This window comes from Tenacibaculum sp. SG-28 (assembly GCF_002954385.1).
Lineage (GTDB): Bacteria > Bacteroidota > Bacteroidia > Flavobacteriales > Flavobacteriaceae > Polaribacter.
This window is the reverse complement of record NZ_MQVY01000003.1, coordinates 15,386-73,056: the sequence shown is the minus strand read 5'-3', so window position 1 is coordinate 73,056 and position 57,671 is coordinate 15,386. Positions and strand designations below refer to the sequence as shown.

Genomic DNA, 57,671 nt, shown 5'->3' with positions numbered 1-57,671 from the left:
GTTGGTCTGTTAAATTGGTGAAATCTGCATACACCCTTAAGTTCTTTGTGATAGCATAGCCAACATTTAAATCTAAGAAGAATTGCTCGTCATAGTAACGATCATTGAATTCGTCCTTACCAATTTCATCGATGTATGCATCTGAAAAATTAGCCGAAATTCTTGCAGTAAACCTGCCATCGTCATACCCTAAAGATCCGTTAAACATATTTGGAGCTGTGTTAGGTAAGGTCATGTTTGTTCTTTCGTCACCGTCTTCGTTATTGATGCCGTCTGCCTCTGAAGTTAAATAGGTGTAGTTTAGATACACATTAAAGTTTTTTGCAAATCCTGGAAGGAAAGTTAACTTTCTCTGAAAAGCAAATTCTATTCCGAAAACATAGGCGTCATCTCCGTTTTCTGGTCTTTTAACCTCGTATCCTTCGGTATCCGTACCATAACTGTTATCTTCTGCTTCGCTAATATAGGTGTATGCGAAATCTGAAATACTTTTATAGAATGCACCTGCAGAGATTATTCCTATAGTAGAAAAGTAATGTTCTCCCATTAAGTCAAAGTTCATCGATTTTGCTGGGTTTAGATCAGGATTACCAACCTCAATCTCCTCGTCTTCTCTAATAATGTTTTTGTATGGAACTAAATCAATATAGTTAGGACGTGCTATGGTATTTGTATATGCAAATCTAAGAATAGAGTTTTTATTAAAATTGTATTTTAAATGTACTCCGGGTAAGTAGTTCGTATAATTATTCTCTACAGTAGTTTGTTGGTAATCTACATAGTTACCATCTTCATCATAGTTAACGGTATTTCCGGTAGAACTGATTTGTGTGTTTTCGATTCGTAAACCGGCCAAAACAGAAAAATTAGAAGAAACTTTTTGTTCGGTCATAATGTATCCAGCGTAAACATTTTCTTTAGTATTGTAGTTACCGCCTAAGTACTCATCATATACTAGTTCTCTAGGAACCGAAGAGTTTAATGTTAAGTTTCCTAACCATTCCTCCGAGGTGAAAAGACCAGCTTTGTACTGACTACCTGCTAAATAATTAGGGTTTGTTATGTCTCTTGTGGTAACATCTGCCATGGTAGGATAAGCGTCTTCTAAATCATATTCATAGAAAATATTGTTACGCTTTTTCTCTTTAAGACGTGTTCTAAAACCAAATTTAACAAAACCGTCTTCGCTATGGAACAAAGTAGCTGGTAGTTGAAAGTTAGTAAAGATGTTAAAATCTTCTTCGTCTGTATATTGATTTTCCTCGGTCACTTCGTCGTATTCAAAATTTTGCAAATTATCAGTATCTGCTGGGTTTTCGGCAGTAAATAATGGGAATCTTGAGCTGGAAATATCATTATTGATGATGTATTCCGATTTAAAGGTAATATATCTCTCGTTTAAACGCTCTTCCGATGCCTTAGAATAAGAAGCAATCCAGTCGGCTTTCACTTTTCCAAATAAATGATCACCACCAAGTGTATAGTTTTGCATTCTTTGGTCTTCTAGTCTTTTGTTCTTATTTCTATTGTTGTTTATACCGCCTTTAGTTTCTCTTTTTACCTCTACAGGGAAACGAACTGGCGTGTTATTGGTTATGGTGAAATCATCCATGTTGATGTCGTCTCCGTCAAGAAGTTCGTAAGTGCCTCTAAAACGATTTTCCCTATCATCCTCCAGTTATACATAGACTTGAAATATAGGGTGTTATTATCGTTTAATTGGTAATCAAAGTTAGCAGAGAAACTTCTTCGAACGCGCTGTACCACATAATCACGTTGTTGAAATTCCTTAACAAATGGGTTTACCTCTATTTTTTCAGTATCTGTTCCGTTATTGTATTCAAATTCAGTGTCCCAATCTGCTTCAATATTGTGAGAGCCAAAATCACTATCGTTAATAGACGCAGCTATCATCCAACCGAACTTTTTATTTTCAGAACGATCTCCTACTAAAAAAGATCCATTTAGAATTCTTTTATCATTAATAAAGTTGATTCCCGAACCAGCGGTAGCAGACAGTCTAAAGTTTAAAGGGGCAGTTCTGGTAATAAGATTCACCGAACCTCCTAAGCATCGCCATCCATGTCGGGAGTAACAGCCTTGTTTACCTCAATAGTTTGAATCATATCCGATGGGATTAAATCCATTTGAATATTTCTATTGTCTCCTTCTGCGGAGGGTATTCTACTTCCGTTTAGTGTTACCGAGTTTAGCTGTGGTGATAAACCTCGAATAATAACATTTCTTGCCTCCCCTTGGTCTACTTGCATTGTGATACCCGGAACACGTTTGATAGCATCTCCAATGTTGGCATCTGGAAATTTACCAATTTGATCCGTAGAGATAACGTTAGTAATGTTAGTGTTAGATCGTTGCTTGTTCAAAGCCTTTGTTTCTCCTCCAATTCTGGTTGCGATAGTAACTTCATCGAGAAGATTTGTTTTCGGGATCATCGCAACATTAATGCTTGTTGTAGCGTTGGCATTGATGGTTACTTTTTGCTTATTCACCGCATACCCAATAAAAGTAATGGTAATCTCTTGTGTACCAGTTGGTACATTTACGATGGTAAATTGACCATTAAAGTCAGTGGTAGTTCTTTTATTTGTAGCATCAATGGTAATTATTGCACCCGGCAAATACAAACCGCTTTCATCAGAAATAATACCCTTAAGTACCCCAGTCTGGGCATTGGTGCTTGCACAGTACAAACATAAAAATACTGTTACAAATAGTGTTTTTAAAAATTTTAAATGTGTCATTTATTTTGGTTTTGTTTTCAGGGCAAAACTAGTATTGGCCTTGTCTAAAAGCCTTTTTTTTACAGCAACAAAAAGGCAAATTTTAGGCAACATCAAGGCAACATTAATACTTCTTTTACATTGCAATAACTATTTCTGAATATTTAGAAATTGTGCATGAAATTTACCAGTTCTTCTCTTGGATGTATGGGAAGTTTTTTTCGTAATCTATATCTAGCCACTCGTATGCTATCTGGTGTGACTCTTAAAATTGTTGCAATTTCTTTTGAACTTAAATTTAGTCGGAGTAACATGCTTAATTTTAATTCTGAAGGAGATAGTTTTTGGGATGTTGCTTTTTGAAGATTAATTGTGAAGTCAGGATGAATGTCTTTAAATAAAGTATTGAAATCTTCCCATTCATTATCTTGTTTTAGATGGAAGTCTATCTCTTTGTATACTTCGGTAATTTTTTTGTGAACATCAATGTTTTTTCGTTTAGAAATATGATTTAGATTTGATGAAATTTCTTGCAGCATCGTGTTTTTTTGCGATAAGTGAAGACTGTATTTGGATAACGATGCTGTTTTTGATTTTATATCTCGTTCTAAAATTGTTTGTTGTACTTGTTTTTGTTCTAATTCCGACTTTAGTATTTGCTCTTTATATTGCTGTATTTTTAATTTAGCCTTACGTTTTTTTTGGAATATATATCGGGCAACAATACTATAAGAGAGTAACACGATTAGTAAAGCAATTAAAATATTTTGATGTGTTTTTTTGAGTTTGTTAGATTCTTTTAAGAGTTTAATTTCCGCTTCTTTTGTATTTGAATCGTAATTGGCTAGCAAAAAATTCAGTTGCTTTGTATTTTGTTTGTTTGTAGTGATCTCCTTGTAAATTTCTGATTTCACTCTATATTCATAGGCCTTTCTGTATTCTTCTAAGTCAAAATATGCTTTAGAAAGATCTTTGTATGCGCTCTCTATAAGATTGCTATTCTCTAGTGCCTTTGCGATATCCAAGGAATGGTTTGTGTAGCTGATAGCAGCTTGAATATCACCTCTCTTTCTATAGACATCTCCTAAGTTATTTAAAACATCGCACTCCTCGGCTGTTTGGGTGTTTTTTAAAATAGCATAGGCTTCCAAAAAGTAGTTATAGGCTTTATCAAACTGATTTAAATCTTCATAAATACTACCAATATTTATTTTACTATTTGCTACACCAATTTTATCTTGCATCTTAGTGTACCATTGTAATGCTTTTTCTTGATTTTTAATAGCTTCTAGGTATCGGCCTTGTTTTTCCTTGCTTGCGCCTAGTAATAAATAAGAATTTGCCATACCAGATTCATAAGTTTCCTTTTCGCCAAGAATTAGTGCCTCGTTAATGTACTTTTCCGCAATAGGATAATTTTCAAGGTCTAGGTAGATATTGCCAATAGCATTTTTGATATTAATATGAAAAGTGTCGACGGTAGTGGCAGTTATTGCATTTGTATAATATTGTATCGCCTTCGCGTGTAAATGATTCTTTACATAAAGATTACCAAGTGCATAGTTTTTGTACGCTAGACTGTCATTTAGCTGATTAGAGTTTGGAGAGTGCACTGTCGCACTTATGATTACAAAAGGGAAACACAATGTAAAAACTAGGAATATTTTTTGCCATACCGACAAAAAAACAAATATCAGAGTAATTTAAAATTAAGAAAAGGTTATGAAAAAGTATCTAAAATAAAAAGAGTAGTTATACTTTAACTACTCTTTTGTCGGGGTGGCAGGATTCGAACCTGCGACCTCCTGCTCCCAAAGCAGGCGCGATGACCGGGCTACGCTACACCCCGATTTGGAATTTAAAGGAATTTTTTTCCTTAAAATCTCTTTTTATTTGGGAATGCAAATGTATAAAAAAAAAGGATAAATAAAATTTTTTAGTTAAAAAATATAGTATTTGACTTCTCTATCTATAGATAACCAAAATATATCGCCATATCTTGGAAACCTCTAAAAATAAATTACATTTGTACTGTTAAATTTAAAATGAAAATGGCGGAAAAAATAAAATGTTTAATTATCGGTTCTGGGCCAGCAGGATATACTGCTGCGATATATGCTGCAAGAGCAGATATGAAGCCAGTGATGTATACAGGAATGCAAATGGGTGGGCAATTAACTACTACAACAGAGGTAGATAATTTCCCTGGGTACCCTAATGGAACGGACGGAACTGCAATGATGGATGATTTAAAAAATCAAGCGGAGCGTTTTGGAACAGATGTTCGTTTTGGAATGGCAACTAACGTAGCTTTTTCTCAAGAAGTTGGAGGGCTGCACAAGGTTACTGTTGATGAAACTACCGAGCTAGAGGCGGAGACAGTTATCATCTCTACGGGAGCTACAGCAAAGTATCTAGGTTTGGAAAGTGAGCAACGTTTAATAGGTGGTGGTGTTTCGGCTTGTGCTACCTGTGATGGTTTCTTCTATAAAGGACAAGATGTTATTGTGGTAGGAGCGGGAGATACAGCTGCTGAGGAAGCAACTTATCTAGCGAATATTTGTAGTAAAGTAACGATGCTAGTGCGTAAGGATTACATGCGAGCATCCAAAGCTATGCAACACCGTGTAAATAAAACCGAAAATATCGAAGTGTTATACAATACAGAGATTGCTGAGGTTTTAGGCGGTAACGTTGTGGAAGGTGTACGAACAGTAAATAATCAAACAGGACAAGAGTCGGAAATCCCAGTAACAGGTGTTTTTATAGCTATTGGCCACACGCCAAATACAAAGTTATTTCACGGAATGTTAGATATGGATGATACGGGGTATCTAATTACCAAAGGAAAAACAACCAAGACAAATCTTCCTGGAATTTTTGCTGCAGGAGATGTGCAAGATAAAGATTATCGTCAGGCGGTTACGGCTGCAGGAACTGGTTGTATGGCTGCTCTAGATGCTGAAAGGTATTTAGGAGCTCTAGAATAGAACTCGGATATCGGTATAAAAATAAAACAAAAAAGCTTCCTGATTTGGAAGCTTTTTTATTATTTCTATTTTATTAATTATAAATGATATCCTCCTCAAGGTATCGTGAATGGTCTATTCTTGTTACATCCGCAATGAAAGCGTCAATTTGTTCTTTTGTTACATTTGGCATACAAATGATGTGCGTGATATCTTCTTCAGTTGCCAATTGCCATTTATTTTTAATTTCGTCGGGCATTTTAGGAAATACAACAGTAATTGCTCCAGGATTCGACCAGGCTTTTATGCCAATTTTTAGTAATTCTTGCTTGCAATATTTTGCAATCGCTACACTTTTCTCATACCGTTCTTGTAGTCCTTGTATCCCTATTTTTTGAATGGCATACCATAGAAATAATGGACTATGTCCGTTGCGCGAGCCTGTAATAGTTGTATCCAGCGATCCTATATAGGAAATACCTTTAGAAACTCGATCTCGGAGAGAGCGTTTGGTGATAACCACTCCTGCTGGTATTGGTGAGCCTATAAACTTATGTCCACTAATAGAAATACTGTCTGCACCATCCATAAAATCGAATGGGATTTTAGGGTTTACAAACGCACCAAAAGATCCTGCCAAGGCGCCGTCACAATGAATGTAATGGTCTTGTATCGCTAGTTTTTTTAGTATTTTTTTTACTTTAGAAACATCATCTTTTGCTTCCGTCATCGTTGTACCATAGGTAGTAAGAATAATAGCAGGCTTGTGTCGGTTAAATTTCAATGTTTCTTCTAAATCGGTATAGTCTATTTCTCCATTTTCTTGTGATCGGATCACGATACTAGGGATGTTTAACAAGTGTATGTTCTTTTTTACACTGTAGTGTGTAGATTCCGAATAGTATACCATGGCTTTTGGATACATTTCACGGGCAATATACAAACCGTATAAATTACTCTCGGATCCACCATTGGTTACGTAGCCCCAATAATCGTTTGGATTTGCTCTAAAAAGTTTTGCGAAAAAGTTAACCACTTCTTTTTCGATGTCATGCGTTTGTACTTTATAGGTGCTGCTCTCAAATGGGTCTCCTAAATTATTTATTGGATATTGTAAAAAGTCATATAATTCAGCGTAATTAAAATCTTTAGATACTGGATATCCTAAAAAAGATTCACTTGCTTTTTGCAGTTGCTGTAATAACTCGGTAAGACGTTCGGTATGCATGTTGTAGGATTAAATTTCCAAGAATTATTTATAGATGGCAAAATTATATTTTTTTAGATTATTTTCCCTTTAAATACTATAAATAAGTTTTTAAAACTAATTTTATGTAATTTTTAGTATTTTTGAACTATGTTATTATTTGGGTTTTATAGTTTTTAGAAAATACTTCTGTAATGGATGCTACGGATAAGAAAATATTAATGGAGTTACAGCACAACTCCAAGCAAAACATGAAAGAAATTGCCAATAAAGTGGGCTTGTCTGTGACACCTACTTACGAGCGCGTAAAAAAGTTAGAACAAAAAGGGGTTGTAAAAGACTATGTAGCACTTCTAAACAGAAATAGTATCGGCAAACAAATCATCGCATATTGTCAGGTGACTTTATTGCAACATCAAAAGATATTAATTGATAATTTTAAAGATACAATTTCAGTATTTACCGAGGTAATGGAGTGTCATCATGTTTCTGGTAATTTTGACTTTTTATTGAAAATAGCAGTAGATGACATGAATCACTTCCAACAATTTATCAATGAAAAGTTATCCGTAGTAGAGGGAATTTCTAACATCCATAGCTCTTTTGTTGTTAACTCCTTTAAAGAAAGTACGGCTTTTTATTTGGAATGATGTTTAGTTTGTAGTTTACGGTATTTCTCGAGGTAATTTCTAGTTGTTTTTTCTTATCCTGTATAATTTATATCCTAGAAAAAGTATGGTGGGAACAATAGCAAGTAATATGGGAACGTAATTAGTAACCAATGCGGCTGGTTGCAACAGTACTGCGATTACCATTCCACAAATAGCGCCCCCAAGGTGTGCTTCATGTCCAATGTTATCGTTACTCGATTTAATCCCGTATATGGTATACGAAATGTAAAGTAGTCCGAACAACCAACTTGGAATAGATATGGGAATAAATAAAATTCCAATTCCAATTCCTGGAAACAATGCAATAGCAGCAAAAATAACGCCACATACTGCACCTGATGCACCAACTGCACTGTAATGCATATCCGCTTTATGAATGGATAAGGCAAATAAATTACCCACAATTAAACTCACAAAATAGAGTAGGGTAAAGTTTAAGGAACCAAGATGGTTTTCTAATATTGCTCCAAAGGAATAAAAACTAAACATATTGAAGATTAAATGCGTCCAGTTTACATGCAAAAATCCGGAAGTTACAATACGCTTATAATCTTTTTGGGTTCGTATTGCACCAACCTGAAATTTATACTGATTAAAAAAATTCCAATCTTCAAATCCTTTGTAGGAAAATATAATATTTGCAAGTATTATTAGAATGCTTATGGTTCCTAACATCATAGTATTTTACTTTTAAATTGTTCTATAGCGATATAAAGGTAATTCATTTTTAAATATTCTTTGCGTTAATACAAACAAAAGACCGTTAAAAATTAATTTAACGGTCTTTAAACAAACAACTAAATTCTAAAACCTATATAAAAGTTGAAGAAAATTTTCTTCCGAAACTAGCCCATTGCATCACAAGCCAGTATCCGGAAAACTTTTAATCTAATTCTCTATGAATTAGAAGCAGTATTTATTTTCTGCTTTTAATTTTTCTGCAATGGTATTACGTAAAGCAACTACATTTGGGTAGTTGGTGTATTTTGTAAATCGTTTTAGTCCCATTAACATCATTCTTTGCTCGTCTCCTTCTGCAAAAGAAATAATTCCTTCTTTAGCGCTGTTAGAGATGATATCTACGGCATTATATAAGTATAATTTAGCCATGGCAATCTGTTCTTTTTGAGCATCTTCACCGAATCGCTTCGCATTTTTCTCAGTTCTCAAAATTGTAGACTCTGCCATATAAATTTCGATTAATATATCGGAAGCAGCCGTCAATAACTGTTGGTGTTTTTCTAAATCTGGTCCAAATTTTTGAATTGCAGATCCAGCAACCATTAAGAATACTTTTTTAAGTTTTCCGAGGATTGCTTTTTCTTCTGAAAACAATTCCGAAAAGTCTGGAGTGTCAAAAGAAGGAATTCCCATCAATTCATCTGCTACTTTCATAGCAGGGTTTAATAGGTCTACGTGTCCTTTCATTGCTTTTTTAACTAGCATTCCAACAGAAAGCATTCTGTTAATTTCGTTGGTTCCTTCATAGATACGTGCAATTCTCGCATCTCTCCATGCAGATTCCATTGGTGTTTCTTCAGAGAATCCCATACCTCCAAATACCTGAATTCCTTCATCGGCACAGTTTTGTACATCTTCCGATACTGCTACTTTAAGAATAGAACATTCAATAGCGTATTCTTCCACGCCTTTTAGCTCTGCTTCTTGGTGTGTATTACCCTCCGATTCACGAATGGCAATTCTGTCTTCAATATTCTTTGCAGCTCTGTACGAAGCAGATTCTCCAGCATAGGCACTTGTAGCCATTTCCGCTAGTTTTGCTTTGATAGCGCCAAATTCGCCAATCGGTGTTTTGAATTGTTTACGCTCGTTGGCGTATTTTACAGCTTCTGTAATAATTCTTCGTTGTGAGTCTAAACATGCAGCCGCTAATTTGATACGTCCAACATTAAGGGCATTCATGGCAATTTTAAATCCACCACCGCGCTCAGACAACATGTTTTCAACAGGAATTAACGTGTCGTTAAAGAATACCTGACGCGTTGAAGAAGCACGGATACCTAATTTGTGTTCTTCTTCACCAAGAGTTACCCCATTAGGATTGTTCTTGTCGTATTCTAAAATAAATCCTGTAATATTCTTGTCGTTCTCTATACGAGCAAATACGATGAATACCTCTGCAAATCCTGCATTAGATATCCACATTTTTTGTCCGTTAATTTTATAGTGTTTTCCGTCTTCTGTTAATTCTGCAGTTGTTTTTCCAGAATTTGCATCCGAACCTGCACCAGGCTCCGTTAAACAGTAGGCACCAAATCTTTCTCCAGTAGCTAAGGCAGGAACAAATTTTTGTTTTTGCTCTTCGGTACCGTATAATGTTATTGGCATTGTACCAATTCCGGTATGTGCTCCGAAGGCAGTACTAAAAGACCCCGTTCCGCTGGAAATATAGTCACAAGTTAACATGGTTGATACAAAACTCATTCCAAGACCACCATATGCCTCTGGTACTGCAACGCCCAAGAACCCTAATTCTCCAGCTTTACGCATAGTTTCCTCTGTTAAGGCATAATCTTTTGCCTCAAACCTGTGTTTGTGTGGAATAATTTCACGGTCATTGAACTCAATTACCGCATCTTTCATCATCGTTTGTTCCTCCGAAAAATCTTCAGGAGTGAATATGTCTTCGCAATTTGTTTCTTTTACCAGGAACTGTCCTCCTCGTAAAATGTCTGCTTTTGTTGTTAATTCTGACATGTTGTTGTTTTTTTTGTTACTTTAAAAATTCAAAAATTCCTGCGGCACCTTGTCCAGTACCAACACACATAGTTACCATTCCGTATTTATTATTCATGTCACGTTTGCGCATCTCATCGAATAATTGAACAGATAATTTAGCTCCTGTACATCCTAATGGGTGTCCTAATGCAATAGCACCACCATTAACGTTAATTATATCTGGATTTAAATCAAGCTCTCTAATTACTGCTAGAGATTGTGAAGCAAAGGCTTCGTTCAACTCGATTAAATCAATATCACTTTGTTTTAAATTTGCTTGTTTTAATGCTTTAGGGATAGCAGCAACTGGTCCTATTCCCATAATACGTGGAGGAACCCCGGCAGCAGCATAGCTCACCATTCTTGCAATTGGCTCAAGATTTAATTCTTTTACCATATCTTCACTCATTACCAAAACAAAAGCAGCACCGTCACTTGTTTGCGAGGAGTTACCAGCAGTTACCGATCCGTTGGCAGCAAATACGGCACGGAGTTTCGCTAATGCCTCTTTGGTAGTTCCACGACGTGGGCCTTCATCTTTTGTTACCGTGTAAGAACGAGTTGCTTTCTTTCCGTTGGCATCAATATAGGTTTCTGCAACGTCAATAGGTGCAATTTGATCTTGAAAACGATTCTCATCCAACGCTCGTAACGCTTTCATATGCGATTCGTATGCAAATGCATCTTGGTCTTCACGCGACACCTTATATTTTTGCGCAACTGCCTCCGCAGTATTACCCATTCCCCAGTAATAATCTTCATGACCCGCCTTAACAATATCATAACTCAATTCTGGTTTAAAACCGGTCATAGGAACAGAACTCATACTTTCTGTACCTCCAGCAATAACACAGCTTGCCATACCTGATTGTATCTTAGCGACAGCCATTCCAATCGTTTCTAATCCAGAAGAACAAAAGCGATTTACAGTAACTCCAGGCACATCTACTGAATCTAATCCGATTAACGAAATGATTCGTGCCATGTTTAATCCTTGAGAGCCTTCTGGCATTGCATTTCCAACAATTACATCATCGATTCGCGTTACGTCAAATTCTGGTAACTCTTTCATCATGTATTGGATGGTTTCTGCAGCTAGTTCATCCGCTCTTTTAAATCTGAACACACCCTTTTTAGATTTCCCTACGGCGGTTCTATATCCTTTTACTATATATGCTGTTTTCATTCTTTTAGTTTCTTAATGGTTTACCAGTTTTTAACATGTGTTGGATACGCTCTAATGTTTTGCGCTCTGTTGTTAAACTTAAGAAAGCCTCACGTTCAAGGTCTAATAAATACTGTTCAGAAACTCGTGTTGGTTCTGATAAGTCTCCTCCAGCCATTACATATGCTAGTTTGTTTGCGATTTTTTGATCGTGTTCAGAAATGTATTTAGAAGCGTTCATTGAATCCGTTCCTACTAAGAACATTCCTAATGCTTGTTTTCCAAGTGCCAATACATCTTTCCTTTTTACAGGTTGGGTGTAGCCAGCCTCGGCAAGAAGTACCGCGTGTTTTTTAGCTTCTGCAATCTGACGGTCTCTGTTTACCACAACAACGTCTTTCCCTTTTTGTAAAAGATTAAAATCGAAAGCCTCGTAGGCTGAGGTTGCTACTTTAGCCATTCCTATGGTTAAAAAGTGTTCTTGAAGAACGTTAAGTTGCACATCTCCTCGTTGGAATAAATCTTGAGCGCGTAGTGTCATTTCCTTAGATCCTCCACCACCTGGAATAACCCCAACTCCAAACTCTACTAAACCAATATACGTTTCTGCTGCTGCAACAACTTTATCTGCATGAAGGGATAATTCACATCCACCACCTAGTGCCATTCCGTGCGGTGCAGCAATAGTTGGTATAGCCGAATAACGCATGCGCATCATGGTATCTTGGAAATATTTGATAGCCATGTTAAGCTCGTCATATTCTTGCTCTACTGCCATCATGAAAATCATTCCGATGTTTGCTCCAACAGAGAAGTTTGTTCCTTGGTTACCAATAACTAAGCCTTGGAAATCTTTTTCTGCTAAATCTACCGCTTTATTTAAACCGGCCAATACATCGCCACCAATGGTATTCATTTTTGATTGGAACTCACAGTTTAGAATCCCATCACCTAAATCTTCAATAACTACCCCAGAGTTTTTAAATACCTCTTTTGTCTTTCTGATATTGTCTAGAATAATGAAGGAATCTTGCCCTGGCTTTTTCACTTGCTTTTTAGCAGGAACATCGTAATAATACGTAGCTCCATCGTTAACGGTATAAAAAGAAGTAGAACCGTTTGCAAGCATTTCAGTTACCCAAGCAGCAGGTTCTTTTCCTTCTGCTTTCATAAGTGCTATACCTTTTTCAACACCAACAGCATCCCATATTTCGAATGGTCCGTTTTCCCATCCAAAACCTGCTTTCATGGCATCATCAATTCGGTAAAGCTCGTCTGAAATTTCTGGGATTCTATTTTGTACATAGGCAAACATGGCGGCAAAATTCTTACGATAAAATTCTCCAGCTTTGTCTTTTCCGCTCACTAAAACCTTAAAGCGGTCTATTGGTTTGTCTATGTTTTTTGTTAATTCAAGTGTGGCGAATTTAGCACGTTTTTTAGATCGATACTCCATGGTATCTAGGTCTAGGGATAGAATTTCCTTTTTGCCCTCTGCGGTAACTGATTTTTTGTAAAACCCTTGTTTTGTTTTACTTCCTAACCATTTGTTTTCCATCATGGTATTGATGAAATCTGGTAATTTGAATAAATCATGTGCTTCATCCTCTGGGCAATTTTGGTAAATACCGTTTGCCACGTGTACTAAGGTATCTAAACCAACTACATCAACGGTTCGGAAAGTCGCAGATTTTGGACGTCCGATTACCGGACCTGTTAATTTGTCAACCTCTTCAATAGTTAAACCCAATTCTTTTACTTGGTGAAATAGAGATTGAATACCAAAAATACCAATTCTATTTCCGATAAAAGCAGGAGTATCTTTTGCTAAAACAGAAGTTTTACCTAAAAATTTAGATCCGTATTCCATTAAAAAGTCCGTTACCTCTTGCTTACAATCCGGTCCGGGAACTACTTCAAATAATTTTAAATATCTTGGCGGATTAAAGAAGTGGGTAACAGCAAAATGCTGGCGAAAATCTTCGCTTCTACCTTCATTCATGAATTGAATTGGAATTCCAGAGGTGTTCGAAGAGATAATAGTACCAGGAGTGCGGTATTGTTCTATTTTTTCAAAAACACTTTGTTTGATGTCTAATCGCTCTACAACAACTTCCATAACCCAATCTACGTCTTTTATTAGGTGTAAATCATCGTCAATATTTCCTGTTGTGATTCGTTCTGCAAACTTCTTACTATAAATTGGGGAAGGTTTAGACTTTAAAGAGGCTGCTAAGGCATCGTTTACAAGACGATTACGAACTACCTTATCCTCTAATGTTAATCCTTTTGCCTTTTCTTTGTCGTTAAGTTCGCGTGGAATAATATCTAATAATAAAACTTCAACGCCAATATTGGCAAAATGACATGCAATACCCGAACCCATTATTCCAGATCCGATGATTGCTATTTTTTTTATTCTTCGTGTCATTTTTTTATTTGTTTTTAGTCATTTTTGTTAACGTTATCGTAAATCAATTTATCCGTAATCAATTTATTGATCGTGGTGGTTACCTTTAAAAAGGCATCTATTTCACTATCGGAGATAAACTCTCTAACCTTGTTATTAAATTGATAAACGTGTCCTTTGGATACTTCTCGCATTTCTTTGCCATATTCTGTCAATTTAATGATCACACTTCTCCCATCATTTGGGTTTTTCTCTCTGCAAATAACACCTTTATCTTCCATCGTTTTTAATAGTCTAGATAGGCTTGTTGGTTCCATTCCCATTAATGGTCCTAAAGAGGTAGATGGTGTTCCTTGCTCAAAATCAATATTAAGTAGAGCGAAAGCCATGGCCATAGTACTATTATGCTTCGCTGCTTGCTCGTTATACATCTTCGCAACAGCTTGCCAAGTTGCTCTTAATTGGTGATCTATCGACTTAACTTTATCCATATGGGTCAAATATATAAAAATATACTATGCACGCATAACATTTCTGAAAAAATTATGCGTGCATAGTATATTTTTGCATTTTTTAGGAAAAACACTCCTTTTAAATTTTACTATTGTGTTTTATCATTTTTAGATATTTCTATTTCGTATGGTGTTATGTAAGTACTTGTATTTTACAAGAGAATTAGATAAACTTGTTTAAGTATAATCTCTTCTGTATTTTCGCATTACTTAAAAAAAGTCAATGAAAAATTTACTTGAAATTAATAATGTAGTAAAACGTTATGGCGATTTTACGGCACTCAATAATGTGTCTATGCATATTCCAAAAGGAAGTGTGTTTGGACTTTTAGGACCTAATGGAGCTGGAAAAACCTCTTTGATCCGAATTATCAACCAAATCACAATGCCTGACAGTGGATCCGTTCTACTAGACGGTGAACCTCTGGCACCGCACCATGTTGAATACATAGGATATCTTCCAGAAGAACGCGGTTTGTATAAAAGTATGAAGGTTGGTGAACAAGCGTTATATCTTGCCCAGTTAAAGGGTCTGTCTAAGGCAGAGGCTAAAAGGCGTTTAAAATATTGGTTTGATAAGTTTGATATTGGAGCCTGGTGGGATAAAAAAATTGAGGAACTTTCTAAGGGAATGGCCCAAAAAGTGCAGTTTATTGTTACGGTTTTACACCAACCAAAACTTTTAATATTTGACGAACCATTTTCAGGGTTTGATCCTATTAATGCACAAATTATAGCTAAGGAAATCCTTCAATTAAGAGACGAAGGAGCAACTATAATTTTTTCTACTCATAGAATGGAAAGCGTAGAAGAGATGTGTGATTATATAGCGTTGATAAATAAGTCTAATAAAATTTTAGATGGGAAATTACTAGATATCAAACGAGAATTCAGAACGAATACCTTTCAAGTTGGTATTAATACCGATACTCCTGAGGAGGTAGCGGCTACGTTACACGAAAATTTTGCTGTTTCTCCAGCGGATTTTTCCCTTTTAAACGAAGGTTTAAGTTTGCATGTAAAATTAGAAAACGGTACCTCACCAAATGAATTATTAGGATATCTAACCAGTAAAGGGGAGGTACAACATTTTGTGGAGTTGGTTCCTAGTGCCAACGATATTTTTATCCAAGCAGTGCAGAAAAACAGTTAAGATGATGAAAAAGTTACGATTAATTATAGAACGAGAATTTATTGCAAAAGTTAGAAACAAGTCTTTCATTGTAATGACTTTTTTAAGTCCTGTTATTTTGGTTGGAATGGGATTTTTAATTTTCTTTTTGATGCAGAAGAATGATGAGAAGGTCAAGAATATAGCTTATGTGGATGAATCTGGGTTTTTGGCCAACGATTTATTTGTAGATTCTAAAACGGTAAAATACCAAGATTTTACAAGTTTAGGGCTTGAAGTTTCCAAGGAAAAAGTAGAAAATGGTGATTTTTATGGCGTCTTATTCATTCCGCAAAAAGATAGTTTGGAAGTTTTGGCAAATTCTATTGAATTCTATTCTAAAGATTCACCAAGCATGTCTATCATTAGTTCTTTGGAAAATAAAATAGATAAAAAAATTCAGAATGAAAAGCTGTCGAGTTTTGGGATTGATTTGGCTAAAATTAAGGCTTCCAAAATAGCTTCTGATATTAAAATGTATAATTTTTCAGGCGAGAAATCCTCTAAGTTAAGGAATGGTCTGAAAATAGCTGTGGGTGCCATAGCAGGATATCTACTAATGATGTTTGTGATGATTTATGGAACCTCTGTAATGAGGAGTGTAATTGAAGAAAAGACAACAAGAATTATTGAGGTTATTGTTTCTTCTGTAAAACCATTTCAATTGATGATGGGAAAAATTATCGGGAATGCATCAGCAGGATTATTACAATTCTTTATTTGGGGTATTTTACTGGCTGTTTTTGGTGTAATTGTTTCTTCTCTTCTCGGTGTAAGTATGGTAGAGATGCAATCTGCTAAAGTTACACCGGAGCAAATGGAAGCAATGCAGCAGGCTGCAGGAGGTAAAGGAGAAATGCTACTGCAAGAATTTTTTCAACTACCGTTAGTAACGCTTTTCTTCCTCTTTATCTTTTACTTTTTAGGAGGCTATATGCTCTATAGTTCTCTTTTTGCAGCTGTAGGTGCTGCCGTAGATAACGAAACCGATACCCAACAGTTTATGATGCCTATAATGTTGCCACTTATCTTAGCCGTTTACGTTGGTTTTGCTACGGTTATTAATGACCCGCATGGGCCAATATCGGTTATTTTTTCCTATATACCGTTAACCTCTCCAATTGTAATGCTGATGCGCGTACCTTTTGGTGTTGCCTGGTGGGAAATTGCAGTTTCCATGACCTTGCTAGTGCTAACCTTTTTACTTTTTGTTTGGGTAGCAGCGAAGATATATCGTGTTGGAATATTGATGTATGGGAAGAAACCATCTTACAAGGATCTTTGGAAATGGATTCGCTACAGTGGATAAAGTTTTGAAAAGCAACTAGGTATTAGTTGCTTTTTTTTGTTACCGGGAAGCTAGTATAAGTAAGTTAGGGGAGTAAGGTCGAACTTTACTGTGCGCTATTGTTAACTGCACTACTACAGATACTATTCCTTTTTTTAAATTTAGGTTTGTATTTTATTTAGTAATTTGGTCGGAATAACAACGTGAGTTTTTGCTATATGGGAATATCCAATAGTATGGCACGAAGTATGATAAGTTTAAACGAATAGATGTTCTATGTAAAAAGATAAAATAAGTGATACATGAGTAAAATTTTATTAATTGAAGACGAGGCAGCGATTCGAAGAGTTTTGAAAAAAATTATTTCCGAAGAGAGTACTTCTTATGAGGTAGAGGAAGCGGAAGACGGTTTAGTTGGTCTCGAAATGATTAAAAACAACGATTACGATTTGGTTTTGTGCGACATTAAAATGCCTAACTAGACGGTGTTGAGGTTTTGGAAAAAGTTAAAAAATTAAAGCCAGAGATTCCCATGGTAATGATTTCTGGCCATGGAGACCTTGATACTGCAGTAAATACTATGCGTTTAGGTGCCTTTGATTATATTTCAAAACCACCTGATTTGAATCGCTTATTAAACACCGTTCGTAACGCTTTGGATAGAAAAGAGCTTGTTGTTGAAAACAAACGATTGAAAAAGAAGGTTTCGAAAAACAACCAAATGATAGGAGAGAGTGCACCGATTCAGCATATTAAAAATATTATTGAAAAGGTTGCGGACACCGATGCAAGAGTTTTAATAACCGGACCTAATGGTACGGGTAAGGAGTTGGTAGCCCACTGGCTACACGAAAAATCTAGTAGAGCAAAAGCACCAATGATAGAGGTTAATTGTGCCGCTATTCCAGCAGAATTGATAGAGAGTGAATTATTTGGTCATGTAAAAGGGAGTTTTACCGGTGCTAATAAAGATAGAGCAGGAAAATTTGAAGCAGCAAATGGCGGCACTATTTTTTAGATGAAATAGGAGACATGAGTTTGTCTGCGCAAGCAAAAGTACTGCGAGCATTACAAGAGAATAAAATTTCTAGAGTTGGTTCTGACAAGGATATTAAGGTAAATGTTCGCGTAGTGGCCGCTACCAATAAAAGCCTTAAAAAAGAGATTGAAGAGGGTAGGTTTCGAGAAGATTTATACCACCGTCTAGCGGTAATATTAATTCAAGTTCCTGCCTTAAATGATAGGAGAGAAGATATACCATTGTTAGTGCAATTCTTTGCCGATAAAATTGCAAATGAACAAGGAAACCCCGTCAAAGAATTTTCAGAGGATGCCATAAAATTATTGCAACAATACGATTGGACAGGAAATATTCGAGAGTTACGTAATGTTGTAGAACGTTTGATTATTTTGGGAGAACGTATTGTTTCCGAAAATGACATTAAACTTTTTGCTAATAAGTAAAACAAAAAACACGAAAATTATACGTGTAATTTTCGTGTTTTTTTCAGCGACAACTTTTTCATTAAAAGCGATCTAGATTCATCACTTTTACCCATGCTTTAACGAAGTCGTTTAAGAATTTGAGAGCCCCATCATTACTAGCGTATACCTCCGCTAACGCTCGCAATTCTGAATTCGATCCAAAGATTAAATCTACCCTAGAACCTTTCCATTTTACTTTCCCGTTTGAGGAATCACTACCTTCAAAAATCTCTTTGGAATCGTCTGTTGGAGTCCAGGAAATGTTTGGGTGCAATAGGTTGGTGAAAAAATCATTGGTTAAATGCCCTGGATTTTCTGTAAATACACCAAGCGAAGAGTTGTCATAATTGGTACCTAATACTCGCATACCGCCTATCAAGACCGTCATTTCCGGTGCTGTTAGGGTAAGTAGTTGCGATTTATCCAACAATAATTCTTCCGCTTTTGCTTTATAAAAAGATTTCTTGTAGTTTCTAAAGCCATCTGCTACTGGTTCTAGCACGGCAAAAGAGGTAATATCTGTTTTTTCTTGGCTTGTGTCATTTCTACCTGGAGTAAAAGGAACCGATATTTCTGTACCTGCAGCAGCTGCAGCTTTTTCTATTGCCGCAGCACCCCCGAGAACGATTAGATCCGCTAATGATATTTTTTTAGTACCGCTTTGCGATGCGTTGAATTCTTCTTTTACAGTCGAGAGAACTCCCAAAACATGGGACAGCTGAGTAGGATTGTTTACATCCCAAAATTTTTGTGGAGATAATTGAATTCGCCCACCATTGGCACCACCTCTTTTATCGGAGTTTCTGAATGTAGAGGCACTTGCCCAAGCAGTGCTTACCAAATCAGAAATACTTAGATTACTATCTAAAATTTTATTTTTGAGCAGTACAATATCTTGGTCTTCAACTAATGTATAGTTTATTGCCGGAATTGGATCCTGCCATATTAATTCCTCCTCAGGTACTTCATTACCCAGATATAATTTTTTTGGGCCCATGTCTCGATGGGTCAATTTAAACCAAGCACGTGCAAAGGCATCCGCAAAAACCTCAGGGTTTTCATGAAACCTTTTCGATATTGGCGCATAAATAGGGTCTAGTTTTAAGGCCATATCTGCCGTTGTCATCATGAGCTCTTGTGTTTTGGATGCATCGTGTGCTTGTGGTGCTTTTTGGGCATTTGACGCAGCAGTCGGTTTCCATTGATACGCGCCAGCTGGGCTCTTTGTAAGTTCCCATTCATAACCAAATAAAACGTCAAAATATTCGTTGTTCCACTCGGTCGGAGAAGGAGTCCAAGCTCCTTCAATTCCACTGGTAATGGTGTCGTTTCCTTTACCACTTCCAAAGGAATTCATCCACCCTAATCCTTGGTCTTCAATATTGGCTCCTTCTGGTTCGCGTCCGACGTATTTATCCGGATCTGCGGCTCCATGTGCTTTTCCGAAAGTATGACCTCCTGCCACTAGCGCAACAGTTTCTTCATCATTCATAGCCATACGTCCGAAAGTTTCACGAATATCTTTCCCAGAAGCGAGAGGGTCGGGAGTACCGTTAGGACCTTCTGGATTTACATAAATTAATCCCATTTGTACAGCACCCAATGGATTTTCTAAACTTCTTTCTCCGGTATATCGGTTATCGCCCAACCAAGTTGTTTCTGGTCCCCAGTAAATATCATCTTCTGGTTCCCAGGTATCTGCTCTACCACCACCAAAGCCAAATGTTTTAAATCCCATCGTTTCTAAGGCTCTATTTCCTGCGTATATCATGAGGTCGGCCCAAGACAATTTTTGGCCATATTTCTGTTTGATAGGCCATAAAAGCCTACGTGCTTTGTCTAAGTTACCATTGTCTGGCCAACTATTTAATGGCGCAAATCTTTGGCTTCCTGCGCCACCACCACCTCTTCCATCATGAATGCGATAGGTTCCTGCACTATGCCATGCCATACGGATAAAAAACGGACCGTAATGGCCGTAATCTGCAGGCCACCAATCTTGAGAATCGGTCATCATCGCATCAATGTCTTTGGCTAATTCCTTTAAATCAAGTTTAAGAAACTCCGCTGCGTAATTAAAGTTTTCCTTCATGGGGTTAGACAAGGATGAATGCTGCCTAAGAATATTCAATTTTAATTGATTTGGCCACCATTCTCTGTTAGAGATTCCTTCTCCAGCACCATGATAAAGTTGTCCGTTTGAAAATGGGCACTTCCCATTTTTTGTAACATTTGCGGTATTAACATCTTTCATATTTTGCTGTTTTTGAAACTTTTGTCTTCTAATTTACAAAAAAGCAATGAATATTTTTTATCTATAGTTTCTATGTGGCTATAATATTTGATTATGTTGTAGCGTGTAAATGGGATTAAAAACGTGATTTTTTAGCGCTATTAGAATTCGTTATGTTGTTGTTTTTTTAGTATTGAAAATTTCTATTAAACTATAAGTAAATAAATTTAAAATTGATGCGCTATATCTAAGAAAGAAAATATTTTTGTATCTGTTTTTAAAGAACACTAATAAATTATTAATTTAAAAAAAATAAAAAAGATGGCTACATTAGTAGGTAAAAAATTTCCAAACTTAAACGTTGATGCTATGAATGAAATGGGAGATACGTTTAAAGTAAATGTGTTAGAAGAAGCTGTAAAAAATAATAAAAAAGTGATTTTATTTTGGTATCCAAAAGATTTTACTTTTGTATGTCCTACAGAATTACACGCTTTCCAAGAAGCTTTACCAGAATTTGAGAAAAGAAATACGGTTGTTATTGGAGCATCATGTGATACTCCAGAGGTGCACTTTGCATGGTTAAGCCAGTCTAAAGATAACGGAGGTATTGAAGGAGTTACATATCCTTTATTAGCGGATAGTAACCGAAACCTATCTTCTATTTTAGGTATATTAGATATTGCAAACGAGACCTACGACGAAGCAACTGGTACTGTACAAGTAGAAGGAGATAACGTTACCTATAGAGCAACCTTTATCATTGATGAGGAAGGTACTGTGTTCCACGAAGGAATTAACCACATGCCGGTAGGTAGAAATGTAAACGAGTATTTACGTTTAATCGACGCGTATACTCATGTGCAAACTAATGGTGAGGTTTGTCCTGCAAACTGGGAAGAAGGAAAAGAAGCGATGCAACCAAATGCAAAAGCAACTGCTGAGTATTTAGCAGTAAACTAATATTTATTTGTTCATGCTTTACACCACAAGTAAAGCATGAACATGTTTAAAAATACTACCTAGAATTTCACTATCGTTCCGATAGTTATTTTTGTGAATTTTAACAATTAATAGTGATGGTAAAAGAATTAAATCAAGACAATTTATCTGAAATTGTTGCGGAAAATAAAAAAGTTGTAGTTCAGTATTCCGCTACCTGGTGTGGAAACTGTAGAATTATGAAGCCTAAATTTAAAAAATTAGCTTCTGAAAACGAAGACGTTTCTTTCTTGATGGTTGATGCCGAAAAATATCCAGAAAGTAGAAAGCTGGCTTCCGTAAATAATTTACCTACGTTTGCCACATTCGTAGACGGTAAATTTGTGAATCAGACCCAAACGAATAAGTTTGAGGTTCTAAAGGAGTTGGTTAACGAAGTAGTTTAATTTATGAAATTACCGGTAATAAAACATTTAACCTCTTTTATAGAGGAAAATGATCAGGATTATATTTTAGAAACCATAGAGACCCTAGAGGCACTAACAGAAGTTCCATCGCTTAAAGATGAGGAGTTAGATGTTATTGGTGAGCTGATTTCTAATATGTACGGAGCAATCGAAGTACAAAAAATGATTAAAGAAGGAACTCCTCCTAAAGAGGCTTTAAACGGCTTTATGAAGCGAGTTCTAGGGGCAATAGATTCTTAAAAACCGAAATTTTTTCGGTTTTTTTATTTAGGTACTACCTATTGCCAAAGTAAAATCTAGATATTCAATATACAGTCTATGAATAGTTATGCATCTGGGCTTCCATAATGTACTATAGTTGGCAAACCAATAAATGACAATTCGATAATTAATGTGGTTTTCGTTTTGAAGTAACTAGGGAATAATCGCATACTCCTTTGTCGTTTCACTTTCTTATTTTTTTTGGAAATAGTTTCGTTACAAATACATCAAAAACTACTTTAATCACTTAGATTTCCGAAGGAAAATAATAGTTGAAACAAGTTTATTCCTTTACTTTGTTTTTGGTATCATTTGCTTTTTTTATAATCGCTTCCAAACGTTCTTTGTTCCGTAGTTTTTCCGTTCGAATTTTAGCAGCTTTCTGTTTCATTAGCTTGCTGTTTTTCGACTTATTTAGGGTATTCTTTTCTTTTCCTTTTTTAGCCATGATTTCTTTTTTTAAGCAGTAATAATCCCAAGAAGGTTATGCCTCCATTAAGGATAAGAATAAAGAATTCAAAGTTGAAATTGTAGTAAGTACTCGTGTACCAATTGATACCAAATGACAAAAAAGGAGCTATAATACATACGTATGGAACTAAACGGTCTCTTACTTTCCATTTGGTAAATAAACCGAAAGCATATAAACCTAATAAAGGGCCATAGGTATATCCTGCAAATTGAAATATCTTGGCAATGACACTAGCATCTTGAATAAAATATTTAAAAATTAGTATCGTAGCGATTAACACTAGTGAAAAAATTATGTGAATTTTTTTTCTAATCTTCTCTTGGGATTTTGCATTTTTTTTGTCGATTTCTAGAATGTCAATACTAAAAGAGGTCGTCAGGGAAGTCAAGGCGCTATCCGCACTAGAATAGGCCGCAGCAATGAGGCCAAGTAAAAAGAAGAGCGAGGTTGCAATTCCTAAATTTCCTTGCATTGCAATTTTTGGAAATAATTCATCTTTATGTGCCTCTATTCCAATTGCACCTGCATAATCGGTGAGTAAAATTCCTAATGCTAAAAAGAAAAAGTTAACAACCACTAAAACAACAGTAAACCAAAACATGTTTTTTGTGCGTCTTTTAGGTTTCTACACGTCAAGTTTTTCTGCATCATATCTTGGTCTAGACCCGTCATCACGATGGCAATAAAAGCACCCGATAAAAATCGGTTCCAAAAGTAATTTCCGGCTTTAAAGTCATCCCAAAAAAATATTTTTGAGAGTTTATTTTCGCTAATGTAGGAAAATAGATTTTCTATTTGTAAAGCATCTTTTATCATCACAATACACACGCCAACTGCTAGCAGCATAAACAGTGTTTGTAGGGTGTCTGTCCATACGATTGTTTTTATGCCTCCTTTGAAGGTGTATAACCAAATTAATAAAATAGTTATGGTTACCGTAATCCAAAATGGAATACCGTAGGCATCGAATAGAATCAGTTGTAAAACATTAGCGACGAGAAATAAACGAAAGGAGGCACCTATAGTTCTTGATAGCAAAAAGAAAGAAGCCCCAGTCTTGTAGGAAAATCGGCCAAATCTAGTATCTAAATAGGTGTATATGGATGTGAGGTTTAGTTTGTAGTAGAGTGGAAGCAATACTAATCCGATTACCGCATATCCAAGAACATAACCTAATACCATTTGCATATAGCTCATCTGTTGGCCTTCCACCCATCCAGGAACAGAAATAAAGGTGACCCCAGATAGAGAAGCTCCAATCATGCCAAATGCCACCAAATACCACGGAGAACTATTATTAGCTTTAAAAAAAGTGTTGTTATTGGCAGATTTACTCGTTGTGTACGATATTAAAATTAAAACACTGAAATATCCTAAGATGAGTAAAATAATGTGTACTGGTTGCATATATTAAATTGCGAATTAGGAATACGAATGTACTAATAAAGTGCTTAGATTCAAAAGCATTCCTAACTCGTAATTTAAATTAAGTTATAGCTCAATTACCATATCTTGGGTTTGCTTTCTCACCTTTTTTAGGTCTTTCATAAAGTCATCCTCTGCTCTATAACCTACAGGTAAGACTAAAACTGAAGTTAAGTTATGTTTTTCAAGCCCAAGAATTTCGTCGTATTTTTCAGGGATAAAACCTTCCATCGGACAGGTATCTATTTTTTCATTTGCAGCTACTGTCATCAAATTACCGAGTGCTATATAGGCCTGATTCTTCATCCATTGGTGTAATTCGTCTTCTGTTTTCTGTGCAATAGAATCCGTTAGCATTTCTTTAAATGGATTAATTATTTCGTCTGGGGTTTGTCGTATCTTCTTTACCAGATGAAAGTAATTTTCAACATCTTCCGAGGTTATTTTTTTGGGAATAGCAATAACAAATAAATGCGATGCTTGCCCAACTTGTTGCTGGTTCCACGAGTGCGAAACCAATTCTTCTTGTAGGGCTTTATTTTTAGTTATTATTAGTTTAATGGTCTGAAGTCCATAGGAAGTAGCGGTAAGATTAAAGGCTTCTTTTAAGGTTTCTATTTGGTCTTCAGACAGTAGTTTATTCGAATCAAATTTTTTAACGGCGTATCGCATTTTAAACTTTCAATACTATTATTCATGTGGTGTTTTATTTATCTACACAAAAATACTGTGATAATGCAGAAATACATTCATTTCACTATTAGTATATTTAATAGTGCTATAAATTTTTATGAAGAGCCGCAGTCTTGCCAATAACTGTACCTTTTTGGCTGCTATTGGAAACAGCTGGAATTTACGAAATTGCAAACACTAAAAAAGAATATAGAAATGCTTTAATCGTCCTACAAAGTACTGTTGTAGAGCGAATGTATATCCCACACGTCACATTCGGAAGTAATTGGTTTTAAAGGTATTGGAGAGTATATTTTTTTTAGAAAAGCAAAAGGTCCTCGTTGCGTTGAGGACCTTTGTCTTTTAGTATAGACTTTTAAATCGTATCGGATCTGCTTCGTGCATAATATCGTATACCTTTTCAAAAATATCCTCAGCAGATGGCTTTGAAAAATAATCTCCATCGGTTCCGTATGCGGGGCGATGTGCTTTGGAAGTAAGCGTTGCTGGTTTACTGTCTAGGAATTGGTATCCGTTTTGAGTTTCTAGTATTTCTTGTAAAAGGTAGGCTGAAGCTCCTCCTGGAACATCTTCGTCTACCACAAGTAGCCTATTCGTTTTCATTAAGGATGCAACGGTATCGTGGTTAGTGTCAAAAGGAAGTAAACTTTGTACATCTATTACTTCGGCATAAATTCCAACCTGTGCTAAATCTTTAACTGCCTCGCTAACAATTCTCAGGGTAGACCCATAAGAAACGATAGTGATATCCGATCCTTCTTGTATAGTTTCAACAACCCCTATAGGTGTTTTAAATTCACCGAGATTGGTAGGAAGTGCTTCTTTTAAACGATATCCATTTAAACATTCTACCACCAATGCAGGATCATCTCCTTCTAGTAAAGTATTATAAAATCCTGCCGCCTTGGTCATGTTTCTTGGAACTAATACATGAATACCTCTAAGGTTATTAATGATACCGCCCATCGGAGAACCGGCATGCCAAATCCCTTCCAAACGGTGCCCTCTTGTTCTTATGATTAAAGGTGCTTTTTGTTTGCCAAATGTTCGATATCTTAGGGTAGCTAAATCATCACTCATTATTTGCAGTGCGTATAATAAGTAGTCTAAATATTGAATCTCAGCAATTGGTCTTAAGCCTCGCATTGCCATCCCAATACCTTGGCCTATTATGGTAGCTTCTCTAATTCCGGTATCAGAAACACGCAATTCTCCATATTTTTCTTGTAATCCCTCCAATCCTTGATTTACATCTCCGATGTAACCGGCATCTTCCCCGAATATCAATACTTCTGGATGTTTCTTCAAAATAGCATCAAAATTATCCCGCATAATTATTCTGGCATCTACTATTTTGGACTCCCCTTCAAATTCAGGAACACTTTCCGTTACGTTAGAAGGTGTATGAGCTGTTTCACTCAACAAATGAGATGAGTATTTTGAATAGGCATCTTTTAGATTATCTTTAATAAAATCTTGAAGTGCAATTTTTGCTGCAGAATCTTCATCTTTTACATAACGTAATGCTTTTCTAACAGCAACGAGAATATCTTTGCGAATCGGTTCTTTTATGTTTTCTAAATCGTTTTTTAGTTTGGTAATAAAAGATCCATTATTACTAGTTTTTGCGCAGGTTTCTAACAATTGAATTCCGGCTTTCGCAACGGTTTTAATCTCTCCGGTAACGGCAGCCCAAGCATCTCTTTTTGCTTTACTAACCTCTTTTTTAACCTCTTTTTCGATTTGCAATAACGCTTCCTCCGAATCTACAAACTTTAAAATTTCTCCATCTTCATCCTGCAATTCAAAACCTAATATCCACTTTCGCATCTGGGCGATACAATCAAAATCTCTTTCCCATTGCAGACGTTCTTTCGATTTATAACGCTCGTGTGAACCAGAGGTAGAGTGCCCTTGTGGTTGTGTTAATTCTTTAACGTGAATTAAAACAGGAACGTGTTTTTCTCTTGCAATTTTAGCAGCTTTTGCATAGGTGTCTATTAATTGTACGTAATCCCAACCATTAATAACGAAAATTTCATATCCTTCGTTCTTCTCGTCTCTTTGGAACCCCTTTAAAATTTCAGAAATGCTCTCTTTCGTGGTTTGGTGTTTTGCGTGCACTGAAATTCCATATTCATCGTCCCAAACACTCATTACCATTGGAACCTGTAATACACCAGCTGCGTTAATGGTTTCAAAAAATAACCCTTCACTTGTACTTGCGTTTCCAATAGTTCCCCAAGCAACCTCGTTTCCTTTATTCGAAAAGTTAGTGTGCTGGTTTAATTCTGAAACATTTCTGTATATTTTCGATGCTTGTGCTAAACCTAGTAATCTCGGCATTTGTCCTGCTGTAGGAGAAATGTCTGAAGATGAGTTTTTTTGTGTAGTTAAATTTTTCCAATCGCCATTTTCGTCTAAGGAATGTGTAGCAAAGTGACCTCCCATCTGTCTTCCCGCAGACATAGGATCTACGGTAATGTCAGGGTGTGCATACAATCCTGCAAAAAATTGTTGTGCTGAAAGCTCTCCAATTGCCATCATAAAGGTCTGATCGCGGTAATAACCGGATCTGAAGTCTCCATTTTGGAAGGCTTTTGCCATTGCTAGCTGTGGCACTTCTTTTCCATCACCAAAAATTCCAAACTTAGCTTTACCAGTTAAAACCTCTCTCCGTCCTAAAAGACTACATTCTCTGCTGATACGAGCAATTCTATAATCTTGTAGAACTTCGTTTCTAAAATCGTTGAAAGATATTTTATGCGTATGTATAGCCTCAGAATTTTCTGTCATGTTTGTAAAATTTAGTTGTGGTGCAAAGATAGTTTTTTTAATTGAATTTTAAAAATCATTCTTTTTGTTGAATTATTCTCAATAATTTGTTAAAATTTGATGCTTTATTGCGTATTTCGTAATATTTAATCCTGTGTCTTTATCCTCTTGGATCTATGGTTTTACGAAAATTTTGGAGGTCATAGGTGCTTGGATTTTTCCATATCCTTTGTCTTTAAAAGCGGCAGGTTTTTTCCTAATCTTCTAAAAGTAGTTTCTATGAGGGTGACCATAGCATCGGTATGACAATTAATCGGTAATTACTTCTGGTGGTAAACTAAATTTTACGGTTTACAGTGTTTTCTTACACTGTACTTTTATAAAATTCCTCGACGAATAAAGTTGTAGATTTGATCGATATTTGTGGTGAAGACAAAGCGAATTTTAGACGGATATGCTTCCTTGTTAATCTCCCAACCTTCGTTAGTATATACGGGGAAATACAATTCAAAAATATTCGGTATAAAATTGAAACGAATTCCATTTTCATAGAAAAATTTTCGTTTTTGGTCCCTGTTTTTTAGTACTGCAGCATCATTGTAAACCTCGAACCATTTCCAAATACTTATACTTGTATTCCCAGCAAAGATATATTGATTTGCGGTATATGGTTGTTTGAAATTAGATTTAAATCCACCGTCAGAAGTGATAAATTGTTGGCTAAAAACTCCCGAGTTTTCCGAACGACCAAATAGGTTTTGTTCGAATAAATAGTCGGAACTTTGGTTCAAGCCAAAATCAAAATAGTTAGTATCTGCGTTGTTGTTTAGAAAAACACCACCAAAAAATCGGAGGTCAAAACTTTTTTCAAGGGCAAAAAACTTTCGGTATCGAATATCCGTAGACAGTTTTGTAAAACTACTGCCAAACTCTAAATTTACGGCGTATTGCAGTCTTTTTATAACGTTTGGTTTGTTAAAAATATACCTAAAATTTAGAACTCTATAGTTGTCCTCATCTTTTGATATTGTATTTGGTTGGACGTCTTTGTTTATATTGAACAAACGCGTGGAAAAACTCTTGGAACCAACATCTCGAAGATTTCTGCGCCTGAAATTTAGCGTTACATACGGAACAATTGCGTTGTACCGGAGGTCGGGTGCATAATTATAAGTACTGCCTTGCAAGCCATATTGAATTCTGTATATGTTTGTCTTTTGAAAATAATGATCGTACGACATAGAAAAAAGCCATTCATTTCTTGACTTTTTATACCGTAATTTGGCTCAATGGTAAATTTAAAATTATGCGTTATTAATGGTCTATTATTAATTCGAAGACCTACTATAAGTCCGTCGTATAGATTGTATTTAACGGTTGGTAAATAAAATAGTTGGTGGTAGTATGGGTCTTCAATGTCTTTAAATAACTTAAACTGAAGCGGCTTATTAATAATGTTGTTAGTAACTGTCCTAAAGTTATCTAAAGAATTGTACTCCGGATAAATATTCTCATAGTTTAGTGCAATTTTGCTAAAAGCATCATTTTTAATAGTAATAGTAGCGGTGCTGTCTACCGGTGGAATCCACTTTTTGTATTTTATTTTTTTGTCATCAATCCCATAAATAGCAACAGGAGCAGCGAATGTACGTTTGTTCTTTATCGTAACTTTTAAGGAATCTTCCCGTTCGGTTTTTTTTACGTTTGTTATGGTGTAATCTATTTTTTTACTTGTTTTTAAATAATTATCCTTAAACCATCCTATGTCCTTTGTGGTGTTATTTTCCAAGATTTTCAAAAATTGATCTGGCGAACTAGGTCTTAAGTTGCTCGAGCGCAAGTATTGTTTAAGAGACCGTTGTAGTGTATCCTTTCCGATGTAGTCATGTAAGTATTTAAGGCCAAGACCAGCCTTGTACCTGCTTACCACCTTTCTGTTAAAATTAGATAAGGAATCTGAGGAGGTGTTTAACGCTTGATCCAAAAAACGACGCGCACTAAATTGATAAACGAATGTATATTTATCGGCCTGCTTTAGTTTACTTATATTGTAATTCTTTAAGGGCCAGTAGGCTGAGTATTTTCCTAATAAAGTAGTTTCCGGGTAATATTTCTCTAAGTACTCCATCATTAAATACGTTTGCAGGCCTTCGGAAAACCAGTATCCAACTCGTTTGTTGTGTAAAATTAAATTGTTGATATATTTAGAACACAGAGAATGGAAAAAGTTAATTTCCCATTTAAAATTTTCCGGAAAAGGCTTTAACCAATCCGGCAAACCATATATTTCATGAAGTGTGTTTTTATTTATCGTTGTTTTGTCGATAAATAATTCTGTAAAAGGCACTTTTCCGATGTAGCTTTCGATAAAGTTTATTTGTTTTCTGATTATCGCATTGGTTTGTTCTTTAGAGATGTCTTCATCATAGGCATCTGTTTTAATTTCTTTTGTTTTTAGTTTTATGGAAATATATGGATCTTCTTTGTTGATGCTTAAAATGATGTCTTTTTTATTATTGCCGATTAAGTAGTATTGGGAATAGGTTTTATACGGCGTTCTGTATTGGTATAAGTTACTTTCCAAGCGGTATTCTATCGGTATTTTAACTTCTAACCTGTAGTTGGCAATATCTTGGTATAGATCGTCCATGTTAAGGTTACTCATGAGTTGCCAGCCGTTTTGGTATACTGCTGGAATAATTTGCCAGAATCGCAAGTGGTACCCTTTTGCAGTTTTGCCATATCCAGTGAACGCTGAATTTGGAATTTTTACGCGATACGCCATCGATATTGTAACGCTGTCTTTTGGCGGAAGGTTTTCGTTTAGATCAATATTGATAATATCAGGTTGTTCTTTACTACTGTAGAAGTTTCCTTTTTTGTTGTTGAGAAGAAGTTTCGTGATTCTTGTGAATCCGCGATCTTCCTCATTAGAAAAGTAAAATCTTTTTTGGTAGTCGTCTAAAAATCTTTTGGCAAGTGGTGTTTCGTTATTTTTAAAACTGTTTGCCCAATCGTGAAGATAGATATTTTTTAGGGTAGTTCCAGTTTTGTTATGGTATACTATTTTTTGATGAATATACAAGGTTTCAATACTATCTTTGAGTTCAATTGTTGCTTGGATACTGTTGTTTTGAGCCTGCGACCGCAAGCTCGAAATAAGTATTAAAATCAAAAACAATCTTCTCAACATAGTATCTAAAAGAAAAACTCGATACCAAAAGTATCGAGTTTTAAATATAAGTTTATTTTTCTAAAAGTTAGGTTTTAATTGGTATTTCGCATAGAATTTATTGAAGTGCTCAACCGCCTCATCGGCAGTGTCTACGATTCGGAATAAATTTAAGTCTTCTGGACTGATATTTCCCTCTTCTAGAAGTGTGTTTTTTATCCAATCGATTAGTCCACTCCAAAATTTGGTACCGACTAGGACAATTGGGAAGCGACCAATTTTTTGGTTTGAATTAACGTGATTGCTTCAAAAAGTTCATCTAAAGTTCCAAATCCACCAGGCATAACCACAAAACCTTGTGAATATTTTACAAACATTACTTTTCGTACAAAAAAGTAGTCAAAATCTAGACTCTTTCCAGGGTCAATCCAAGGATTATCGTGTTGTTCAAAAGGAAGCTCAATGTTTAATCCTACAGAAATTCCTTTTCCTCTATTGGCTCCTTTATTTCCGGCTTCCATTATACCTGGCCCCCCACCAGTAATAACACCAAATCCATTTTGCGTTAGTTTAAATGCAACTTCCTCGGCTAATTTGTAATAGGGGTGGTCTGGTTTGGTTCGTGCAGATCCAAAAATAGATACACAAGGCCCTATCTTACTGAGACGCTCATAGCCGTCTACAAATTCTGCCATTATTTTGAAAATAGCCCAAGAATCATTGGTTTTAATTTCGTTCCAGGTCTTTTGCTGTAATTTTTCTCTGATTTTTCTATCGTCATTAGGACTCATACTCATATTTTTTTGTTTTTACTTTTTCTTAAAAAAAGTGTTGCTAATTTACTGCTTTTTAAGTTTTCCTGAAGCGTTGTAGCCGTATTATTTTTACTTTTAGTACGTACTTAATGTTTTGTGAGCATTTGATTTCTAATGCTTTTTAAGGTAGCAATGCATGATTATTTAAAAGGGCAGTATTTGCAATAGAAAAGATACATCTATTTTCATCCATACCATAGCAACGTTGTCTTTTATATGCTAAAACAAAGTTCCCTCTCTACATATAATATTTGTTTCATTAAAATAGCTGTAATCCAGCTAAAAATATCGTTAAGCAAGCTTACGTAAACATTCCTTTAAAAATTTAGCAGTATAGCTCGTTTTATGTTTGGCTACTTGCTCTGGACTTCCTGTTGTTAAAATTTGACCGCCACCTTTTCCACCTTCTAGACCAACATCAATAATATGATCTGCTAATTTAATGACATCTAAATTGTGTTCGATGATTAAAACTGTATTTCCTTTATCGGCGAGTTGGTTTAGAACATCCATTAGCACTCTAATGTCTTCGAAGTGCAGCCCGGTTGTCGGTTCGTCTAATATATAAAAGGTGTTTCCAGTGTCTCTTTTAGACAATTCAGAAGCTAGTTTTATGCGTTGGGCCTCTCCTCCGATAGGGTTGTAGACTGCTGTCCTAAGGTAATATATCCCAAGCCAACATCTTGAATGGTTTTTAATTTTCTGTAAATTTTTGGAATGTGTTCAAAAAAAGTAACCGACTGGTTAATGGTCATTTCTAAAACATCTGAAATGGATTTTCCTTTGTATCGTATCTCTAGGGTTTCTCTATTGAAACGTTTTCCTTGGCAACTTTCACACTCTACATGTACATCCGGTAAAAAGTTCATTTCAATAACACGAACACCACCACCTTGGCAGGTTTCGCATCGCCCGCCTTTTACATTAAAACTAAATCTGCCAGGTTTATATCCTCTTATAGCAGCTTCTGGCGTTTTCGAGAAAAGACTTCTAATTTCACTAAATACTCCGGTGTAGGTTGCAGGGTTAGATCGCGGTGTTCTTCCAATAGGAGACTGGTCGATGGCGATAACTTTATCCACCTGCTCAATCCCTTCGATACTTTCGTATGCCATGGGTTGTTTAACACCTTTGTATATGTGCGCATTTAATATGGGGTATAGCGTCTCGTTGATTAAGGTAGATTTTCCGCTACCCGAGACTCCTGTGACACAAATCATTTTACCCAAAGGAAATGCTACAGAAACGTGTTTTAAGTTATTTCCACTAGCACCTTTTATTTCTAAAAATTTCCCATTTCCTTCTCTTCTTTTTTCCGGTACGGGAATAGTTTTCCTTTGCGCAAGGTAATCTGCTGTAAGTGTTTTTTGTTTTTTGAGTTCTTTAAAGGTTCCTTGGCTCACGATTTCTCCACCAAATCGCCCAGCACCAGGTCCGATATCAAAAACAAAATCTGCATTTTTAATCATGTCTTCGTCGTGTTCTACCACCAAGACCGAGTTTCCGATGTCTCGTAACTTTACCAAAGAATCTATGAGCTTTTCATTATCTCTTTGGTGCAGGCCAATACTCGGCTCATCTAAAATATACAAAACACCAACTAGTTGCGAACCAATTTGAGTGGCCAAACGAATTCGTTGTGCTTCTCCACCGGATAAAGATTTTGAGGTTCTGTCTAAGGTGAGGTAATCTAGTCCAACATCCAATAAAAATTGTAAGCGAGTACGAATTTCTTTAATGATTTCTACCGCAATTTTTCGTTGCTTCTCGGTGAGTTTTGTTTCGATAGCAGCAAACCATTCTGCCAAACTTGAAATGTCCATTTGTGCGACATCACTAATGTTTTTGTCGGCAATTTTTAAATATAAAGATTCTTTTTTTAGTCGTTTTCCCTGGCAGGAAGAACAGGGTACTTCATCCATATACGATTTGGCCCATCTTTTAATGGATGTGCTATCTGTATTGTTGTATTGGTTTTCAATAAAAGCAATAATACCCTCAAAATTAATCTCGTAATTTCTGGTAACGCCTGCTACTTTTGAGCTACAGAAAAACTTTCTTTACCGCCATTTAAAATTACTTCTAGTGCTTCTTTGGGAATGCCTTGAATAGGATCTGTCAGTTGGAATGCATATCTATTTGCTATGGTTTCGAGTTGCTTAAAAATCCAACTGTTTTTTTGTTCGCCCAAAGGAGCAATACCTCCATTTTTTATAGAAATGCTTGGGTCTGGAATTACTTTTTGAATATTTATTTCATGGATAGTTCCTAATCCGTTGCACTTTGAACACGCACCTTTCGGTGAGTTAAATGAAAAGGTATTTGGTTCTGGATTAGGATAGGCAATCCCTGTTGTAGGACACATTAATTCTCTACTGAAATACCTCGGCTTTTCAGTATCTACTGCAATTACCATTAAAATATTGTCTCCTGTGTACAAGGCTGTTTTTATAGTTTCCTCCAGTCGCTTTTCTGCCGTGTAGTTTACTGCTAGTCTGTCGATTACCACCTCAATATCGTGGGTTTTGTAACGATCTAGCTTCATTCCTTTGGTGATTTCCTTAATCTCTCCGTCGACACGCACCCGAACAAATCCTTGCTTAGCAACCTGTTCGAACAATTCTCGATAATGTCCTTTTCTAGATTTAATCAAGGGGGCAAGTACGGCAATTTTTTTACCCTGGTACTCTTTAAGGATGAGGTCTTTAATTTGTTCATCCGAGTAACGTACCATTTTTTCATCGGTGTTGTAGGAATAGGCATCAGCTGCTCTCGCGTACAAAAGTCTTAAAAAATCGTATATTTCTGTGATCGTTCCTACCGTAGACCTCGGGCTTTTATTGGTGGTTTTCTGTTCAATAGAGATTACCGGAGAAAGACCTTCTATTTTGTCAACATCCGGACGTTCTAATCCGCCTAAAAATTGACGAGCGTATGCAGAAAAAGTTTCTATATATCTTCGTTGCCCTTCTGCATAAATGGTGTCAAAAGCCAGGGAGGATTTTCCACTACCGCTTAAACCCGTAATTACCACAAGTTTTTCTCTAGGGATTTTAACATCAATATTCTTAAGGTTGTGAGCTCGCGCACCGTAAACTTCAATGTATTCTTGGTCTTTCAAATTCAGATATTTACAGAAAGTTGCAAATTTACGCAATAGATCTGTAATTTCACTATGTGGCTAATTATAGATTGTAATTTATAGACAGTTTCCATTCATTTATGTTTTTTTTGATAAGTATTTTGTTTAAATATAATATATTTAAAGTTTTAAAAGCTAACTCCCAAAATAGATATCTATGAGTGTACAATCGGTACGGCATTTTTTTGAAAGAAATGGCTTTAATGTTTCCTCTCGTTTAGCGGATAGATTGGGGATGCGCGCAGTTAATGTTCGCTTGTTCTTCATATACATATCTTTTGTGACCGTAGGTTTGTCATTTGGTTTGTACCTGACTCTGGCCTTTTTATTAAAGCTGAAAGATATGATCTACACCAAACGAACTTCAGTTTTTGATTTGTAATGCAAACAATTTTTCAATCTCGAGTTAACAGAGCAATTTTCTTTACCTTTCTTATTCTATCGATAGGAGTATTTGGCTATTGTGTTCTATTCGATTACTCATTCATCGATGGTTTGTACATGACCATTATTACCGTTACCACTATAGGATTTGGAGAAGTACATCCCTTTGGTGCTGGGGAAAAAATATTCACCATTGGGCTTATTCTTTCCAGTTTATTTATTTTCGGATATGTAGTTTCTGCATTTTCCGAATATCTAATTAGTGGAAGGTTTTTTAAACAACTAAAAATAAAAAAAGTGCAAAAAAAAATAGAAACTTTAAAGGGGCATACCATTGTATGTGGTTATGGAAGAAATGGGAGACAGGCAATTGCCAAACTAACAGGATATAAAAAGGATGCGGTTGTAATTGAAATAGATAAAAAGTTAATTTCAGTCTTAGACGAAGACCGAGTGTTAAATGTGGAGGGAGATGCTACCTTAGATGCAACTTTACTCAAGGCAGGAATACGGAATGCCGATAGTTTGATTACCGTGTTGCCTTCCGATGCAGACAATCTATTTGTAGTTTTAACGGCGAAACAATTAAATGCTTCGTGTAAAATAATTAGTAGAGCCTCTAAAGAAACCTCTAATAGCAAATTGAAAATAGCAGGAGCAGATAACGTGATTATGCCAGATAAATTAGGCGGTGCACATATGGCCCTTTTGGTAGTAACACCCGATGTGATTGAATTCGTCGATAGATTAACTATTGAGGCGATACTACTGCCAATTTAGAGGAAGTCGCTGTAGACGATTTACCAATAAAATATGTAGGAAAAACTATATTAGATTTAGACCTGCGAAAAAAGACAGGATGTACGGTTATTGGCTATAAATCTCCAAACCAACAATACACCATCAACCCTGACGCAAATGTACAAATGGAAGCCGGCTCTATTTTGATAGTGCTCGGACGACCAGAGCAGATAAATAAATTAAGAGCGTTGTTTTAATGAAAAAGGTTGTAATCACAGGAAGCAATGGTTTACTCGGGCAGAGTTTGCTTAATTTATTGCTGCAGTTCCAAGAAGATTACGAGGTTTTCGGGTTGGCTAGAGGGGAAAACCGGAGTGGCAGAAGTGATTTCACCTACGTGTCTGTAGATCTGACAGATAAACTGAATGTAAATGCTGTTTTGGAACGCATAGCGCCTGCTGTAATTATAAATACAGCAGCAATGACGAATGTAGACCAATGCGAAATAGAAAAAGAGGCTTGTACAATTCTAAATGTAGATTTGGTGCGATGGTTAACCGAGTATGCCTCGGGTAAGCAGACGCAACTTATGCAGTTAAGTACCGATTTTATTTTTGATGGAAAACAAGGGAATTACAAGGAAACCGACATGCCAAATCCATTGAGTCATTACGGTTTATCCAAGTTGCAATCGGAAAAAATATTGCAAGATTCGAAGGTTCATTATACCATTTTAAGAACAATTTTAGTGTATGGTAGCGTCTACGATATGTCTCGGAGTAATATTGTACTTTGGGTAAAAGCCTCTTTAGAAAAAGGAAAGAAAATTACAATTGTTAACGACCAATTTAGGATGCCTACCTATGTGGAGAATTTAGCCTTAGCATGCAAATTAGCTATGGATAAAGAGGTAAAGGGAGTTTTTCATGTATCTTCCGATTCGTTGTTGAGTATTTTTGAAATAGCAACGCAAATTGCGACCACTTTTAATTTGGATCCAAAGCTCCTTGTTCCAATAAGTTCTTCTGCGCTTAATCAACGCGCGCAACGCCCTGCAAAAACAGGATTTGACCTTACAAAGACACAATCTGTCTTAGGATTGCCAATAACCAATTTTGCAGAAGATTTACAAAACTTTAAAGAAAAGATAACCTACGATAGTATTTAACGCTTAAAAGTTGTGGCGAATTCTTTTTTTTTTAAGATATTGCAGACCACAAATTCAAAAAAACACTAAACAGATAACAATATTATGAAGAAAAAACTTCTAGCATTACTAATGTTAATGATACCCATGTTAACGTTTGCTCAAGAAAAAGGCTTAGACCAACAAATAGACGAGGCTTTTGGTAGCGCAACAGGATGGTTTGTGAGAGCTATTTTTTATCAAATAGACTTCGGAGGTGGTATTAAAGTGTATTGGGTGCTTTTCCCACTTATCTTGGGGGCAACCTATTTTACCTTCTATTTTAAATTCATCAATTTTACAGGAATAAAAACCTCTGTTAATATAGTAAGGGGAAAATATGATGATATTGATCACCACGAATCTATGGCTGTTGCCGGGGATCCTGCACCAGGAGGCGATATTCCGAGAACGATGGCAGTAGAAGACCACGAAGGAGAGGTTTCACACTTTCAAGCGTTAACTGCGGCACTGTCTGCAACAGTAGGGCTTGGTAACATTGCTGGTGTAGCAATTGCAGTGTCTATTGGAGGTGCAGGAGCAACATTTTGGATGATAGTTGCAGGGCTACTGGGAATGGCATCTAAGTTTGTAGAGTGTACTTTAGGTGTAAAATATAGAGATATTGAGGCAGACGGAACGGTATACGGAGGGCCTATGTACTACTTAACAAAAGGATTGAAAAATAAAACATTAGGAAAAGTATTGGCCGTATTGTTTGCGATTTTTGTTGTAGGGGGCTCTTTTGGAGGTGGTAATATGTTCCAGGTAAACCAAGCCTTTCAATTGGTAGAAAATATTACAGGAGGAGAAGCCTCTTTTATTCATGGTAAAGGATGGTTATTTGGTATAATAATGGCCGTTCTTGTTGGAATTGTAATTATTGGAGGAATCAAAAAGATAGCCAAGGTTACCGATAAAATTGTACCTTTTATGGTGGCAATTTATGTTGCGGCGTCTTTGTTTGTGATATTCGCCAACTTTTCCATGATAGGAGACGCTTTTGCGCAAATATTTAACGGAGCATTTAGCCCGGAGGGGGTTGCAGGAGGAGCAATCGGTGTTTTAGTTCAAGGATTCCGAAGAGCTGCTTTCTCGAATGAAGCAGGAGTTGGGTCTGCATCTATTGCACACTCTGCCGTAAAAACAAAATACGCTGCATCCGAAGGAATGGTAGCTCTATTAGAGCCGTTTATCGATACAGTAGTTGTTTGTACAATGACAGCTTTAGTTCTCATTATAACAGGAAATGTAACTTCTGCTAATTCAGGACTAAATGATGCACAAGCAATATTACTAACATCAGGAGCATTTGAATCTGCAATATCGTGGTTTCCATATGTGTTAACCATAGCGGTGGTATTGTTTGCTTTTTCAACGATGATATCTTGGTCTTATTACGGTTTTCAGGGATGGGCTTACCTATTTGGAAGAAGTAAGAAAATGGAGTACACCTACAAGGTTATCTTTTGTATTTTCGTAGTAATCGGTTCTGCAGCTAGTTTAGGTTCTGTGATTGGATTCTCAGATGCCATGATTTTTGCAATGATGGTACCTAATATGATAGGAATCGTTCTACTAGCACCGAAGGTAAAGGAGGAGCTCGATAAATACATGAAAGCTATCAAAAGCTAAACTTGAAGTCATGAAGATACTAAAGCCCCATTTCTGGTTCTACAAAAGCCAAAGAAATGGGGTTTTGCTTTTAGTTTTACTAATTATATGTTTACAGTTATTCTACATTTTTACCGATTTTTCTTCTGTTCCAAGTGATGTGCTGTCGCATGAAGTTTTAGCATTAGAAAAACACTTGGATAGTTTGGAGCGCTTAGCAGTTGAAAAACCAGTGAAAAAGCGTTTTTATTTTAATCCTAATTTTATCTCTGATTATAAAGGGTATCAATTAGGGATGTCTGTAGCGCAGATTGATAGATTACACACCTTTAGAGCGCAGGGTAAATACGTCAATTCCATAGAGGAATTTAAGGCGGTTACCAAAGTTTCTGATAGCCTACTGCGCATAATTGCACCAAATTTTAAATTTCCGGATTGGGTTGTCGCAAAAAAACAAAAGGAGCGACTGCTTCATAAGCAGGAAGCAAGGCATCATCAAGATTTACAGGTTCTTAAAAGCAAGCTAGGAGACATCACTGCAGATATCAATCAGGCATCTGCTCCGGATATTGCGAACAAAGCAGGAATATCTCTTTTGGACGCAAAGAAGATTATTTCATATAGGGAATCCCTCCAGGGTTTTACTTATATAGAACAGCTGAAAGAGGCTCCGGGTGTTTCCGTCACTGCTTTGCGAAAAACAATCCGATCATTTACAATACAAGAAAAACCATTGATCGAGAAAATAAATGTCAATACGGCTTCTTTTAAAGAAATTTTGAGTATTCCTTACATTAATTACCAACTTTGCAAAAAAATAGTTGACTACAGAGAAGAGGTCGCAGAACTTCAAAATATTGCCGAACTCAAAAATATTAACAATTTCCCATTAAATAAGTACGACAGAATAGTGTTATATTTGAAAGCTGAATAACAACAACTAAAAAAACAGATATCAATGAGTAGTATGTACTTTACAGAAGAACACAATTCGTTTCGTAAAAGTTTTAAAGATTTTTTGCAAAAAGAGGTAGTACCACACATCAATAAATGGGAGAAAGAAGGTGCCGTAGAACGCTTTATATGGAAAAAATTCGGAGAAATGGGGTATTTTGGATTGAACCAACCAGAAGAATACGGTGGGTTAAATTTAGATCTCTTTTATACCACTATATTTTTAGAAGAGTTACAAAAGATAAATTCAGGAGGATTTGCAGCTAATATGTGGGCGCATGCTTATCTTGGGATGACACATCTCAATAAAGAAGGAGATGACCGAATAAAAAAAGAATACCTAACACCAAGTATTGAGGGCGATAAAATTGGTTGTCTTTGTATTTCTGAGCCATTTGGAGGAAGTGATGTTGCAGGGATGCGAACAACGGCATCTTTAGAGGGAGATAATTATATAATTAATGGGTCTAAAACCTTTATAACCAATGGTGTTTATTCCGATTATTTAGTAGTGGCTGCAAAAACAAACCCAGAAGCAAAGCATAAAGGAATGAGTATCATTGTTGTAGATAGAGATACTCCGGGAATTTCTGCAACAAAATTAGATAAATTGGGTTGGAAAGCATCGGATACCGGTGAGATTGCTTTTGATAATGTTGTGGTTCCGAAAGAAAATTTGTTAGGGGAAGAAGGATTAGGGTTTACCTATATTATGGAGCACTTCGCATTAGAACGATTAATCATGGGGATTAATGCGCATGCACGCGCTGAATTTGCCCTAGAATATGCACTAGAGTACATGAACGATCGAGTGGCATTCGGGAAAAAATTAAATGAATTTCAAGCGTTAAGACACAAGCTAGCAGAAATGGCCAGTAGGGTAGACATGTGTAAGGAATATAATTATTCTATAGCGAAACGATTAAACGATGGGCAATACGTGGTGAAAGAGGCTAGTATGAGTAAATTATTATCTACCAAAATGGCCGATGAGGTTATTTATGATGCCTTACAAATGCTTGGAGGTTACGGTTACATAGAAGATTATCCAATGGCAAGATTATTGCGAGACAGTAGATTAGGTCCTATTGGTGGAGGGACCTCTGAAATTCTAAAAGAGATTATAGCTAAAATGATTATCGATAAAAAAGAATACAAACCAGCTACCTAGCGTAATTGGAATAAAAATTTGGAAAAACCATTCGTAGCAGAATGGTTTTTTAGGTTTGTATGGTAGAGAAATCAGTGCTAGTAGGGTGTTATGCCTGTTTTACTTCCTGTAAAATATAAATTGTTATTATTTTCTTGGTTTTTAAAAAACTCTTCATAAATTTGCAATCCATAAAAAAGTAGAAACAACACTGGGGTTTTCAAGTTAAAAATTGAATATTCCGTTTAAAATATCAAAATATACAGTGAAAGGAGGTGCCAACATATGTTAATCATTCCAGTAAAAGAAGGAGAGAATATCGATAGAGCGTTAAAGAGATACAAGCGTAAGTTTAGTAACACCAAAACGTTACGTTCACTTCGTGCAAGAAAGGAGTTTACAAAACCTTCCGTAGCTAAAAGAGCACAGAAAATTAAAGCTTCTTACGTACAGCGTTTAAGAACGCAAGAAGAAGTTGGATAAATTTCTACATTGCAAAAAGCATAGTTGACCCATGGTATTTTTTATCATGGGTTTTTTTATGGTCGCTAGCATTTAAAATAGTATTTTAGAGATGTTTAAAATTGGAGATGTATATAGATTATTTTTTACGGTACTTGGAGGTTGAAAAAAAGTATTCGAAACATACGATTATTGCCTACCAAAAAGACCTAGCAGATTTCAGAGATTTCTGTGCTGAAAATTTAGGGCAAGATGCTATCGTTGCCGTGGTGTATTCTGATGTCAGGGCTTGGATTGTTGCGCTAGTGGATGCAGAAATAGATAATCGCACTATTAACAGAAAAATAAGTGCCTTAAAAAGCTTTTATAGTTTTCTTCAGAAGACGGATGAGATTACCGAGAACCCCTTGGCTAGGCATAAGGCGTTGAAGGTGAAAAAAAAATCTAATTTGCCTTTTACAAAAGAAGAAGTAGAAGCGGTTTTAAAGTTGTTGTCGAGTGCAGAGGACTTTGAGGGGATTAGAGATAGGTTTATTGTAGAGTTGTTTTATGCAACAGGAATTAGGAGGTCTGAACTGATTCAGATAAAAGAGACGGATATTGATTTTACGCAACACACAATTAAGATCGTTGGAAAAAGAAATAAAGAGCGTATCATTCTTCTTTTACCTCTTTTGCAGGATAGTATGCGAGCTTATCTTCAGGTGAAGGAAAAAAGCGGTTTGCATAACGAATACTTGTTCGTAACAAAAAAAGGAGTTAAAATATATGAAACACTTGTTTATCGTGTTATTAATTCGTATTTTGGTAGAGTGTCTTCCAAGGTGAAGCGGAGTCCTCACGTTTTAAGGCATGCGTTTGCTACGCATTTGTTAAATGCAGGAGCATCGTTAAGTTCGGTTAAAGAGTTGCTAGGGCATTCCAGTTTAGCCTCCACCCAAGTATATACACACAATAACTTGGAAACAATTAAAAAAGTGTTTAACAAGACTCACCCTAGAGAGTCCTATTAAAATATGAAATATTATGAAGGTGTATACTCAATCTGTTAATTTCAATGCGGATCAGAAGCTTATTGATTACATTGAGAAAAAGATGGTAGGATTAGAAAAGTTTCACGACAAGATTGTTGACGCTGAAGTTTTTTTAAAGGTTCAGAAGACAAGCGAGAAAGAAAATAAAATTACGGAAGTTAAGATTAATATTCCTGGTAGTGAATTGATAGTGAAGAAACAGTGTAAAACTTTTGAGGAAGGAGTTAGTGTTAGTGTAGAATCTTTAAAGAGACAACTCAAAAAAGCAAAAGAAAAATCACGAGAAACAGTAGTCTCATAAAAAATAGTGTAAAAAACTTTAAAAATTAAAAATTACTTTTTACATTTGCAGTCCGTTAGAAATAGCGGATTGTTTTTTGCAATAAAAAGCCGATGTAGCTCAGCTGGCTAGAGCAGCTGATTTGTAATCAGCAGGTCGTGGGTTCGAGTCCCTCCATCGGCTCAGTAAAGTTCATTAAAATATTAAATTATTTGGGGAGATTCCAGAGCGGCCAAATGGGACGGACTGTAACTCCGTTGTCTTTCGACTTCGCAGGTTCGAATCCTGCTCTCCCCACAATAGTTTTTTATTATGCGGGAGTAGCTCAGTTGGTAGAGCGTCAGCCTTCCAAGCTGAATGTCGCCGGTTCGAACCCGGTCTCCCGCTCAAAATTTTCCAAGCCGGTGTAGCTCAGTTGGTAGAGCGCATCCTTGGTAGGGATGAGGTCACGGGTTCAAGTCCCGTCATTGGCTCTTTTTAGAGTTTTTTAAAAAAGAGTAAAAATTTTAAAGTAACACTAAATAAATTTAACTAAGAATTAAAATTAATAATCATGGCAAAAGGAACTTATGATCGTTCGAAACCGCACTTAAACGTAGGAACTATTGGTCACGTAGATCACGGAAAAACTACTTTAACTGCTGCAATTACTAAAGTATTAGCAGATGCAGGATATTCTGAAGCGAGAGCTTTTGATCAAATTGATAACGCTCCGGAAGAGAAAGAAAGAGGTATAACAATTAACTCTTCTCACGTAGAGTACGCTACTCAAAACCGTCACTACGCTCACGTTGACTGTCCAGGTCACGCCGATTATGTAAAGAACATGGTAACTGGTGCTGCACAAATGGATGGTGCTATCTTAGTAGTAGCTGCTACAGATGGTCCAATGCCACAAACTCGTGAGCACATCTTATTAGGTCGTCAGGTTGGTATTCCACGTATCGTTGTTTTCTTAAACAAAGTTGATATGGTTGATGACGAGGAGTTATTAGAGTTAGTAGAGATGGAAGTTAGAGATTTATTATCTTTCTACGAGTACGATGGAGATAATGGTCCTGTAATCGCTGGATCTGCTTTAGGAGCTCTTAACGGAGAAGAGAAGTGGGTAAATACAGTTTTAGAATTGATGGAAGCTGTAGATACTTGGATTGAAGAGCCACCAAGAGATACTGAAAAAGATTTCTTAATGCCAATTGAAGATGTATTCTCAATTACTGGTCGTGGTACTGTAGCAACAGGACGTATCGAAACAGGGATCATCAACACTGGAGATGCTGTAGATATCATCGGAATGGGAGAAGAGAAATTAACTTCTACTGTTACTGGTATTGAAATGTTCCGTCAAATCTTAGATAGAGGAGAAGCTGGAGATAATGCAGGTATCTTATTAAGAGGTATTGATAAAACAGAAATCAAAAGAGGTATGGTAATCTGTAAGCCAGGTTCTGTAACTCCACACGCTAAATTTAAAGCTGAGGTATATATCCTAAAGAAAGAAGAAGGTGGTCGTCACACTCCTTTCCACAATAACTACCGCCCACAGTTCTACGTACGTACGACTGATGTAACTGGTAATATCGCACTTCCTGATGGAGTTGAGATGGTTATGCCTGGAGATAACTTAACGATTACTGTTGATTTAATCCAACCTATCGCATTAAACGTAGGTTTACAGTTCGCTATCCGTGAAGGAGGTAGAACAGTAGGTGCAGGTCAGGTAACTGAATTGTTAGACTAATACAGTCTTTAATATACAATACTAAAGGAGTCTCTTGCAAAGAGAGACTCCTTTAAATTAAATTATACACGGGTTTAGCTCAGTTGGTAGAGCACTGGTCTCCAAAACCAGTTGTCGGGAGTTCGAGCCTCTCAACCCGTGCAACAAACCAGACGAGTTACAGAGCACTGTAGCTCGTTAAAAGGATAGACTTATGAATAACTTTATACAATATATCAAAGATTCTTTTGAAGAGTTAAATACTAATATGACTTGGGCAACTAGAGAAGAGGCGCAAAAGTCGACAGTTGTTGTAGCTTCTTTTACTATTGCATTTGCTTTGGTAGTAGCTGCTATCGATAAAGTTTTTCAAACAGGATTAGATAATTTTTTTAATTTATTTTAATCATGGCTGATTCAGTGTTGAAATGGTATGTTGTAAGAGCTATAGGAGGTCAAGAAAATAAGGTAAAAACCTACATCGAGACAGAAATAGCACGTCATGGATTAGCAGATTTTGTAAATCAAGTTATAGTACCAACCGAAAAAGTTATACAAGTACGAAACGGAAAAAAAATAAATCGTGAACGCGTTTATTTTCCGGGTTATATCATGGTGGAAGCTAACCTAGCTGGTGAGGTACCCCATGTAATAAAAGCGGTAACTGGTGTTATAGGCTTTTTAGGCGAGACTAAAGGAGGAGATCCTGTGCCTATGCGTAAAGCAGAGGTTAATAGAATGTTAGGAAAAGTAGATGAATTGTCTGTAAAAGACGAGAATATTGTAATTCCTTTCAATGTTGGAGAAACAGTTAAAGTAATTGATGGTCCTTTTAACGGATTTGACGGTACTGTAGAAAATGTAAATGAAGAAAAGCGCAAGCTTGAAGTAATGGTAAAGATTTTCGGAAGAAAGACGCCATTAGAATTAAATTACATGCAAGTAGAAAAAATATAATTGTTACACCTATTATATATATGTTGGTGTGTTTTTTAGCTTCCAATTTAAAACACATCTTTAAATCTTAAACAATGGCAAAAGAATTAAGTAAAGTAGTAAAACTACAAGTTAGGGGAGGTGCAGCGAATCCGTCGCCACCAGTTGGACCCGCTTTAGGTGCTGCCGGTGTTAATATCATGGAATTCTGTAAGCAGTTTAATGCGCGTACACAGGATAAGCAAGGTAAAGTATTACCTGTTGTGATATCGGTTTACAAAGACAAATCTTTCGAGTTTGTTGTAAAAACCCCACCAGCTGCAGTACAGTTAATGGAAGCGGCCAAAATTAAGAAAGGTTCTGGAGAACCTAATAGGAAAAAAGTAGCAAGCGTTACTTGGGATCAAATTAGAACAATTGCAGAAGACAAGATGGCAGATTTAAATGCCTTTAAAGTGGAGTCTGCAATGAAAATGATCGCTGGTACAGCTCGTTCTATGGGATTAACAGTAAAAGGAGATGCTCCTGCATAAACTAAAAGAGATTAGAAATGGCAAGATTGACTAAAAAACAGAAAGAAGCTCGTGCTAAAGTTGATAGCTCTAAGGTTTATAATTTAAAAGAAGCAGCAGCCTTAGTAAAAGATATTACTACTGTAAAATTTGATGCATCTGTTGATTTAGCAGTTCGTTTGGGTGTAGATCCACGTAAAGCGAATCAAATGGTACGTGGTGTGGTAACTTTACCACACGGAACTGGTAAGGATGTAAAGGTTTTAGCATTAGTTACTCCAGATAAAGAAGCAGAAGCACAAGCAGCTGGTGCTGATTATGTTGGATTAGACGAATACCTTCAAAAAATTAAAGGAGGATGGACAGATGTGGATGTGATCATCACGATGCCTAGTGTTATGGGTAAATTAGGTCCTTTAGGTCGTATTTTAGGGCCAAGAGGTTTAATGCCTAACCCTAAAACAGGTACGGTAACTATGGATGTCTCTAAAGCAGTACAAGAAGTTAAAGCTGGTAAGATCGACTTTAAAGTTGACAAAACTGGTATTGTACATGCAGCAGTTGGTAAAGCTTCTTTTGATGCTGCCAAGATTGAAGAGAACGCCAATGAGTTAATACAAACACTTATTAAATTAAAGCCAACTGCAGCTAAAGGAACATACATCAAGAGCATTTTTATGTCTTCTACGATGAGTCCGAGTATTGCAATAGATGAAAAATCTTTATCATAAGGCATTTAAAACTTTTAAACCATGACTAGAGAGGAAAAATCACAAGTAATACAAGATTTAACTGCACAATTAGCAGATACGAACACCATCTATTTAGCAGATATTTCTGGTTTAGATGCAATTACAACCTCTAATTTACGTAGAGCTTGTTTCAAAGCAAATGTACAATTAGCCGTTGTGAAGAATACATTGTTGTCAAAGGCAATGGAGGCTTCTGATAAAGATTTTGGAGAATTACCAGACGTTTTAAAAGGTAATACATCTATGTTAATTGCTGAAGCATCTAATGCACCGGCAAAAGTAATTAAAGAGTTCCGTAAGAAATCAGATAAACCTTTATTAAAAGGTGCTTATGTAGAGGAAGCTGTTTACGTTGGAGACGACCAACTAGACGCTCTTGTTAACATCAAGTCTAGAGAGGAACTTATTGGAGATATCATCGGATTGTTACAATCACCAGCGAAGAATGTTGTTTCAGCACTTCAATCAGGTGGTGGTAAGTTATCAGGTATCTTAAAAACTTTATCTGAAAAGTAAACAAGCGCACTAATAAACTAATATATTAAAATTTTCAAAAACAATTAAAATGGCAGATTTAAAAGATTTCGCAGAACAATTAGTTAACTTAACAGTAAAAGAAGTTAATGAATTAGCTGATATTTTAAAAGATGAGTATGGTATTGAGCCAGCAGCAGCAGCTGTAGCAGTAGCAGGTCCAGCAGCAGGTGGTGGAGATGCAGCTGAAGAAAAAACTGAATTTGATGTAATCTTAAAAGCTCCAGGAGGATCTAAGTTAGCAGTAGTTAAGTTAGTAAAAGAATTAACTGGATTAGGATTAAAAGATGCTAAAGCTATCGTAGATAGTGCACCAGCACCAATCAAAGAAGCAGTATCTAAAGATGAGGCTGAAGGTCTTAAAAAGTCTTTAGAAGAAGCAGGAGCTGAAGTAGAGCTTAAGTAATACTTATGCCCGTTTTAAGGCGGGATAAACAATAAAGGTTTAGGTACTAGAAACTTAGTTTTTAGTCCTAAACCATTTTGTGTATATATTCGTTCTTTTCTCATCACATGATCATATTTGTGATTGTTCGACTATAATTAACTGATTTTTAATCGGTTATTGCAATTAAAATTGCATTGTTGAAACGCTTAGTTTCAAAAAATATATTTTTAATTTAAAAATAGTATCTCTTTTGGCAACGATAAACACTACTGAAAGAATTAACTTCGCATCATCAAAATTAGGAGCTGATTACCCGGACTTCTTAGATATTCAGGTAAAATCATTCCAAGATTTTTTTCAGCTACAAACAAAAGCAGATGAGCGTGGTAATGAAGGTTTGTATAAAACTTTCATGGACAACTTTCCGATTACGGATACTCGTAATCAATTTGTATTAGAATTTTTAGACTATTTTGTTGACCCGCCAAGGTATAGCATTCAAGAATGTATCGAGCGAGGTTTAACACATAGTGTACCTTTAAAAGCGCGTTTAAAGTTATATTGTACTGATCCGGAACACGAAGACTTCGAAACTATTGTTCAAGATGTTTATTTAGGAACAATACCTTACATGACGAACTCCGGTACTTTTATTATAAACGGAGCAGAACGTGTTGTAGTATCGCAATTACACCGTTCACCAGGTGTATTCTTTGGCCAGTCTTTCCACGCTAACGGAACAAAACTATACTCCGCAAGAGTTATTCCGTTTAAAGGTTCATGGATAGAATTCGCAACCGATATCAATCAGGTAATGTATGCCTACATTGATAGAAAGAAAAAATTACCAGTAACAACGTTATTCAGAGCCATTGGTTTTGAAAGAGATAAAGATATTCTTGAAATCTTTGATTTAGCAGAAGAAGTAAAAGTTTCTAAAGCAGGATTAAAGAAGGTACTAGGAAGAAAATTAGCAGCTAGAGTTCTTAAAACTTGGCATGAAGATTTTGTAGATGAGGATACTGGAGAAGTGGTATCTATTGAAAGAAATGAAATAATTTTCGACCGCGATACGATCTTAGAAAAAGAGCATATTGACGATATAATCGAAGCAGGCGCCAAAACTATTCTTTTACACAAAGAAGACAATTTGCTTGCCGATTATGCCATCATTCACAATACATTACAAAAAGATCCTACCAATTCTGAGAAAGAAGCAGTAGAGCACATCTACAGACAATTACGTAATGCAGAACCGCCAGATGAGGAAACTGCGCGTGGTATTATTGATAAATTGTTTTTCTCGGAACAACGTTACAGCTTAGGAGAAGTAGGTCGTTTTAGAATGAATACTAAACTTGGTTTGGATGAAGCTCTAGATCAAAAAGTACTTACCAAAAACGATATTATTACCATCATCAAGTACTTAATTGAGCTTATTAATTCTAAGGCTGAAGTAGATGATATCGATCACCTATCTAACCGTCGTGTTAGAACTGTAGGAGAGCAATTAGCGGGACAGTTCGGTGTAGGTTTAGCACGAATGGCCCGTACGATACGTGAACGTATGAATGTTCGCGATAACGAGGTATTTACACCTATCGATTTGATTAACGCTAAGACCCTGTCTTCGGTAATTAATTCGTTCTTTGGTACCAATCAGTTATCACAGTTTATGGACCAAACAAACCCATTGGCTGAAATTACTCACAAGCGTCGTTTATCCGCTTTAGGACCTGGAGGTTTATCGCGAGAAAGAGCTGGTTTTGAGGTACGTGATGTTCACTACACACATTACGGTCGTTTGTGTCCTATTGAAACACCAGAAGGACCAAACATTGGTTTGATATCTTCCCTTGCTGTGTTTGCAAAGGTTAATAACCTTGGATTTATTGAAACACCATATAAAAAGGTGACCGGCGGTGTGGTTGCATCTGAAGAACCTATTTACTTGAGTGCGGAAGAAGAAGAAGGGATGAAAATTGCCCAATCTAACCTTCCTGTTTCTGATTCTGGAACTATAGAATCGGAAAGAGTTATTGCACGTGAGGAAGGGGACTTCCCAGTGGAAAGCCCTGAAGCTGTAAATTATATGGACGTGGCGCCAAACCAAATTGCTTCGATTTCTGCATCTTTAATTCCATTCTTAGAACACGATGACGCAAACCGTGCCTTGATGGGATCTAACATGATGCGTCAGGCCGTACCGTTATTACGTCCTGAATCACCAATTGTTGGTACCGGACTAGAAAGAAGAGTAGCAAAAGATTCTCGAATTCTAATCAATGCCGAAGGTGCTGGTGTCGTTGAATACGTAGACGCTAACAAAATAACCATTAAGTATGACAGAACAGAAGAGGAACGAATGGTTAGTTTTGATTCGGACGAAAAGTCATACGATTTAATTAAATTTAGAAAAACCAATCAGGGTACTAATATTAACTTAAAGCCAATTGTAAAAGTTGGTGATAGAGTAGAAGAAGGACAAGTACTTTGTGAAGGATATGCAACTCAAAAAGGAGAATTAGCCTTAGGTAGAAATATGAAAGTTGCCTTTATGCCTTGGAAAGGGTATAACTTTGAGGATGCGATTGTAATTTCTGAAAAAGTAGTTCGTGAAGATATCTTTACTTCTATCCACATTGATGAATATTCTCTAGATGTTAGAGATACAAAATTAGGAGCAGAAGAATTAACCAATGATATTCCAAACGTTTCGGAAGAGGCAACAAAAGATCTTGACGAAAACGGAATGATTCGCGTTGGTGCAGAGGTGAATCCGGGAGATATTTTAATTGGTAAGATTACTCCAAAAGGAGAATCTGATCCTACACCAGAAGAGAAATTATTACGTGCTATATTCGGAGACAAAGCTGGGGATGTAAAAGATGCATCTTTAAAAGCCTCGCCCTCTTTACGCGGTGTAGTAATTAATAAAAAGTTATTCAAACGCGCGGTTAAAGATAAAAATAAGCGTGCTCGTGATAAAGAAGCAATTGCTGTATTAGAAGCATCTTATGTTTCTAAGTTCGATGCTTTAAAAAACAGTTTAATTGACAAGCTATTTAATCTAGTTACCGGAAAAACTTCACAGGGAGTTTACAACGACTTAGGAGAAGAAGTTTTACCAAAAGGTAAAAAGTTTACGCAGAAAATGCTAAACTCTGTAGAAGATTTTGTGCATTTACACGGAACCTGGACTACCGATAAAGATTTAAACAGCTTAGTTGTAGAACTCGTTCACAACTACAAAATTAAAGTTAACGATTTACAAGGGGTATTACGTCGTGAGAAATTTACCATTTCAGTAGGAGACGAATTACCAGCTGGTATCTTAAAGTTAGCTAAAATTTATGTAGCCAAGAAGCGTAAGTTAAAAGTAGGAGATAAAATGGCAGGACGTCACGGAAACAAGGGTATTGTTGCTCGTATCGTTCGTCAGGAAGACATGCCGTTCTTAGAAGATGGAACACCAGTGGATATCGTATTGAATCCATTAGGAGTACCTTCTCGTATGAACATCGGTCAGATTTATGAAACTGTTCTTGGATGGGCAGGCCAAAAATTAGATCAGAAATATGCGACACCAATATTTGATGGCGCATCTCTAGAGCAAATTAATGCCTTAACAGACGAAGCTTCTATTCCTAGGTTCGGACATACCTATTTATATGACGGAGGAACAGGAAAACGTTTCGACCAGCCTGCAACCGTTGGTGTTATATACATGATTAAATTAGGTCACATGATTGAGGATAAAATGCACGCGCGTTCTATCGGACCTTACTCATTAATTACACAACAGCCTCTTGGAGGTAAAGCACAATTTGGAGGACAGCGTTTTGGAGAGATGGAAGTTTGGGCACTTGAAGCATATGGTGCATCAAGTATCTTACGTGAAATCTTAACGGTTAAGTCGGATGACGTATTAGGTAGAGCGAAAACTTATGAAAGTATTGTAAAAGGAGACGCAATGCCAGAGCCAGGTTTACCAGAATCATTTAATGTTTTAATGCACGAACTGAAAGGTTTAGGTTTAGACGTTAAATTAGAAGAATAATCACAGTGAAATGCCTTGGTGTTCGATACACTGAGGCAAATCATTTTTTCAATATTAGTCTTGTATAAGACGCTAATTTTAATTCGAATCCATTATTATGGCAAGAAAAAACGAAAAATACACTGTTAAGAAGTTTAACAAAATTTCAATTGGTTTAGCATCACCAGAATCTATTCTAGAAGCGTCTAGAGGTGAGGTTTTAAAACCAGAAACAATTAACTATCGTACGCATAAACCAGAAAGGGATGGTTTATTTTGTGAGCGTATCTTTGGTCCTGTAAAAGACTACGAGTGTGCTTGTGGTAAATACAAAAGAATACGATACAAAGGTATCGTATGTGATCGATGTGGAGTTGAAGTAACGGAGAAAAAAGTTCGTAGAGATAGAGTAGGTCACATCAACTTAGTAGTTCCTGTTGCACACATTTGGTATTTCAGATCATTACCGAATAAAATGGGATATCTTTTAGGGTTACCATCAAAAAAATTAGACATGATTATTTACTACGAACGCTACGTAGTAATTCAACCAGGTATTGCTAAAAACGCCGAAGGAGAGCCGTTACAAAAGATGGATTTCCTTACGGAAGAAGAGTACTTGGATATCATGGATGAACTTCCACAGGACAATATGTACCTAGAGGATTCTGATCCGAATAAGTTCATCGCTAAAATGGGGGCAGAATGTTTGATTGATTTGTTAGAGCGAATCGATTTAGATGAACTGTCCTACCAACTGCGTCATAAAGCAAATACCGAAACGTCAAAGCAACGTAAAAACGAAGCTTTAAAGCGTTTAAATGTTGTAGAAGCATTTAGAGATTCTCAGAAAAATAGAGAAAACAATCCGGAGTGGATGATCATGAAAGCGATTCCTGTTATTCCACCAGAATTACGTCCTTTAGTGCCATTAGATGGAGGTCGTTTTGCTACTTCAGACTTAAATGACTTATATCGTCGTGTAATTATTCGTAACAATCGTTTAAAACGATTAATGGAGATTAAAGCACCAGAGGTTATTTTACGTAACGAGAAACGTATGTTACAAGAATCTGTAGATTCTTTATTTGATAACACGCGTAAAGCTTCTGCAGTAAAGACAGAATCTAACCGTCCATTAAAATCATTATCGGATAGTTTGAAAGGAAAACAAGGTCGTTTCCGTCAAAACTTATTAGGGAAGCGTGTGGATTACTCTGCGCGTTCGGTAATTGTTGTTGGACCAGAATTAAAATTATTCGAATGTGGATTGCCAAAAGATATGGCAGCCGAATTATACAAGCCTTTTGTAATTCGTAAATTAATTGAAAGAGGTATTGTAAAGACGGTAAAATCTGCTAAGAAAATTATAGATAGAAAAGAGCCAGTAGTTTGGGATATCTTAGAGAACGTAATTAAAGGACACCCAGTTTTATTAAACCGTGCTCCTACCTTACACCGTTTAGGTATTCAAGCATTCCAGCCAAAATTAATTGAAGGAAAAGCGATTCGTTTACACCCGCTAGTATGTACGGCCTTTAATGCCGATTTTGATGGGGATCAAATGGCGGTGCACTTACCTTTAGGACCAGAGGCTATTTTAGAGGCGCAACTATTAATGCTAGCGTCGCATAATATTCTAAATCCGGCCAACGGTGCTCCAATTACGGTACCATCACAGGATATGGTTTTAGGATTGTACTATATGACCAAAGAGCGCAAGTCTACTCCAGAAGTTCCAATTCAGGGAGAAGGCCTAACTTTTTATTCACCAGAAGAGGTAACTATTGCTTATAACGAAGAGCGTGTTAACCTAAATGCAGGAATAAAAGTTAGAACCAAAGACTTAAACGAAAACGGAGAATTAGTAGATACCATAATTGAAACCACTGTAGGTAGAGTATTATTTAACGAGGTAGTACCAGAACAAGCAGGGTATATCAATGAGGTTTTAACTAAAAAATCACTTCGTGGTATTATTGGTCGAATCTTAAAGGTAACCGATATACCTTCGGTAGGAAAGTTCTTAGATTCTATCAAAGACATGGGATATAAATTTGCTTTCCAAGGTGGTTTATCCTTCTCTTTAGGGGATATTATTATTCCACAAGAAAAGCACACGATGATTGCCGATGCTAACAAAGAGGTAGATGGCATTATCATGAACTATAATATGGGTATGCTTACGCAAAAAGAGCGTTACAATCAGGTTATTGATATTTGGGGTAGAACCAATAACGAATTAACCGAGTTGTCGATGAAGCGTTTGCGTGAAGACCAACAAGGATTTAACTCTGTATTTATGATGTTAGATTCTGGTGCACGTGGATCTAAAGAACAGATTCGTCAGTTAACCGGTATGCGTGGTCTGATGGCAAAACCAAAGAAATCTACTGCAGGAGGTGGAGAAATTATTGAAAACCCGATTTTATCTAACTTTAAAGAAGGATTATCAATTTTAGAATACTTTATTTCTACGCACGGTGCTCGTAAAGGTCTTGCCGATACGGCATTAAAAACAGCAGATGCAGGATATTTAACACGTCGTTTGGTTGATGTTTCGCAAGATGTAATTATTAACGAAGACGATTGTGGTACTTTACGAGGTTTAGAAGTTACACCGTTAAAGAAAAACGATGAAATTGTAGAGTCTATTAGCGATCGCATCTCAGGTCGAACTGCATTGCATGATGTGTTCCGACCAAGAACTGAAGAAGTATTAGTTCCTGCAGGAGAGTTAATTACACCGAAATTAGCAGATGTAATCGAAGAAGCTGGTATTGATCGAGTAGAGGTGCGTTCTGCATTAACTTGTGAATCTAAACGAGGTATATGTGCTAAATGTTACGGACAAAGTTTATCTACCGGTAAGAAAGTACAAATTGGAGAAGCAGTTGGTGTAATTGCAGCGCAGTCTATTGGAGAGCCTGGTACACAGTTAACACTTCGTACGTTCCACGTTGGTGGGGTTGCAGGAAATATTTCCGAAGACAATAAGCTTATCGCCAAGTTTGATGGTAAAGTTACCATCGACGACCTAAGAACAGTTAAAGGTAAAGATGCTGCAGGAGAAGAGGTAGAAATAGTTATTTCTCGTACTGCGGAAATCAAAATTACAGATACTAAAACTGGTATCACCAGAAGTACAAATAATATACCTTACGGATCTATCATCTTCGATAAAGATAGAAAAGAGATCAAGAAAGGAGATGTTGTTTGTCAATGGGATCCATTTAATGGTGTTATCGTTTCTGAATTCTCTGGTAAGGTTAAATTTAGCAATTTAGAACAAGGTGTAAACTACACAGTAGAGATTGACGAGCAAACTGGTTTCCAGGAAAAAGTTATCACAGATTCTAAGAACAAGAAGATTATTGCTTCTTTAATTATCGAAGATGTAGATGGCAATGCTTTACGTTCATATAGTTTACCAGTAGGAGCACACTTAATAGTAGACGATGGGGATACGTAGAAGCAGGAAAGACTTTAGTTAAGATTCCTCGTAAATCAGGTAAAGCTGGGGATATTACAGGAGGTTTACCACGTGTAACTGAATTATTTGAGGCGCGTAATCCTTCTAATCCGGCGGTTGTTGCACAAATTGACGGTGTTGTTTCTTTTGGTAAGATTAAAAGAGGTAACCGTGAGATAATTATCGAATCGAAAACAGGAGAGATTAAGAAATACTTAATTAAGTTATCGAACCAGATATTAGTGCAAGAAAACGACTTTATAAAAGCAGGAATGCCATTATCAGATGGTGCCATAACGCCTACGGATATTCTTAATATAAAAGGCCCATCAGCGGTACAAGAATACCTAGTAAATGAAATACAAGAAGTATATCGTTTACAAGGGGTGAAAATTAATGATAAGCACTTTGAAGTTGTAGTACGTCAAATGATGCGTAAAGTTAAAATTATCGATTCAGGAGATACACTATTCTTAGAAAATCAATTGATTCATAAAAATGACTTTATTGAACAAAATGATGCTATCTACGGAATGAAGGTTGTAGAAGATGCTGGAGATTCTGAAAACCTAAAACCAGGTCAAATGGTATCTGCACGTCAATTAAGAGATGAAAATTCTATTTTACGTAGAGCCGACAAAAACTTAGTAGTAGCTCGTGATGCGCAACCAGCAACTGCAGAACAAGTATTGCAGGGTATTACAAGAGCATCGTTACAAACGAAGTCATTTATTTCGGCAGCGTCGTTCCAGGAGACTACAAAAGTACTTAACGAAGCAGCGGTGAATGGTAAAGTAGATACTTTAGAAGGATTGAAAGAAAATGTAATTGTTGGTAAACGAATTCCAGCAGGTACAGGTATGCGTAGCTACGATACTCAAATTGTAGGTCCTAAAGAAGAGATAGAAAACAGTTTGTAAAATTACTGTTATAACCAAAGTAAAGACCTCTATTACAGAGGTCTTTCTTTTTAAATTACTTAAATTATGGATAACGCGAAAAAAGAACCACAACTCAATATAGAATTAGATCAAGAGGTTGCCGAAGGAACCTATAGTAACTTGGCAATAATAAACCATTCGGTTTCTGAATTTATTGTAGATTTTATCAATATAATGCCAGGGGTGCCGAAAGCGAAAGTAAAATCAAGAATTATATTAACACCGCAGCACGCAAAACGATTGTCTAAAGCATTACAAGACAACATTAAAAAGTTTGAGCAAAACAACGGTGAAATTAAAGATTATGAGCACCCGCCAATTCCTATGAATTTCGGAGGAACCACAGGAGAAGCATAATAAAAAAAGAGACATAGAAATGTCTCTTTTTTATTCCCTCCAAAGTCTTACTGTTTTATTTTCCATAGATGCTTCTTTGGGAACGATGGTTAGTTTCCGTATTTTATGTACATCGGTAAAAGGATAGAAGCCATAATCGTAACAAAAAAAATAGTTTTGAGATTTAAATTTTATCACATTGGTAAAATAAGAAAAATCATAACCCATTTCTTGTGCAATTTCTTTTCGAATGGTTGTTTTTCCGCTAGGACAAAAATACGCCAGAATTCTTCTGTTTTTTCGTAGTATTTTATTTATTTCTTTAATGGTATATTCATATTTTTCTTTGTTTCTGTTGTGAAATTGATTTCTACAATAGGTGTCGCAAAATTTTTTGTCGATTCTTCCTGTAAGTTCTTTACCACAGGATAGGCATGTTTTAGTTTTCATAGCAAAGCATTTTTTTATGTTTATAAACGTGAAAAAATGTATTTAAGCGTTTATAAAATTGTTGTTGTTGTAAAAATACACATATTTGAAGTATGTATTTGTCTAGATATCAACATAATAATTACGTTACTAAAGATTATCGTTGTGCTATTGCAGCCATGCAGGATGTTTTACTACGTAAAAATTACAGTGCAAGCACCCAGAAATCTTATATCTTTATGTTTACTTTGTTTTTAAAACATATGTACCCTCGACCTATGCATACCATAAATAGTTCGATTATTAAAGAGTACCATACGAAGCTTGTCACACAATTCCACAAGTCTATTTCTTTTCAGAACCAAAGTATCAATGCAATTAAGTTTTATTTAGAAAAGGTTCTAAAGCAACCTTCCGAACATTATGATTTTGAACGTCCTAAGAAACCCAAACGTCTTCCTAGTGTTTTGTCTACAAAACAAATATTAGATCTACTAGATGCTACTACTAATCTGAAGCATAAAGCTATTTTAACTCTTATATACAGTGCGGGCTTGCGGATATCTGAATGTGTTAATTTACAAATAAAGGATATCGATTCTGATACCATGCGCATATGGGTTCGAAATGGAAAAGGTCAAAAAGACAGGATCACCTTGTTGTCGGAGAATGCTTTATTTTTATTGCGAAATTATTACAAACAATACACCCCAAAAAAGTGGTTGTTTGAGGGTATTAGTGGAAAGCAATATAGTACTAGTAGTATTCGAAGTATTTTTAACAAGTCGAAGCGCAAAGCAAAGATAACAATGCCAGGCACAGTGCATACTTTACGACATTCCTTTGCAACTCATTTATTAGAAAATGGCACAAATCTTCGGTATATTCAAAAATTACTAGGACATAATTCAAGCAAGACCACTGAGGTATATACTCATGTGGCCTCAGATATGCTTACGAATATCAAAAGTCCGTTCGACTTAATTAAGAAATAACACTATATTTGAAAGGTAAATATATGCAATTGCGCATATTCAATAGTTAGGTTTAAT

45 protein-coding genes, 6 tRNA genes and 5 pseudogenes (1 of these 56 cut by a window edge) are annotated in these 57,671 nt (G+C 36.2%); 35 read left to right on the top strand and 21 right to left on the bottom strand.

Annotated elements, in window-relative coordinates:
- The 5 genes from BSU00_RS14050 to BSU00_RS08485 all read right to left on the bottom strand — a co-directional run.
- Positions 1 to 1,612, bottom strand: the 5' portion of a protein-coding gene (locus BSU00_RS14050; RefSeq protein ID WP_369820312.1) for a TonB-dependent receptor domain-containing protein. It extends 101 nt beyond the left edge of the window; the window shows 1,612 of its 1,713 coding nt (coding positions 1-1,612); the start codon lies at positions 1,610 to 1,612; its stop codon lies beyond the left edge, outside the window.
- The gene (locus BSU00_RS14045; RefSeq protein WP_369820311.1) at positions 1,594 to 2,058 is read right to left on the bottom strand and encodes a hypothetical protein; all 465 of its coding nucleotides are present in this window, start codon (positions 2,056 to 2,058) and stop codon (positions 1,594 to 1,596) included. The genes BSU00_RS14050 and BSU00_RS14045 overlap by 19 nt, the downstream gene beginning before the upstream one ends.
- Positions 2,059 to 2,066: 8 nt before the next feature.
- Positions 2,067 to 2,762 (bottom strand): carboxypeptidase-like regulatory domain-containing protein, encoded by a 696-nt coding sequence (locus tag BSU00_RS14040; protein ID WP_369820310.1) that lies wholly within the window; start codon positions 2,760 to 2,762, stop codon positions 2,067 to 2,069.
- 143 nt (positions 2,763 to 2,905) lie between these two features.
- Positions 2,906 to 4,354 (bottom strand): tetratricopeptide repeat protein, encoded by a 1,449-nt coding sequence (locus tag BSU00_RS08490; RefSeq protein WP_105003997.1) that lies wholly within the window; start codon positions 4,352 to 4,354, stop codon positions 2,906 to 2,908.
- 161 nt (positions 4,355 to 4,515) lie between these two features.
- A tRNA-Pro gene (locus BSU00_RS08485) sits at positions 4,516 to 4,590 on the bottom strand.
- Between the two features lie 202 nt (positions 4,591 to 4,792).
- Here BSU00_RS08485 and trxB point away from each other — a divergent pair.
- Complete coding sequence (trxB, locus tag BSU00_RS08480) at positions 4,793 to 5,731, top strand: thioredoxin-disulfide reductase (protein WP_233188669.1); 939 nt, start codon at positions 4,793 to 4,795, stop codon at positions 5,729 to 5,731.
- A gap of 73 nt (positions 5,732 to 5,804) precedes the next feature.
- On the opposite strand, the gene BSU00_RS08475 is transcribed toward trxB, so the two are convergent.
- Positions 5,805 to 6,938: a histidine decarboxylase gene (locus tag BSU00_RS08475; protein WP_105003995.1), complete on the bottom strand. Its 1,134-nt coding sequence runs from the start codon at positions 6,936 to 6,938 to the stop codon at positions 5,805 to 5,807.
- Positions 6,939 to 7,111: 173 nt separating this feature from the next.
- On the opposite strand from BSU00_RS08475, the gene BSU00_RS08470 reads away from it, so the two are divergent.
- A complete protein-coding gene (locus BSU00_RS08470) occupies positions 7,112 to 7,567 on the top strand; it encodes an Lrp/AsnC family transcriptional regulator (protein ID WP_105003994.1) in 456 nt (151 codons plus the stop codon).
- 39 nt (positions 7,568 to 7,606) lie between these two features.
- On the opposite strand, the gene BSU00_RS08465 is transcribed toward BSU00_RS08470, so the two are convergent.
- The 5 genes from BSU00_RS08465 to BSU00_RS08445 form a co-directional block, all read right to left on the bottom strand.
- The gene (locus BSU00_RS08465; RefSeq protein WP_105003993.1) at positions 7,607 to 8,266 is read right to left on the bottom strand and encodes a rhomboid family intramembrane serine protease; all 660 of its coding nucleotides are present in this window, start codon (positions 8,264 to 8,266) and stop codon (positions 7,607 to 7,609) included.
- A gap of 225 nt (positions 8,267 to 8,491) precedes the next feature.
- The gene (locus BSU00_RS08460; protein ID WP_105003992.1) at positions 8,492 to 10,306 is read right to left on the bottom strand and encodes an acyl-CoA dehydrogenase family protein; all 1,815 of its coding nucleotides are present in this window, start codon (positions 10,304 to 10,306) and stop codon (positions 8,492 to 8,494) included.
- 16 nt (positions 10,307 to 10,322) lie between these two features.
- Positions 10,323 to 11,513: an acetyl-CoA C-acyltransferase gene (locus BSU00_RS08455; RefSeq protein ID WP_105003991.1), complete on the bottom strand. Its 1,191-nt coding sequence runs from the start codon at positions 11,511 to 11,513 to the stop codon at positions 10,323 to 10,325.
- Positions 11,514 to 11,517: 4 nt separating this feature from the next.
- Complete coding sequence (locus BSU00_RS08450; RefSeq protein ID WP_105003990.1) at positions 11,518 to 13,923, bottom strand: 3-hydroxyacyl-CoA dehydrogenase/enoyl-CoA hydratase family protein; 2,406 nt, start codon at positions 13,921 to 13,923, stop codon at positions 11,518 to 11,520.
- A 14-nt stretch (positions 13,924 to 13,937) separates the two neighbouring features.
- The gene (locus tag BSU00_RS08445) at positions 13,938 to 14,393 is read right to left on the bottom strand and encodes a MarR family winged helix-turn-helix transcriptional regulator (protein ID WP_105003989.1); all 456 of its coding nucleotides are present in this window, start codon (positions 14,391 to 14,393) and stop codon (positions 13,938 to 13,940) included.
- A 244-nt stretch (positions 14,394 to 14,637) separates the two neighbouring features.
- On the opposite strand from BSU00_RS08445, the gene BSU00_RS08440 reads away from it, so the two are divergent.
- The 3 genes and pseudogenes from BSU00_RS08440 (at position 14,638) to BSU00_RS08430 (ending at position 18,337) form a co-directional block, all read left to right on the top strand.
- Positions 14,638 to 15,567, top strand: a complete 930-nt coding sequence (locus tag BSU00_RS08440; protein ID WP_105003988.1) for an ABC transporter ATP-binding protein — start codon at positions 14,638 to 14,640, stop codon at positions 15,565 to 15,567.
- A gap of 1 nt (position 15,568) precedes the next feature.
- On the top strand, positions 15,569 to 16,894 hold the full coding sequence (locus tag BSU00_RS08435; RefSeq protein WP_369820309.1) for an ABC transporter permease: 1,326 nt from the start codon (positions 15,569 to 15,571) through the stop codon (positions 16,892 to 16,894).
- Positions 16,895 to 17,175: 281 nt separating this feature from the next.
- Positions 17,176 to 18,337, top strand: a pseudogene (locus tag BSU00_RS08430) (sigma-54-dependent transcriptional regulator).
- A gap of 61 nt (positions 18,338 to 18,398) precedes the next feature.
- Here BSU00_RS08430 and katG read toward each other — a convergent pair.
- The gene (gene katG / locus BSU00_RS08425) at positions 18,399 to 20,612 is read right to left on the bottom strand and encodes a catalase/peroxidase HPI (RefSeq protein WP_105003987.1); all 2,214 of its coding nucleotides are present in this window, start codon (positions 20,610 to 20,612) and stop codon (positions 18,399 to 18,401) included.
- 300 nt (positions 20,613 to 20,912) lie between these two features.
- Between katG and BSU00_RS08420 the strand changes: the two genes are divergently transcribed.
- The 3 genes from BSU00_RS08420 (at position 20,913) to BSU00_RS08410 (ending at position 22,240) form a co-directional block, all read left to right on the top strand.
- Complete coding sequence (locus tag BSU00_RS08420) at positions 20,913 to 21,554, top strand: peroxiredoxin (RefSeq protein WP_105003986.1); 642 nt, start codon at positions 20,913 to 20,915, stop codon at positions 21,552 to 21,554.
- Positions 21,555 to 21,670: 116 nt separating this feature from the next.
- Positions 21,671 to 21,979, top strand: a complete 309-nt coding sequence (locus BSU00_RS08415) for a co-chaperone YbbN (protein WP_105003985.1) — start codon at positions 21,671 to 21,673, stop codon at positions 21,977 to 21,979.
- A 3-nt stretch (positions 21,980 to 21,982) separates the two neighbouring features.
- The gene (locus BSU00_RS08410; protein ID WP_105003984.1) at positions 21,983 to 22,240 is read left to right on the top strand and encodes a hypothetical protein; all 258 of its coding nucleotides are present in this window, start codon (positions 21,983 to 21,985) and stop codon (positions 22,238 to 22,240) included.
- Positions 22,241 to 22,544: 304 nt separating this feature from the next.
- Here BSU00_RS08410 and BSU00_RS13005 read toward each other — a convergent pair whose 3' ends face one another.
- The 3 genes and pseudogenes from BSU00_RS13005 to BSU00_RS08400 all read right to left on the bottom strand — a co-directional run bounded on the left by BSU00_RS13005 (position 22,545) and on the right by BSU00_RS08400 (position 24,830).
- Positions 22,545 to 22,709 (bottom strand): hypothetical protein, encoded by a 165-nt coding sequence (locus BSU00_RS13005; RefSeq protein ID WP_199176777.1) that lies wholly within the window; start codon positions 22,707 to 22,709, stop codon positions 22,545 to 22,547.
- Positions 22,702 to 24,140: pseudogene (locus tag BSU00_RS08405) on the bottom strand (sodium:solute symporter). The gene BSU00_RS13005 and the pseudogene BSU00_RS08405 overlap by 8 nt, the downstream one beginning before the upstream one ends.
- An 84-nt stretch (positions 24,141 to 24,224) precedes the next feature.
- Complete coding sequence (locus tag BSU00_RS08400) at positions 24,225 to 24,830, bottom strand: NAD(P)H-dependent oxidoreductase (RefSeq protein ID WP_105003983.1); 606 nt, start codon at positions 24,828 to 24,830, stop codon at positions 24,225 to 24,227.
- A 134-nt stretch (positions 24,831 to 24,964) separates the two neighbouring features.
- Here BSU00_RS08400 and BSU00_RS12925 point away from each other — a divergent pair, with 134 nt between their 5' ends.
- Complete coding sequence (locus tag BSU00_RS12925; RefSeq protein ID WP_158254411.1) at positions 24,965 to 25,126, top strand: hypothetical protein; 162 nt, start codon at positions 24,965 to 24,967, stop codon at positions 25,124 to 25,126.
- A gap of 67 nt (positions 25,127 to 25,193) precedes the next feature.
- Here BSU00_RS12925 and BSU00_RS08395 read toward each other — a convergent pair whose 3' ends face one another.
- The 5 genes and pseudogenes from BSU00_RS08395 to uvrA all read right to left on the bottom strand — a co-directional run bounded on the left by BSU00_RS08395 (position 25,194) and on the right by uvrA (position 34,734).
- Positions 25,194 to 27,647, bottom strand: a complete 2,454-nt coding sequence (locus tag BSU00_RS08395) for a thiamine pyrophosphate-dependent enzyme (RefSeq protein WP_105003982.1) — start codon at positions 27,645 to 27,647, stop codon at positions 25,194 to 25,196.
- A 356-nt stretch (positions 27,648 to 28,003) separates the two neighbouring features.
- Complete coding sequence (locus tag BSU00_RS08390; protein ID WP_105003981.1) at positions 28,004 to 28,690, bottom strand: hypothetical protein; 687 nt, start codon at positions 28,688 to 28,690, stop codon at positions 28,004 to 28,006.
- 59 nt (positions 28,691 to 28,749) lie between these two features.
- Positions 28,750 to 30,801, bottom strand: a complete 2,052-nt coding sequence (locus tag BSU00_RS08385) for a M1 family aminopeptidase (RefSeq protein WP_146104829.1) — start codon at positions 30,799 to 30,801, stop codon at positions 28,750 to 28,752.
- Between the two features lie 78 nt (positions 30,802 to 30,879).
- Positions 30,880 to 31,595, bottom strand: a pseudogene (locus BSU00_RS08380) (TIGR00730 family Rossman fold protein).
- A gap of 309 nt (positions 31,596 to 31,904) precedes the next feature.
- A pseudogene (gene uvrA, locus BSU00_RS08375) lies at positions 31,905 to 34,734 on the bottom strand (excinuclease ABC subunit UvrA).
- A gap of 178 nt (positions 34,735 to 34,912) precedes the next feature.
- Between uvrA and BSU00_RS08370 the strand changes: the two are divergent.
- From BSU00_RS08370 to BSU00_RS08255, 25 genes and pseudogenes are all read left to right on the top strand, one after another.
- Positions 34,913 to 35,137, top strand: coding sequence for a PspC family transcriptional regulator (locus BSU00_RS08370; protein WP_105003979.1), 225 nt, complete (start codon positions 34,913 to 34,915; stop codon positions 35,135 to 35,137).
- Positions 35,137 to 35,919 carry a TrkA family potassium uptake protein gene (locus tag BSU00_RS08365; protein ID WP_369820308.1) on the top strand — a complete coding sequence of 261 codons (783 nt, stop codon included), beginning with the start codon at positions 35,137 to 35,139 and terminating at the stop codon, positions 35,917 to 35,919. The genes BSU00_RS08370 and BSU00_RS08365 overlap by 1 nt, the downstream gene beginning before the upstream one ends.
- Before the next feature lie 26 nt (positions 35,920 to 35,945).
- Entirely contained in the window at positions 35,946 to 36,137 is a 192-nt protein-coding gene (locus BSU00_RS14035; protein ID WP_369820317.1) for a cation:proton antiporter regulatory subunit, read from the top strand.
- A complete protein-coding gene (locus BSU00_RS08360) occupies positions 36,137 to 37,048 on the top strand; it encodes an SDR family oxidoreductase (RefSeq protein ID WP_105003978.1) in 912 nt (303 codons plus the stop codon). Before BSU00_RS14035 ends, BSU00_RS08360 begins: the two co-directional genes overlap by 1 nt.
- Before the next feature lie 84 nt (positions 37,049 to 37,132).
- On the top strand, positions 37,133 to 38,701 hold the full coding sequence (locus BSU00_RS08355) for a sodium:alanine symporter family protein (protein ID WP_105003977.1): 1,569 nt from the start codon (positions 37,133 to 37,135) through the stop codon (positions 38,699 to 38,701).
- Between the two features lie 10 nt (positions 38,702 to 38,711).
- On the top strand, positions 38,712 to 39,614 hold the full coding sequence (locus BSU00_RS08350; RefSeq protein ID WP_105003976.1) for a helix-hairpin-helix domain-containing protein: 903 nt from the start codon (positions 38,712 to 38,714) through the stop codon (positions 39,612 to 39,614).
- A gap of 24 nt (positions 39,615 to 39,638) precedes the next feature.
- Complete coding sequence (locus BSU00_RS08345) at positions 39,639 to 40,805, top strand: acyl-CoA dehydrogenase family protein (protein WP_105003975.1); 1,167 nt, start codon at positions 39,639 to 39,641, stop codon at positions 40,803 to 40,805.
- A gap of 264 nt (positions 40,806 to 41,069) precedes the next feature.
- Positions 41,070 to 41,267, top strand: coding sequence for a 30S ribosomal protein S21 (gene rpsU, locus BSU00_RS08340; RefSeq protein WP_105003974.1), 198 nt, complete (start codon positions 41,070 to 41,072; stop codon positions 41,265 to 41,267).
- 107 nt (positions 41,268 to 41,374) lie between these two features.
- Positions 41,375 to 42,259 (top strand): tyrosine-type recombinase/integrase, encoded by an 885-nt coding sequence (locus BSU00_RS08335; protein WP_105003973.1) that lies wholly within the window; start codon positions 41,375 to 41,377, stop codon positions 42,257 to 42,259.
- 13 nt (positions 42,260 to 42,272) lie between these two features.
- On the top strand, positions 42,273 to 42,581 hold the full coding sequence (gene hpf, locus BSU00_RS08330) for a ribosome hibernation-promoting factor, HPF/YfiA family (RefSeq protein WP_105003972.1): 309 nt from the start codon (positions 42,273 to 42,275) through the stop codon (positions 42,579 to 42,581).
- A gap of 88 nt (positions 42,582 to 42,669) precedes the next feature.
- Positions 42,670 to 42,743 (top strand) — tRNA-Thr (locus BSU00_RS08325).
- Positions 42,744 to 42,774: 31 nt separating this feature from the next.
- A tRNA-Tyr gene (locus tag BSU00_RS08320) sits at positions 42,775 to 42,857 on the top strand.
- Between the two features lie 17 nt (positions 42,858 to 42,874).
- Positions 42,875 to 42,947, top strand: a tRNA-Gly gene (locus tag BSU00_RS08315).
- Positions 42,948 to 42,960: 13 nt separating this feature from the next.
- A tRNA-Thr gene (locus BSU00_RS08310) sits at positions 42,961 to 43,033 on the top strand.
- Positions 43,034 to 43,113: 80 nt separating this feature from the next.
- Positions 43,114 to 44,301, top strand: coding sequence for an elongation factor Tu (gene tuf / locus BSU00_RS08305; RefSeq protein WP_105003971.1), 1,188 nt, complete (start codon positions 43,114 to 43,116; stop codon positions 44,299 to 44,301).
- Positions 44,302 to 44,369: 68 nt separating this feature from the next.
- Positions 44,370 to 44,442: transfer RNA gene (locus BSU00_RS08300), tRNA-Trp, on the top strand.
- Positions 44,443 to 44,494: 52 nt separating this feature from the next.
- Positions 44,495 to 44,686, top strand: a complete 192-nt coding sequence (secE, locus tag BSU00_RS08295) for a preprotein translocase subunit SecE (RefSeq protein ID WP_105003970.1) — start codon at positions 44,495 to 44,497, stop codon at positions 44,684 to 44,686.
- 2 nt (positions 44,687 to 44,688) lie between these two features.
- Entirely contained in the window at positions 44,689 to 45,237 is a 549-nt protein-coding gene (gene nusG / locus BSU00_RS08290; protein WP_105003969.1) for a transcription termination/antitermination protein NusG, read from the top strand.
- Between the two features lie 74 nt (positions 45,238 to 45,311).
- Positions 45,312 to 45,749: a 50S ribosomal protein L11 gene (gene rplK / locus BSU00_RS08285; RefSeq protein ID WP_105003968.1), complete on the top strand. Its 438-nt coding sequence runs from the start codon at positions 45,312 to 45,314 to the stop codon at positions 45,747 to 45,749.
- 17 nt (positions 45,750 to 45,766) lie between these two features.
- Positions 45,767 to 46,459 (top strand): 50S ribosomal protein L1, encoded by a 693-nt coding sequence (rplA, locus tag BSU00_RS08280; protein ID WP_105003967.1) that lies wholly within the window; start codon positions 45,767 to 45,769, stop codon positions 46,457 to 46,459.
- Between the two features lie 21 nt (positions 46,460 to 46,480).
- Positions 46,481 to 46,996, top strand: coding sequence for a 50S ribosomal protein L10 (gene rplJ / locus BSU00_RS08275; RefSeq protein ID WP_105003966.1), 516 nt, complete (start codon positions 46,481 to 46,483; stop codon positions 46,994 to 46,996).
- A gap of 49 nt (positions 46,997 to 47,045) precedes the next feature.
- Complete coding sequence (gene rplL / locus BSU00_RS08270) at positions 47,046 to 47,420, top strand: 50S ribosomal protein L7/L12 (protein ID WP_105003965.1); 375 nt, start codon at positions 47,046 to 47,048, stop codon at positions 47,418 to 47,420.
- Positions 47,421 to 47,652: 232 nt separating this feature from the next.
- Positions 47,653 to 51,462, top strand: coding sequence for a DNA-directed RNA polymerase subunit beta (gene rpoB / locus BSU00_RS08265; protein ID WP_105003964.1), 3,810 nt, complete (start codon positions 47,653 to 47,655; stop codon positions 51,460 to 51,462).
- A gap of 97 nt (positions 51,463 to 51,559) precedes the next feature.
- Positions 51,560 to 55,833, top strand: a pseudogene (rpoC, locus tag BSU00_RS08260) (DNA-directed RNA polymerase subunit beta').
- A 66-nt stretch (positions 55,834 to 55,899) separates the two neighbouring features.
- Positions 55,900 to 56,211 carry a DUF3467 domain-containing protein gene (locus BSU00_RS08255; protein WP_369820307.1) on the top strand — a complete coding sequence of 104 codons (312 nt, stop codon included), beginning with the start codon at positions 55,900 to 55,902 and terminating at the stop codon, positions 56,209 to 56,211.
- Positions 56,212 to 56,241: 30 nt separating this feature from the next.
- Here the strand turns inward: BSU00_RS08255 and BSU00_RS08250 are convergent, their stop codons facing one another.
- Entirely contained in the window at positions 56,242 to 56,640 is a 399-nt protein-coding gene (locus tag BSU00_RS08250; protein WP_105003962.1) for a hypothetical protein, read from the bottom strand.
- Between the two features lie 92 nt (positions 56,641 to 56,732).
- Here BSU00_RS08250 and BSU00_RS08245 point away from each other — a divergent pair, with 92 nt between their 5' ends.
- Positions 56,733 to 57,614, top strand: a complete 882-nt coding sequence (locus BSU00_RS08245; protein ID WP_105003961.1) for a tyrosine-type recombinase/integrase — start codon at positions 56,733 to 56,735, stop codon at positions 57,612 to 57,614.
- Positions 57,615 to 57,671 lie beyond the last annotated feature (57 nt).

Bases quoted from the DNA above. Each gene is read 5' to 3' on its own strand.
- BSU00_RS14040 (WP_369820310.1), bottom strand. From the start codon at position 2,762: ATGACACATTTAAAATTTTTAAAAACACTATTTGTAACAGTATTTTTA.
- trxB (WP_233188669.1), top strand. From the start codon at position 4,793: ATGGCGGAAAAAATAAAATGTTTAATTATCGGTTCTGGGCCAGCAGGA.
- BSU00_RS08475 (WP_105003995.1), bottom strand. From the start codon at position 6,938: ATGCATACCGAACGTCTTACCGAGTTATTACAGCAACTGCAAAAAGCA.
- BSU00_RS08470 (WP_105003994.1), top strand. From the start codon at position 7,112: ATGGATGCTACGGATAAGAAAATATTAATGGAGTTACAGCACAACTCC.
- BSU00_RS08465 (WP_105003993.1), bottom strand. From the start codon at position 8,266: ATGATGTTAGGAACCATAAGCATTCTAATAATACTTGCAAATATTATA.
- BSU00_RS08460 (WP_105003992.1), bottom strand. From the start codon at position 10,306: ATGTCAGAATTAACAACAAAAGCAGACATTTTACGAGGAGGACAGTTC.
- BSU00_RS08455 (WP_105003991.1), bottom strand. From the start codon at position 11,513: ATGAAAACAGCATATATAGTAAAAGGATATAGAACCGCCGTAGGGAAA.
- BSU00_RS08450 (WP_105003990.1), bottom strand. From the start codon at position 13,923: ATGACACGAAGAATAAAAAAAATAGCAATCATCGGATCTGGAATAATG.
- BSU00_RS08445 (WP_105003989.1), bottom strand. From the start codon at position 14,393: ATGGATAAAGTTAAGTCGATAGATCACCAATTAAGAGCAACTTGGCAA.
- BSU00_RS08440 (WP_105003988.1), top strand. From the start codon at position 14,638: ATGAAAAATTTACTTGAAATTAATAATGTAGTAAAACGTTATGGCGAT.
- BSU00_RS08435 (WP_369820309.1), top strand. From the start codon at position 15,569: ATGATGAAAAAGTTACGATTAATTATAGAACGAGAATTTATTGCAAAA.
- katG (WP_105003987.1), bottom strand. From the start codon at position 20,612: ATGAAAGATGTTAATACCGCAAATGTTACAAAAAATGGGAAGTGCCCA.
- BSU00_RS08420 (WP_105003986.1), top strand. From the start codon at position 20,913: ATGGCTACATTAGTAGGTAAAAAATTTCCAAACTTAAACGTTGATGCT.
- BSU00_RS08415 (WP_105003985.1), top strand. From the start codon at position 21,671: ATGGTAAAAGAATTAAATCAAGACAATTTATCTGAAATTGTTGCGGAA.
- BSU00_RS08410 (WP_105003984.1), top strand. From the start codon at position 21,983: ATGAAATTACCGGTAATAAAACATTTAACCTCTTTTATAGAGGAAAAT.
- BSU00_RS13005 (WP_199176777.1), bottom strand. From the start codon at position 22,709: ATGGCTAAAAAAGGAAAAGAAAAGAATACCCTAAATAAGTCGAAAAAC.
- BSU00_RS08400 (WP_105003983.1), bottom strand. From the start codon at position 24,830: ATGCGATACGCCGTTAAAAAATTTGATTCGAATAAACTACTGTCTGAA.
- BSU00_RS08395 (WP_105003982.1), bottom strand. From the start codon at position 27,647: ATGACAGAAAATTCTGAGGCTATACATACGCATAAAATATCTTTCAAC.
- BSU00_RS08370 (WP_105003979.1), top strand. From the start codon at position 34,913: ATGAGTGTACAATCGGTACGGCATTTTTTTGAAAGAAATGGCTTTAAT.
- BSU00_RS08365 (WP_369820308.1), top strand. From the start codon at position 35,137: ATGCAAACAATTTTTCAATCTCGAGTTAACAGAGCAATTTTCTTTACC.
- BSU00_RS08360 (WP_105003978.1), top strand. From the start codon at position 36,137: ATGAAAAAGGTTGTAATCACAGGAAGCAATGGTTTACTCGGGCAGAGT.
- BSU00_RS08355 (WP_105003977.1), top strand. From the start codon at position 37,133: ATGAAGAAAAAACTTCTAGCATTACTAATGTTAATGATACCCATGTTA.
- BSU00_RS08350 (WP_105003976.1), top strand. From the start codon at position 38,712: ATGAAGATACTAAAGCCCCATTTCTGGTTCTACAAAAGCCAAAGAAAT.
- BSU00_RS08345 (WP_105003975.1), top strand. From the start codon at position 39,639: ATGAGTAGTATGTACTTTACAGAAGAACACAATTCGTTTCGTAAAAGT.
- rpsU (WP_105003974.1), top strand. From the start codon at position 41,070: ATGTTAATCATTCCAGTAAAAGAAGGAGAGAATATCGATAGAGCGTTA.
- BSU00_RS08335 (WP_105003973.1), top strand. From the start codon at position 41,375: ATGTATATAGATTATTTTTTACGGTACTTGGAGGTTGAAAAAAAGTAT.
- hpf (WP_105003972.1), top strand. From the start codon at position 42,273: ATGAAGGTGTATACTCAATCTGTTAATTTCAATGCGGATCAGAAGCTT.
- tuf (WP_105003971.1), top strand. From the start codon at position 43,114: ATGGCAAAAGGAACTTATGATCGTTCGAAACCGCACTTAAACGTAGGA.
- secE (WP_105003970.1), top strand. From the start codon at position 44,495: ATGAATAACTTTATACAATATATCAAAGATTCTTTTGAAGAGTTAAAT.
- nusG (WP_105003969.1), top strand. From the start codon at position 44,689: ATGGCTGATTCAGTGTTGAAATGGTATGTTGTAAGAGCTATAGGAGGT.
- rplK (WP_105003968.1), top strand. From the start codon at position 45,312: ATGGCAAAAGAATTAAGTAAAGTAGTAAAACTACAAGTTAGGGGAGGT.
- rplA (WP_105003967.1), top strand. From the start codon at position 45,767: ATGGCAAGATTGACTAAAAAACAGAAAGAAGCTCGTGCTAAAGTTGAT.
- rplJ (WP_105003966.1), top strand. From the start codon at position 46,481: ATGACTAGAGAGGAAAAATCACAAGTAATACAAGATTTAACTGCACAA.
- rplL (WP_105003965.1), top strand. From the start codon at position 47,046: ATGGCAGATTTAAAAGATTTCGCAGAACAATTAGTTAACTTAACAGTA.
- BSU00_RS08255 (WP_369820307.1), top strand. From the start codon at position 55,900: ATGGATAACGCGAAAAAAGAACCACAACTCAATATAGAATTAGATCAA.
- BSU00_RS08250 (WP_105003962.1), bottom strand. From the start codon at position 56,640: ATGAAAACTAAAACATGCCTATCCTGTGGTAAAGAACTTACAGGAAGA.
- BSU00_RS08245 (WP_105003961.1), top strand. From the start codon at position 56,733: ATGTATTTGTCTAGATATCAACATAATAATTACGTTACTAAAGATTAT.